The organism is Variovorax endophyticus (assembly GCF_025376855.1).
GTDB lineage: Bacteria > Pseudomonadota > Gammaproteobacteria > Burkholderiales > Burkholderiaceae_C > Variovorax.
In genome coordinates this window covers 54,347-109,422 of record NZ_JAHUTH010000010.1, presented here as the reverse complement: position 1 = coordinate 109,422, position 55,076 = coordinate 54,347, and the positions used below count along the sequence as shown (strand labels likewise).

At 69.5% G+C, this 55,076-nt stretch carries 55 protein-coding genes (2 of these 55 running past the window's edge); 39 read left to right on the top strand and 16 right to left on the bottom strand.

The window, feature by feature from the left end; genetic code table 11:
* Positions 1 to 1,221: the 5' portion of a 4-hydroxyphenylacetate 3-hydroxylase family protein gene (locus tag KV106_RS15265; protein WP_261210928.1), read on the bottom strand. It extends 417 nt beyond the left edge of the window; 1,221 of the gene's 1,638 nt are visible here — the first part of the coding sequence; the start codon lies at positions 1,219 to 1,221; its stop codon lies beyond the left edge, outside the window.
* Positions 1,222 to 1,352: 131 nt separating this feature from the next.
* Here KV106_RS15265 and KV106_RS15260 point away from each other — a divergent pair, with 131 nt between their 5' ends.
* On the top strand, positions 1,353 to 1,976 hold the full coding sequence (locus KV106_RS15260) for a TetR/AcrR family transcriptional regulator (RefSeq protein ID WP_261210927.1): 624 nt from the start codon (positions 1,353 to 1,355) through the stop codon (positions 1,974 to 1,976).
* A gap of 78 nt (positions 1,977 to 2,054) precedes the next feature.
* Complete coding sequence (locus KV106_RS15255; protein ID WP_057597277.1) at positions 2,055 to 2,657, top strand: isochorismatase family protein; 603 nt, start codon at positions 2,055 to 2,057, stop codon at positions 2,655 to 2,657.
* Between the two features lie 12 nt (positions 2,658 to 2,669).
* Here the strand turns inward: KV106_RS15255 and KV106_RS15250 are convergent, their stop codons facing one another.
* Together KV106_RS15250 and KV106_RS15245 are read right to left on the bottom strand one after the other, a co-directional pair.
* The gene (locus KV106_RS15250) at positions 2,670 to 4,055 is read right to left on the bottom strand and encodes an FAD-dependent oxidoreductase (RefSeq protein WP_216087358.1); all 1,386 of its coding nucleotides are present in this window, start codon (positions 4,053 to 4,055) and stop codon (positions 2,670 to 2,672) included.
* Between the two features lie 43 nt (positions 4,056 to 4,098).
* Positions 4,099 to 5,076, bottom strand: coding sequence for a Bug family tripartite tricarboxylate transporter substrate binding protein (locus KV106_RS15245; protein ID WP_261210926.1), 978 nt, complete (start codon positions 5,074 to 5,076; stop codon positions 4,099 to 4,101).
* 131 nt (positions 5,077 to 5,207) lie between these two features.
* Between KV106_RS15245 and KV106_RS15240 the strand changes: the two genes are divergently transcribed.
* The 7 genes from KV106_RS15240 (at position 5,208) to KV106_RS15210 (ending at position 15,755) form a co-directional block, all read left to right on the top strand.
* Positions 5,208 to 5,981, top strand: coding sequence for a GntR family transcriptional regulator (locus tag KV106_RS15240; protein WP_057597274.1), 774 nt, complete (start codon positions 5,208 to 5,210; stop codon positions 5,979 to 5,981).
* A 44-nt stretch (positions 5,982 to 6,025) separates the two neighbouring features.
* Positions 6,026 to 8,005 (top strand): propionate--CoA ligase, encoded by a 1,980-nt coding sequence (locus KV106_RS15235; RefSeq protein ID WP_261210925.1) that lies wholly within the window; start codon positions 6,026 to 6,028, stop codon positions 8,003 to 8,005.
* Positions 8,006 to 8,185: 180 nt separating this feature from the next.
* Positions 8,186 to 11,062: a 2-oxoglutarate dehydrogenase E1 component gene (locus KV106_RS15230; RefSeq protein WP_261210924.1), complete on the top strand. Its 2,877-nt coding sequence runs from the start codon at positions 8,186 to 8,188 to the stop codon at positions 11,060 to 11,062.
* A 138-nt stretch (positions 11,063 to 11,200) separates the two neighbouring features.
* Positions 11,201 to 12,475 carry a 2-oxoglutarate dehydrogenase complex dihydrolipoyllysine-residue succinyltransferase gene (gene odhB / locus KV106_RS15225; RefSeq protein ID WP_261210923.1) on the top strand — a complete coding sequence of 425 codons (1,275 nt, stop codon included), beginning with the start codon at positions 11,201 to 11,203 and terminating at the stop codon, positions 12,473 to 12,475.
* Between the two features lie 16 nt (positions 12,476 to 12,491).
* Positions 12,492 to 13,922, top strand: coding sequence for a dihydrolipoyl dehydrogenase (gene lpdA, locus KV106_RS15220; RefSeq protein ID WP_261210922.1), 1,431 nt, complete (start codon positions 12,492 to 12,494; stop codon positions 13,920 to 13,922).
* Between the two features lie 73 nt (positions 13,923 to 13,995).
* Positions 13,996 to 15,093 (top strand): cell division protein ZapE, encoded by a 1,098-nt coding sequence (gene zapE, locus KV106_RS15215; protein ID WP_057597455.1) that lies wholly within the window; start codon positions 13,996 to 13,998, stop codon positions 15,091 to 15,093.
* Positions 15,090 to 15,755, top strand: a complete 666-nt coding sequence (locus KV106_RS15210) for a hypothetical protein (RefSeq protein WP_261210921.1) — start codon at positions 15,090 to 15,092, stop codon at positions 15,753 to 15,755. The genes zapE and KV106_RS15210 overlap by 4 nt, the downstream gene beginning before the upstream one ends.
* A gap of 31 nt (positions 15,756 to 15,786) precedes the next feature.
* Here KV106_RS15210 and KV106_RS15205 read toward each other — a convergent pair whose 3' ends face one another.
* Positions 15,787 to 16,554, bottom strand: a complete 768-nt coding sequence (locus KV106_RS15205) for a PP2C family protein-serine/threonine phosphatase (RefSeq protein ID WP_261210920.1) — start codon at positions 16,552 to 16,554, stop codon at positions 15,787 to 15,789.
* Between the two features lie 114 nt (positions 16,555 to 16,668).
* On the opposite strand from KV106_RS15205, the gene KV106_RS15200 reads away from it, so the two are divergent.
* Positions 16,669 to 16,872, top strand: a complete 204-nt coding sequence (locus KV106_RS15200; RefSeq protein ID WP_057597458.1) for a YdcH family protein — start codon at positions 16,669 to 16,671, stop codon at positions 16,870 to 16,872.
* Complete coding sequence (locus KV106_RS15195) at positions 16,869 to 19,031, top strand: ATP-dependent DNA helicase (RefSeq protein WP_261210919.1); 2,163 nt, start codon at positions 16,869 to 16,871, stop codon at positions 19,029 to 19,031. Before KV106_RS15200 ends, KV106_RS15195 begins: the two co-directional genes overlap by 4 nt.
* Positions 19,032 to 19,111: 80 nt before the next feature.
* Here KV106_RS15195 and KV106_RS15190 read toward each other — a convergent pair whose 3' ends face one another.
* A complete protein-coding gene (locus KV106_RS15190) occupies positions 19,112 to 19,915 on the bottom strand; it encodes an outer membrane protein assembly factor BamD (protein ID WP_057597452.1) in 804 nt (267 codons plus the stop codon).
* Between the two features lie 14 nt (positions 19,916 to 19,929).
* Between KV106_RS15190 and KV106_RS15185 the strand changes: the two genes are divergently transcribed.
* The 20 genes from KV106_RS15185 to KV106_RS15090 all read left to right on the top strand — a co-directional run bounded on the left by KV106_RS15185 (position 19,930) and on the right by KV106_RS15090 (position 40,820).
* Positions 19,930 to 20,955 carry an RluA family pseudouridine synthase gene (locus KV106_RS15185; RefSeq protein WP_057597451.1) on the top strand — a complete coding sequence of 342 codons (1,026 nt, stop codon included), beginning with the start codon at positions 19,930 to 19,932 and terminating at the stop codon, positions 20,953 to 20,955.
* A 136-nt stretch (positions 20,956 to 21,091) separates the two neighbouring features.
* Positions 21,092 to 21,985, top strand: a complete 894-nt coding sequence (gene scpB / locus KV106_RS15180; protein WP_261210918.1) for an SMC-Scp complex subunit ScpB — start codon at positions 21,092 to 21,094, stop codon at positions 21,983 to 21,985.
* On the top strand, positions 21,982 to 23,832 hold the full coding sequence (locus KV106_RS15175; protein WP_261210917.1) for a pseudouridine synthase: 1,851 nt from the start codon (positions 21,982 to 21,984) through the stop codon (positions 23,830 to 23,832). The genes scpB and KV106_RS15175 overlap by 4 nt, the downstream gene beginning before the upstream one ends.
* Before the next feature lie 158 nt (positions 23,833 to 23,990).
* Positions 23,991 to 24,416 carry a nucleoside-diphosphate kinase gene (ndk, locus tag KV106_RS15170; RefSeq protein ID WP_019653122.1) on the top strand — a complete coding sequence of 142 codons (426 nt, stop codon included), beginning with the start codon at positions 23,991 to 23,993 and terminating at the stop codon, positions 24,414 to 24,416.
* Positions 24,417 to 24,437: 21 nt separating this feature from the next.
* The gene (gene rlmN, locus KV106_RS15165; protein ID WP_057594713.1) at positions 24,438 to 25,613 is read left to right on the top strand and encodes a dual-specificity RNA methyltransferase RlmN; all 1,176 of its coding nucleotides are present in this window, start codon (positions 24,438 to 24,440) and stop codon (positions 25,611 to 25,613) included.
* A gap of 4 nt (positions 25,614 to 25,617) precedes the next feature.
* Positions 25,618 to 26,469, top strand: coding sequence for a type IV pilus biogenesis/stability protein PilW (pilW, locus tag KV106_RS15160; protein ID WP_261210916.1), 852 nt, complete (start codon positions 25,618 to 25,620; stop codon positions 26,467 to 26,469).
* Positions 26,462 to 27,412, top strand: a complete 951-nt coding sequence (locus KV106_RS15155; protein WP_261210915.1) for a helix-turn-helix domain-containing protein — start codon at positions 26,462 to 26,464, stop codon at positions 27,410 to 27,412. The genes pilW and KV106_RS15155 overlap by 8 nt, the downstream gene beginning before the upstream one ends.
* Positions 27,413 to 27,426: 14 nt before the next feature.
* Complete coding sequence (ispG, locus tag KV106_RS15150; protein WP_409976528.1) at positions 27,427 to 28,683, top strand: flavodoxin-dependent (E)-4-hydroxy-3-methylbut-2-enyl-diphosphate synthase; 1,257 nt, start codon at positions 27,427 to 27,429, stop codon at positions 28,681 to 28,683.
* Between the two features lie 13 nt (positions 28,684 to 28,696).
* Positions 28,697 to 30,034 carry a histidine--tRNA ligase gene (gene hisS, locus KV106_RS15145; protein WP_261210913.1) on the top strand — a complete coding sequence of 446 codons (1,338 nt, stop codon included), beginning with the start codon at positions 28,697 to 28,699 and terminating at the stop codon, positions 30,032 to 30,034.
* Positions 30,035 to 30,123: 89 nt separating this feature from the next.
* Positions 30,124 to 30,816: a YfgM family protein gene (locus tag KV106_RS15140; RefSeq protein WP_057594717.1), complete on the top strand. Its 693-nt coding sequence runs from the start codon at positions 30,124 to 30,126 to the stop codon at positions 30,814 to 30,816.
* Between the two features lie 12 nt (positions 30,817 to 30,828).
* Positions 30,829 to 31,971 (top strand): outer membrane protein assembly factor BamB, encoded by a 1,143-nt coding sequence (gene bamB, locus KV106_RS15135; RefSeq protein WP_261210912.1) that lies wholly within the window; start codon positions 30,829 to 30,831, stop codon positions 31,969 to 31,971.
* Between the two features lie 50 nt (positions 31,972 to 32,021).
* A complete protein-coding gene (der, locus tag KV106_RS15130; RefSeq protein ID WP_057594719.1) occupies positions 32,022 to 33,368 on the top strand; it encodes a ribosome biogenesis GTPase Der in 1,347 nt (448 codons plus the stop codon).
* Between the two features lie 161 nt (positions 33,369 to 33,529).
* Positions 33,530 to 33,775, top strand: coding sequence for an RNA chaperone Hfq (gene hfq / locus KV106_RS15125; protein ID WP_056582504.1), 246 nt, complete (start codon positions 33,530 to 33,532; stop codon positions 33,773 to 33,775).
* A 58-nt stretch (positions 33,776 to 33,833) separates the two neighbouring features.
* On the top strand, positions 33,834 to 35,003 hold the full coding sequence (hflX, locus tag KV106_RS15120; RefSeq protein WP_057594720.1) for a GTPase HflX: 1,170 nt from the start codon (positions 33,834 to 33,836) through the stop codon (positions 35,001 to 35,003).
* A gap of 74 nt (positions 35,004 to 35,077) precedes the next feature.
* Positions 35,078 to 36,442 (top strand): FtsH protease activity modulator HflK, encoded by a 1,365-nt coding sequence (hflK, locus tag KV106_RS15115; RefSeq protein ID WP_057594721.1) that lies wholly within the window; start codon positions 35,078 to 35,080, stop codon positions 36,440 to 36,442.
* 20 nt (positions 36,443 to 36,462) lie between these two features.
* The gene (hflC, locus tag KV106_RS15110; RefSeq protein ID WP_057594754.1) at positions 36,463 to 37,356 is read left to right on the top strand and encodes a protease modulator HflC; all 894 of its coding nucleotides are present in this window, start codon (positions 36,463 to 36,465) and stop codon (positions 37,354 to 37,356) included.
* Positions 37,357 to 37,384: 28 nt separating this feature from the next.
* The gene (locus tag KV106_RS15105) at positions 37,385 to 37,573 is read left to right on the top strand and encodes a DUF2065 domain-containing protein (protein ID WP_057594722.1); all 189 of its coding nucleotides are present in this window, start codon (positions 37,385 to 37,387) and stop codon (positions 37,571 to 37,573) included.
* A 118-nt stretch (positions 37,574 to 37,691) separates the two neighbouring features.
* Positions 37,692 to 38,852, top strand: coding sequence for an ATP phosphoribosyltransferase regulatory subunit (locus KV106_RS15100; RefSeq protein WP_261210910.1), 1,161 nt, complete (start codon positions 37,692 to 37,694; stop codon positions 38,850 to 38,852).
* Positions 38,853 to 38,873: 21 nt separating this feature from the next.
* Positions 38,874 to 40,205 (top strand): adenylosuccinate synthase, encoded by a 1,332-nt coding sequence (locus KV106_RS15095; RefSeq protein WP_057594724.1) that lies wholly within the window; start codon positions 38,874 to 38,876, stop codon positions 40,203 to 40,205.
* Between the two features lie 90 nt (positions 40,206 to 40,295).
* Entirely contained in the window at positions 40,296 to 40,820 is a 525-nt protein-coding gene (locus KV106_RS15090; protein WP_057594725.1) for a phosphoribosyltransferase, read from the top strand.
* Between the two features lie 67 nt (positions 40,821 to 40,887).
* Here the strand turns inward: KV106_RS15090 and KV106_RS15085 are convergent, their stop codons facing one another.
* From KV106_RS15085 to KV106_RS15070, 4 genes are all read right to left on the bottom strand, one after another.
* On the bottom strand, positions 40,888 to 41,346 hold the full coding sequence (locus KV106_RS15085; RefSeq protein WP_261210909.1) for a VOC family protein: 459 nt from the start codon (positions 41,344 to 41,346) through the stop codon (positions 40,888 to 40,890).
* A 61-nt stretch (positions 41,347 to 41,407) separates the two neighbouring features.
* The gene (locus tag KV106_RS15080) at positions 41,408 to 42,292 is read right to left on the bottom strand and encodes a helix-turn-helix domain-containing protein (RefSeq protein ID WP_261210908.1); all 885 of its coding nucleotides are present in this window, start codon (positions 42,290 to 42,292) and stop codon (positions 41,408 to 41,410) included.
* A 1-nt stretch (position 42,293) separates the two neighbouring features.
* A complete protein-coding gene (locus KV106_RS15075) occupies positions 42,294 to 44,615 on the bottom strand; it encodes a VIT and VWA domain-containing protein (protein ID WP_261210907.1) in 2,322 nt (773 codons plus the stop codon).
* 22 nt (positions 44,616 to 44,637) lie between these two features.
* Positions 44,638 to 45,099, bottom strand: a complete 462-nt coding sequence (locus KV106_RS15070) for a MerR family transcriptional regulator (protein ID WP_261210906.1) — start codon at positions 45,097 to 45,099, stop codon at positions 44,638 to 44,640.
* Positions 45,100 to 45,179: 80 nt separating this feature from the next.
* Here KV106_RS15070 and KV106_RS15065 point away from each other — a divergent pair, with 80 nt between their 5' ends.
* A complete protein-coding gene (locus KV106_RS15065) occupies positions 45,180 to 46,376 on the top strand; it encodes a PLP-dependent transferase (protein WP_261210905.1) in 1,197 nt (398 codons plus the stop codon).
* Between the two features lie 85 nt (positions 46,377 to 46,461).
* Entirely contained in the window at positions 46,462 to 46,665 is a 204-nt protein-coding gene (locus tag KV106_RS15060) for a hypothetical protein (RefSeq protein ID WP_261210904.1), read from the top strand.
* A 106-nt stretch (positions 46,666 to 46,771) separates the two neighbouring features.
* Here KV106_RS15060 and KV106_RS15055 read toward each other — a convergent pair whose 3' ends face one another.
* On the bottom strand, positions 46,772 to 47,359 hold the full coding sequence (locus tag KV106_RS15055) for an arylesterase (protein ID WP_172705552.1): 588 nt from the start codon (positions 47,357 to 47,359) through the stop codon (positions 46,772 to 46,774).
* Positions 47,360 to 47,440: 81 nt separating this feature from the next.
* Here KV106_RS15055 and KV106_RS15050 point away from each other — a divergent pair, with 81 nt between their 5' ends.
* Genes KV106_RS15050 through rlmB form a run of 4 tightly spaced genes read left to right on the top strand, consistent with a single transcriptional unit; the run spans position 47,441 to position 50,447 of the window.
* A complete protein-coding gene (locus KV106_RS15050) occupies positions 47,441 to 48,151 on the top strand; it encodes an ABC transporter ATP-binding protein (RefSeq protein ID WP_057594733.1) in 711 nt (236 codons plus the stop codon).
* 40 nt (positions 48,152 to 48,191) lie between these two features.
* Positions 48,192 to 48,665: a ribosomal protein L7/L12 gene (locus KV106_RS15045; protein WP_261210903.1), complete on the top strand. Its 474-nt coding sequence runs from the start codon at positions 48,192 to 48,194 to the stop codon at positions 48,663 to 48,665.
* Positions 48,666 to 48,670: 5 nt separating this feature from the next.
* Positions 48,671 to 49,654, top strand: coding sequence for a hypothetical protein (locus KV106_RS15040; protein WP_057594735.1), 984 nt, complete (start codon positions 48,671 to 48,673; stop codon positions 49,652 to 49,654).
* A 46-nt stretch (positions 49,655 to 49,700) separates the two neighbouring features.
* A complete protein-coding gene (rlmB, locus tag KV106_RS15035) occupies positions 49,701 to 50,447 on the top strand; it encodes a 23S rRNA (guanosine(2251)-2'-O)-methyltransferase RlmB (protein WP_261210902.1) in 747 nt (248 codons plus the stop codon).
* A 16-nt stretch (positions 50,448 to 50,463) separates the two neighbouring features.
* Here rlmB and KV106_RS15030 read toward each other — a convergent pair whose 3' ends face one another.
* Both KV106_RS15030 and KV106_RS15025 read right to left on the bottom strand, forming a co-directional pair.
* Positions 50,464 to 50,637, bottom strand: coding sequence for a hypothetical protein (locus KV106_RS15030; protein WP_057594737.1), 174 nt, complete (start codon positions 50,635 to 50,637; stop codon positions 50,464 to 50,466).
* A 92-nt stretch (positions 50,638 to 50,729) separates the two neighbouring features.
* A complete protein-coding gene (locus tag KV106_RS15025; protein WP_261210901.1) occupies positions 50,730 to 51,338 on the bottom strand; it encodes a helix-turn-helix domain-containing protein in 609 nt (202 codons plus the stop codon).
* Between the two features lie 54 nt (positions 51,339 to 51,392).
* On the opposite strand from KV106_RS15025, the gene KV106_RS15020 reads away from it, so the two are divergent.
* On the top strand, positions 51,393 to 51,914 hold the full coding sequence (locus KV106_RS15020) for a GNAT family N-acetyltransferase (RefSeq protein ID WP_057594739.1): 522 nt from the start codon (positions 51,393 to 51,395) through the stop codon (positions 51,912 to 51,914).
* Between the two features lie 3 nt (positions 51,915 to 51,917).
* On the opposite strand, the gene KV106_RS15015 is transcribed toward KV106_RS15020, so the two are convergent.
* From KV106_RS15015 to KV106_RS15000, 4 genes are all read right to left on the bottom strand, one after another.
* Positions 51,918 to 52,394 (bottom strand): DUF3237 domain-containing protein, encoded by a 477-nt coding sequence (locus tag KV106_RS15015; RefSeq protein ID WP_057594740.1) that lies wholly within the window; start codon positions 52,392 to 52,394, stop codon positions 51,918 to 51,920.
* Between the two features lie 3 nt (positions 52,395 to 52,397).
* Positions 52,398 to 53,372 (bottom strand): aldo/keto reductase, encoded by a 975-nt coding sequence (locus KV106_RS15010; protein WP_057594741.1) that lies wholly within the window; start codon positions 53,370 to 53,372, stop codon positions 52,398 to 52,400.
* Between the two features lie 42 nt (positions 53,373 to 53,414).
* The gene (locus KV106_RS15005) at positions 53,415 to 54,014 is read right to left on the bottom strand and encodes a chromate transporter (protein ID WP_057594742.1); all 600 of its coding nucleotides are present in this window, start codon (positions 54,012 to 54,014) and stop codon (positions 53,415 to 53,417) included.
* Between the two features lie 61 nt (positions 54,015 to 54,075).
* Positions 54,076 to 54,642 (bottom strand): chromate transporter, encoded by a 567-nt coding sequence (locus KV106_RS15000; RefSeq protein WP_057594743.1) that lies wholly within the window; start codon positions 54,640 to 54,642, stop codon positions 54,076 to 54,078.
* Positions 54,643 to 54,729: 87 nt separating this feature from the next.
* On the opposite strand from KV106_RS15000, the gene KV106_RS14995 reads away from it, so the two are divergent.
* Positions 54,730 to 55,076 carry the 5' portion of a YihY/virulence factor BrkB family protein gene (locus tag KV106_RS14995; protein WP_057594744.1) on the top strand. 574 nt of this gene lie beyond the right edge of the window, so only the first 347 of its 921 coding nucleotides appear in the window; the start codon lies at positions 54,730 to 54,732; the stop codon falls past the right edge of the window.

Genomic DNA, 55,076 nt, shown 5'->3' with positions numbered 1-55,076 from the left:
CAGGGTGACGATCAGGCCGCCGCTCACGGTGTGGGCGATGCGGTGCATGTCGTAAATCCTGGTCGCGAGCAGCAGCTTGCCGATGTTGCTGAACACCGGGTCGGGCATGAAGACCGGGCAGTGCTCGTCGGCCTTGCCGTAGACGCTGGCCGCCACGCCGCAGGCGAAGAAGCCCTCGGTGATGCTGATGAGCTCGACCATCTGCTCGCGCAGGTGGCTCTCCTTGCCCGGGTCGAAGCCGTTGGCCTCGCACATCAGCGCGCCGGCGCCGATCAGCAGGTCGCCGAAGCCCGCGCGCGCGCCGATGCAGCTGTGGCGGTGGTGGGTGGCGTAGCTGTAGGTGAGGTGGCCCGAGTGTTCCCAGCTGCCGTCGGAGCCGTCGTAGAACACGCGCTCCCACGGCACCAGCACTCGGTCGAAGATGCACACGCCGGTGCTCTGGCCGTACTTGCGGCTGAACAGGGCGTCGCCGTGCTCGAGCTTCTCGCCGGGCCGGCCGGCCGGTCGTGCCACGATCGTCAGGCCCGGCGCGTCGAGCGGCACCGCGCAGCAGACGGCGAAGTCGGCGTCCTCGCGGCCCATGTTGCGGCAGGGCATTACAAGCAGCTCGTGCACGTAGGGCGCGCCGGTCACGATGGCCTTGGTGCCCGAGATCACGATGCCGCGCGCGTTGCGTTCCACCACGTGCACGTAGCTGTCGACGTTGGCCTGCTCGTGCGGCCGGCGGCTGCGGTCGCCCTTGGCGTCGGTCATGGCCACGCCCAGGGTCAGGTCCTGGTCCTGGACGCGGTGCAGGTACTCGAGGAAGCGTGCCGTGTGCTCGCCGCCGCCGCGCGCGTCGTCGATGCGCGCCGACACCTGGGCGATCGCGTTGAGCGCGTCGTGCGTGAGGTAGCGCTGCGCGCAGCCGGTTTCCTGACACACCAGCCGCACCGCCTCGAGCTTGTTGAGCAGGTCGCCGGCGCTGGTGTTGAGGTGCGAGAGCCGGTTCACGCGCTTGCCGCTGGTGTGCTGTACCGCGGTCATCAGCGGTTCGTACTGCGCCTTCAGCGCATGGTCGTAGGTCAGCGCGATGGCGTTGATGCCGGGGCGGAACGCGGGCTCGTCGGCCACGCTCTCGACGCGCCGGCCATCGACGTAGACGACGGGCTTGTAGCGGCGCAGCGATTCGCGGTAGTCGGCGCCGGACATCAGCGCGGCCGAGGGGAGCGGGGCGTTCATCGTGGGTGTCTCCGGTGGTTGTCGTGCGGGCCGGATCGGGCCGGCTCCGCTAAATTTAAACACTGTTCAAAAAATTGATCAACCGTTAAGAAAAATGAGCAACACTTAAAAGAAGGGCTACAGTCCAGCCCATGCAGGCCAAGCTCCAACGACGACAGACCCTGAGCGATGCGCGCCGCGCGCTGGTGCTCGACGCGGCGCGGGCCGTGTTCTCCGAGGCCGGCATCGAGGGCGCGAGCATTCGCGAGATCGCGCGTCGCGCCGGCTACACGCCCGGTGCCATCTATTCGTACTTCGAGAGCAAGGAGGCGATCTACGCCGCGCTGCTCGACGAATCGCTGCTGCGCCTGCGCACCGCGGTGGGGGAGGCCGAGGCCTTCGCGGAGCGGCCCGCGCTGACATTGGCGTCCAAGGCGCGGGCCTGGTTCGGCTTCTACGCGGCCCATCCGCGCGAGCTCGACCTCGGCTTCTACCTGGTGCACGGCATGCGGCCGCGCGGCCTGACCAGCGAGCTCGACCATGCGCTCAACGACCGGCTGAAGGAGGCGCTCGACCCCTGCGAGGAAGCGCTGCGCGCCATGGGCCTCGATGCCGCCGAGGCGCTGCGCGAGAACACCGCCCTGTTCGCGCACGGCGTGGGCCTGCTGCTGATGCGGCACACCGGGCGCATCCGCATGTTCGGGCAGTCGGCCGATGCGCTGTTCGAGGCCTACATCGGGCAGCTCGTGGCCCGCGTGCGGCCGGCGGTGGCCTGAGCCGGCGTTTTCGGTGTTAGTTTCCAGGGTCCAGGACGCACGGCGTCCCCGCAACCCTCAGAAGAAAGAACCTCGCCCATGCTGCTCGACGCATCCCAATCCCAACTCGTGCTGGTCGACTATCAGGCGCGACTGATGCCGGCGATCTTCGAGTCGGAGGCGGTCGCGCAGAACGCGGTCCGCCTCGGCAAGATGGCCCGGCTGTTCGATGTGCCCGTCTTCGGCACCGAGCACAACCCGTCCAAGCTCGGCGAGAACCTGCCCGATATCCGCGCGCTGTGCCGCCGCACGCTGCCGAAGATGCACTTCAGCGGCGTCGAGGAGGGGCTGGGCGAATGGCTGCGCGTGCCGGCGAAGGCGCCGCAGGGCAATGCGCGCAGCCTGCCCAAGCACCTGCAGAAGCCGGCCGCGCCCGCCGAGGAGCGCAACACCATCGTCATCGCCGGCTGCGAAGCCCATGTCTGCCTGCTGCAGACCGCGCTCGACCTGCTGGAGGACGAGTTCGAGGTCTGGGTCGTCACCGATGCTTGCGGTTCGCGCACCGAGCGCAACCGCGACGCCGCCTTCGACCGCCTGGCCGGCGCGGGCGCCGAACTGGTGACGACGGAGATGGTCGGCTTCGAATGGCTGCGCACGGCCGAGCACCCGGCCTTTCCGGAGCTGCTCGCGCTGGTGCGCTGAGCGCGCCGGGCGTCAGTCCTGCCGCACCTCGCTCGCGAGCAGCGGCATGCCGAGTTCGCGCAGGGCCTGCTGGATCTGCGCCACTGGTGCCTGGCGCACCGTCATTCCTGTCTCCACCGCGATCGCGGCGGCCACGCCCGCGGCCTGGCCGGTCGCCATGCAGGCCGGCATGTTGCGCGACCGCGCATGGGCCTCGTGGTTGGCCGAGATGCAGCGGCCCGCGACCAGCAGCTGCTCGATCCGCTTCGGCAGCAGGCAGCGGTAGGGGATCTCGTAGGGCGGCATGCTCTGGAAATCGACGTCGCCGCCCTTGGGGTCGTGGATGTCGAGCGCCGAAGTGTCGGCGGCGATGCTGTCCTCGAAACGGGTCTCGCCGCGCGAGTCGGGGCCGGTCAGCGTGTATTCGCCCTCGATGTGGCGCGTTTCGCGCACGCCCAGGATCGGCGAGACCTGCCCGAGCCGCGCCTGCTCGAAGCCCGGCACGCGCTCGCGCAGGAAACGGCACACGCCCTCGATCTGGCGATAGCACTCGAGGATCGCGCCCGTGAACTGCGCCGGCGAGAACACGTCGACGCCGAGCACGCGCGTGGCATTCACGTACATCTGGCCGTCGGCCGTCTTCAGCGTGATGTTGTCGCGCTGCAGCTTCACGCCGGTTTCGTCCTGGAAGCGCCGCAGCATGCCGTTGAAGCCGGTCAGCCACAGGCCGTAGGCCAGCCCTTCACGGTCGCGCGGGATGGCGCGCGCGGGCACGTCCTCGCAGTCGCGGGCCCAGTCGGCCAGGCGCTCGAGGTCGACGTTCTTCATGATGAAGTACATCGACACCGGCTGCATGCGGGCCTCGGCTTCGCCCGAACCCATCACGAACGGGGCGCCGGCCTTGGCCGCCATGTCGGCATCGGCCGAGCAATCGATCAGCACCTGGGCCGCGATGAACTGGCGCCCGGCCTTGCTCTCGATGAACACGCCCTTGACCGTGCCGTCCTCCACCCGCGGCGCGGAGACGAAGGTCTCGAACAGGATCTGCACGCCGGCCTCCACGCACAGGCGCGTGAGCAGCATCTTCATGACCTCGGGATCGGTCGGCGAGGCGATGCGCACGCCGCCGGTCTTGGTGGTGGCCATGTAGTCCTCGCCGGCGCCGCCGGCCGAGCGCGCGAGGTTCCAGATCTCGAGCGGGATGCCGCCGATCAGCGAGCCCGAGGGCTTGGTGTTCAGGCCCAGCGTGAGGATGCCGCCGAGCGAGCCGAAACGCTCGATCAGCACGACCTTGCGGCCGCGCCGCGCGGCGGCGATGGCCGCGACCGGGCCCGTGGTGCCGCCGCCGACGATGACGATGTCGGCCTCCATCAGCACGGGAGTCTGGCGGGCGGGTTCTTGGATGGTGCTCTGTGTCACTGCGTTGCTTTCCTGGGGTGGGTGGGAATGGAGGGGAGGGCGGTCAATCGAGCTTGGCGCCCGATTCCTTGATGGCCTTGGACCACTTCGCGATCTCGCTGCGGTTCCAGGCCGCGAACTGCTCGGGCGTGTTGCCGACCACGATCGCGCCGGTGGCCGCCAGCTGCTTCTGCAGCTCGGGCAGGCGCAGCACCGCGACCATGTCGTTGTAGATCTTGTCGGCCACCGGCTTGGGCGTGCCCGCCGGCACCAGGGCGCCGATCCAGGACACGGCCTCGAAGCCCGGCAGGCCGGATTCGGCGGCGGTCGGCACCTCGGGCAGTGCGTCGACCCGCTTCAGGCTGGTCACCGCCAGCGGCTTGAGCCGGTTCGACTTCACATGCGGCATGACGGCGACGATGTTGTCGAACATCAGCCCGATCTGCCCGCTGAACATGTCGTTGTAGGCCGCGGGCGTGCCCTTGTAGGCCACGTGCAGCAGGTCGGTGCGGGTCTCCGCCTTGAACATCTCGCCGGCCAGGTGGTTCGAGGTGCCCACGCCGCCCGAGCCGAAGTTGAGCTTGCCGGGATTGGCGCGCGCGTACTCGACCAGTTCCTTGACGTTGTTGGCCGGCACCGAGGGGTTGGCCACCAGCACCAGCGGCGTGATGGTGACCAGCGTCAGTGGCTGGAAGTCCTTGAGGTAGTCGTAGTTGAGCTTGGTGTAGAGGGTGGTGCTGATCGCGTTGGCGACGGTACCGAAGAAGATCGTGTAGCCGTCGGCCGGCGCGCGCGCGGCGAGTTCGCTGCCGAGGTTGCCGCCCGCGCCGGGCTTGTTGTCGATGACCACCGGCTGGCCCCATTTCTCCGACAGCTTCTGTCCCACGGCGCGCGCCACCACGTCGGTGGCGCTGGCGGCCGGGAAGCCGAACAGGATGCGGACCGGCTTGGTCGGCCACGGGGTGTCGGCGAAGGCCGGGCTGCCGGCCAGGCCGGCGAGGGCGGCGGCCACGGTGGCCGCGAGCAGGCTTCTCTTGCGCATGGTTTGTCTCCTGGGCTTTGGATCCATGGGGCGGTCTTGCTTGCGCCCCTGTTCATTCAGAGCTTCAATGCTATGGTGCTATATAGCACTTGTCAACTTCGGAGGCGGGTAGCATCGCGTCCCATCACCTCATGAACGAACTCGACAGCCCAGCTTCCGACGATCCCCTGGGTGCCTACACGCACCCGGGCGCCTCGGGCCTGGCCAAGTACGCGCAGTTGCGCGAAACCCTGGTGACCGCCATCCGCAGCGGCTACTGGCGTCCTGGCAGCCAGCTGCCGGCCGAACGCGAACTGGCGCGGCGCACCCGCTACAGCCTCGGCACGGTGCAGCGCGCGCTGCGCGAGCTGGCCGACGACGGCATCGTGGTGCGTACCCATGGCAGCGGCACCTATGTGGCCGAGGGGCGCGGTGCCATCGATGCGCCGCTGCACCTGCGCTTCCTCGGCGACGAGGGCGGCGCGGCCAGCTTCCTGCCGCTCTACCCCAAGGTGCTGTCCCGCGCACGGGTGCCCGAGCGCGGTCCCTGGTCCGACTGGCTGCGGCTCGGCGGCGAGGACGTGGTGCGCATCTCGCGGCGCATCAGCGTCAACCACGAGTTCAACGTGTTCAATCGGCTCTACTTCAGCGCGGCGGCGTTTCCCGGCATCGCCTCGGCGCCGCTGCCCAGCCTCGACGGCGCCAACCTCAAGCAGTTGCTCGGCACCGAGGGCCACATGCCGGTGACGGAAATGCGCCAGCGCGTGTCGTTCGTGGTCTTCGGCGACGAGGCGAGCGGCGTGCTCGAGGTGCCGCCCGGCACGCGCGGCATGCTGCTCGAGAGCGCGGCCATGGCGGGGCGCCAGCCGCTGTACTTCTTCGAGTCGTTCATTCCGCCGAACGAGCGCCGGCTCGACGTTTCCTGAGCGCGCGGCAGGCCTGCGTCAGTTCCGCGCAAGCGCGCCTGCCGATGATCTTCGAGGACGGGCCGAGGCGCGCGTCCGCAGAAATACAAGCACGAGAGACAGGAGACAGCATGCCGAACTACGAAGAATTCCACCGCCGGTCGATCGACGCGCCCGAGGCTTTCTGGGCCGAGCAGGCCCGGCTCATCGACTGGCAGAGCCCGCCGCAACGGATCCTCGACGCGAGCCAGCCGCCGTTCGCGCGCTGGTTCGTCGGCGGCAGCACCAACCTGTGCCACAACGCCGTCGACCGCCACCTGGCCGAGCGCGGCGACCAGCCGGCGCTGATCTTCGTCTCGACCGAGACCGGCACCGAGAAGAGCTACAGCTTCCGCGAGCTGCATGCCGAGGTGCAGCGCACCGCCGCCAGCCTGATCGACCTGGGCGTGGGCCGCGGCGACCGCGTGCTGATCTACATGCCGATGATTCCCGAGGCCGCGTTCGCGATGCTGGCCTGCGCGCGCATCGGCGCCATCCACTGCGTGGTGTTCGGCGGTTTCGCGAGCGGCTCGCTGGCCACGCGCATCGAGGACGCCGAACCCAAGGTGGTGGTGAGCGCCGACGCCGGTTCGCGCGGCGGCAAGGTGATCGCGTACAAGCCGCTGCTCGACGAGGCGATCCGCCTGTCGAGCCACAAGCCCGGCGCGGTGCTGCTGACCGACCGCGGCCTGGCCCCCATGGCGCTGGTCGCGGGGCGCGACCACCTGGCGAGCGAGCTGCGGCAAAAGCACCTCGACGCGCAAGTGCCCTGCGCCTGGCTCGAGTCGACCGAGATCAGCTACACCATCTACACCAGCGGCACCACCGGCAAGCCCAAGGGCGTGCAGCGCGACGTGGGCGGCTACGCGGTGGCGCTGGCCGCGAGCATGAAGCACATCTTCGACGGCCGGCCCGGCGAGACCTACTTCTCCACCAGCGACATCGGCTGGGTCGTAGGCCACAGCTACATCGTCTACGGCCCGCTGATCGCCGGCATGGCGACGGTGATGTACGAGGGCCTGCCCACGCAGGGTCTCGACGGCCAGCCCGACGGCGGCATCTGGTGGCGTCTCGTCGAGAAGTACAAGGTGACGGTGATGTTCAGTGCGCCGACCGCGGTGCGCGTGCTCAAGAAACAGGATCCCGCACTGCTCAAGAAGTACGACCTCTCGACCTTGCGCGCGCTGTTCCTGGCCGGCGAGCCGCTCGACGAGCCCACCGGCCGCTGGATCGCCGAGGGCCTGGGCGTGCCGATCATCGACAACTACTGGCAGACCGAATCGGGCTGGCCGATCATCACCATCGCCAACGGCGTGGAGAAGAAACCCAGCAAGTTCGGCAGCCCGGGCGTGCCGATGTACGGCTACAAGGTGAAGATCCTGCACGAGTCGACCGGCGAGGAACTGACCGCGCCGAACGAGAAGGGCGTGGTCGTGGTCGAGGGGCCGACGCCGCCGGGCTTCATGCAGACCGTGTGGAGGGACGACGCGCGCTTCGTCAACACCTACTGGAAGAGCGTGCCCGGCAAGATGGTCTATTCGACCTTCGACTGGGGCATCCGCGACGAGGACGGCTATTTCTACATCCTCGGGCGCACCGACGACGTGATCAACGTGGCCGGCCACCGGCTCGGCACGCGCGAGATCGAGGAAAGCATCTCGGGCCACGCGGGCGTGGCCGAGGTCGCGGTGGTGGGCGTGGCCGACGCGCTCAAGGGCCAGGTCGCGATGGCCTTCGTGGTGCCCAAGGACGGGCGGGCCGCGAGCGACGAGGCGCTGGCGCTGAAGCTCGAGGGCGAGATCATGAAGACCGTGGCCGACCAGCTCGGCGCGCTGGCCCGGCCGGCGCGGGTGCGTTTCGTGGGCGGGCTGCCCAAGACCCGCAGCGGCAAATTGCTGCGCCGCGCCATCCAGGCGGTCTGCGAGGGCCGCGATCCGGGCGACCTGACGACCATCGACGACCCCGCCACGCTGCAGCAGATCAAACTGTTACTTAAGCCAGCCTGAGTTCCCCGCCTGGGGGGTTGTGCATCCGCTTTCAACCGTCATATGGTTGGCGTGGCACAATCGCCCTGTACTCAGGCCCTTCCCCAGCCACAGTCGCATCCGCCAATCGGTTCAGCCGTGTCGCGGAAGGTTTCTTAAACCAGCTCGTGCTTCCCACAGGGAAGCGAAGGTCAGCGCAATATGAGCGATTCATCGACTCCATCGGTGTATGCCGCCTACCAAGGCAACACCTATCTCTTCGGCGGCAACGCGCCCTATGTCGAGGAGATGTACGAAAACTACCTCGCCAACCCCGGCAGCGTGCCCGACAACTGGCGCACCTACTTCGACGCGCTGCAGCACGTCCCCGCCGCCGACGGCACCAACACCCGCGACGTTCCGCACCAGCCGGTCATCAATGCCTTCGCCGAACTGGCGAAGCAGGGCACGACCAAGGTCGTGCAGGCCAGCGGCGCCGACTCCGAACTCGGCCGCAAGCGCACCGCCGTCCAGCAACTGATCGCCGCCTACCGCAACGTCGGCGCCCGCTGGGCCGACCTCGATCCGCTCAAGCGCGCCGAGCGTCCCGCCATTCCCGAACTCGAGCCCTCGTTCTACGGCTTCACCGACGCCGACCTCGAGACGGTGTTCAACACCAGCAACACCTTCTTCGGCAAGGACACCATGTCCTTGCGCGACCTGCTCAACGCACTGCGCGAAACGTACTGCGGCACCATGGGTGCCGAGTACATGTACACCACCGACCAGAACCACAAGCGCTGGTGGCAGCAGCGGCTCGAGAGCGCCCGCACCAATCCCCAGCTCAGCGCCGAGCAGAAGAAGCACGTGCTCAACCGCCTGACCGCGGCCGAGGGCCTCGAGCGCTTCCTGCACACCAAGTACGTCGGCCAGAAGCGCTTCTCGCTCGAAGGCGGCGAAAGCTTCATCGTCTCGATGGACGAGCTGATCAACCAGGCCGGCGCCAAGGGCGTGCAGGAAATCGTGATCGGCATGGCCCACCGCGGCCGCCTCAACGTGCTGGTCAACTCGCTCGGCAAGATGCCGGCCGACCTGTTCGCCGAGTTCGACCACACCGCGCCCGAAGACCTGCCCAGCGGCGACGTCAAGTACCACCAGGGCTTCAGCTCGGACGTGACCACCCCCGGCGGCCCGGTCCACCTGAGCCTCGCGTTCAACCCCTCGCACCTCGAGATCGTGAATCCCGTGGTCGAAGGCTCGGTGCGCGCGCGCATGGACCGCCGCGCCGATCCGCAGGGCAAGCAGGTGCTGCCCGTGCTGGTGCACGGCGACGCGGCCTTCGCGGGCCAGGGCGTCGTGATGGAAACGCTGGCGCTGGCCGAGACCCGTGGCTACTTCACGGGCGGCACGGTGCACATCGTCATCAACAACCAGATCGGCTTCACCACCAGCGACCCGCGCGACAGCCGCTCGACGCTGTACTGCTCGGACATCGTCAAGATGATCGAGGCGCCGGTGCTGCACGTGAACGGCGACGATCCCGAAGCCGTGGTGCTCGCCACCCAGATCGCGCTGGACTTCCGCATGGAATTCCAGAAGGACGTGGTCGTGGACATCATCTGCTTCCGCAAGCTGGGCCACAACGAGCAGGACACCCCCTCGCTGACCCAGCCGCTGATGTACAAGAAGATCGCCCAGCATCCCGGCACGCGCAAGCTGTACGCCGACAAGCTGGCCGCGCAGGGCCTGGGCGACACGCTCGGCGACGACATGGTCAAGGCGCAGCGCGCCGCCTTCGACGAAGGCAAGAACACGGTCGACCCGGTGCTGACCAACTTCAAGAGCAAGTACGCCGTCGACTGGAGCCCGTACCTCAACAAGAAGTGGACCGACGCCGGCGACACCGCGATCCCCACCTCCGAGTGGAAGCGCCTGGCCGAGAAGATCACCACCGTGCCGCAAGGCTTCACGGTGCATCCGCTGGTCAAGAAGGTGCTCGACGACCGCGCCGCCATGGGCCGCGGCGACGTCAACGTCGACTGGGGCATGGGCGAGCACATGGCCTTCGCCTCGCTGGTGGCCAGCGGCTACCCGGTGCGCCTGTCGGGCGAGGACTCGGGCCGCGGCACGTTCACGCACCGCCACGCCGTCCTGCACGACCAGAACCGCGAGAAGTTCGACGAAGGCACCTACACGCCGCTGTCGAACGTGGCCGACAACCAGGCCCCGTTCGTCGTGATCGACTCGATCCTGTCGGAAGAGGCGGTGCTCGCGTTCGAATACGGCTACGCCTCGAACGACCCGAACACGCTGGTGATCTGGGAAGCCCAGTTCGGCGACTTCGTGAACGGCGCGCAGGTCGTGATCGACCAGTTCATCGCCTCGGGCGAAGTCAAGTGGGGCCGCGTCAACGGCCTCACGATGATGCTGCCGCACGGCTACGAAGGCCAGGGCCCCGAGCACAGCTCGGCGCGCCTCGAGCGCTTCATGCAGCTGAGCGCCGACACCAACATGCAGGTGGTGCAGCCGACCACGGCCAGCCAGATCTTCCACGTGCTGCGCCGCCAGATGGTGCGCAACCTGCGCAAGCCGCTGATCATCCTCACGCCCAAGTCGCTGCTGCGCAACAAGGACGCGACCTCGCCGCTGGCCGAGTTCACCAAGGGCAGCTTCCAGACCATCATTCCGGAAAGCAAGCCACTCAAGGCCGAGAAGGTCAAGCGCCTGATCGCCTGCTCGGGCAAGGTCTACTACGACCTGGCCAAGAAGCGCGAGGAGAAGGGCGACGAGGACGTGGCGATCATCCGCGTCGAGCAGCTCTATCCGTTCCCGCACAAGGCCTTCGCGGCCGAGATCAAGAAGTACCCGAACCTCGTCGACGTGGTGTGGTGCCAGGACGAACCGCAGAACCAGGGCGCCTGGTTCTTCGTGCAGCACTACATCCACGAGAACATGCAGGAAGGCCAGAAGCTCGGCTACGCCGGCCGCGCGGCCTCGGCCTCGCCGGCCGTCGGCTACTCGCACCTGCACCAGGAACAGCAGAAGGCACTGGTCGATGCCGCCTTCGCCAAGCTCAAGGGCTTCGTGCTGACCAAGTAATAGAACGATCTTTTTTCAACACGAACGACCCGCTCGGGCGCACGCGGCTTGGCCGCGGCGCCCGATCCCCCACGAGGGGCAGGCCGGGCGAAACCCGGCCCCAGGGGCACACACAAATCAAAGCGGAGCAAACTCCAAATGTCTATCGTCGAAGTCAAAGTCCCTCAGCTGTCCGAATCGGTGGCCGAAGCCACCATGCTCACCTGGAAGAAGAAGGCCGGCGAAGCCGTCGCCGTCGATGAAATCCTGATCGAGATCGAAACCGACAAGGTCGTGCTCGAAGTGCCGGCGCCCGCCGCCGGCGTGCTGGCCGAGATCGTGCAAGGCGACGGCGCCACTGTCGTGGCCGACCAGCTGATCGCGAAGATCGACACCGAAGGCAAGGCCAGCGCCGCGGCCCCGGCCGCCGCGCCCGCCGCCGCCGCCCCGGCACCCGCCGCCGCGCCCGCGGCCGCTGCCGCCGCCGCCGCCGCCGGCGGTGCCAAGTCCGACGTCGCCATGCCCGCGGCCGCCAAGCTGCTGGCCGACAACAACCTCAAGACCAGCGACGTCGCCGGCACCGGCAAGGACGGCCGCGTGACCAAGGGCGACGTGCTCGGCGCCGTGGCCTCGGGTGCCACCGCCAAGGCCGCGCCCGCCGCGATCCCCGCGCCGGCCGCCAAGCCCGCGCTGCCGCAGGTCGCCGCGCCCACCAGCGCGCCGGACCTGGGCGAGCGCCCCGAGCAGCGCGTGCCGATGAGCCGCCTGCGCGCGCGCATCGCCGAGCGCCTGTTGCAGTCGCAGTCGACCAACGCCATCCTCACGACCTTCAACGAGGTCAACATGGCGCCCGTCATGGACCTGCGCAAGCGCTTCCAGGACACCTTCACCAAGGAACACGGCGTCAAGCTCGGCTTCATGAGCTTCTTCGTCAAGGCCGCGGTGCATGCACTCAAGAAGTACCCGGTGCTCAACGCCTCGGTCGACGGCAACGACATCCTGTACCACGGCTACTTCGACATCGGCATCGCCGTCGGTTCGCCGCGCGGCCTGGTGGTGCCGATCCTGCGCAATGCCGACCAGATGAGCTTCGCCGACATCGAGAAGAAGATCGCCGAGTACGGCAAGAAGGCCCAGGAAGGCAAGCTCGGCATCGAGGAGATGACCGGCGGCACCTTCTCGATCTCGAACGGCGGCACCTTCGGCTCGATGCTCTCGACCCCGATCATCAACCCGCCCCAGTCCGCGATCCTCGGCGTGCACGCCACCAAGGACCGCGCCGTGGTCGAGAACGGCCAGATCGTCATCCGCCCGATGAACTACCTGGCGATGAGCTACGACCACCGCATCATCGACGGCCGCGAAGCCGTGCTGGGCCTGGTCGCCATGAAGGAAGCGCTGGAAGACCCGTCGCGCCTCCTGTTCGACATCTGATCGGAGGCACGAACAGATGGCCAACAAACAATTCGACGTCATCGTCATCGGCGGCGGCCCCGGCGGCTACATCGCCGCCATCCGCGCGGCGCAGCTCGGCTTCAACGTCGCCTGCATCGACGAGTGGAAGAACGGCAAGGGCGGCCCGGCACCGGGCGGCACCTGCACCAACGTCGGCTGCATTCCCTCGAAGGCACTGCTGCAGTCGTCGGAGCACTATGAGCAGGCGAACCACCACTTCGCCGACCACGGCATCAAGGTCGAGGGCCTGGGCATCGACCTCGCCAAGATGCTGGCCCGCAAGGACCAGGTCGTGAAGCAGAACAACGACGGCATCCTGTACCTGTTCAAGAAGAACAAGATCAGCTTCTTCCACGGCCGTGGTTCGTTCGAGAAGTCCGGCGACGCCGGCTACGACATCAAGGTGGCCGGCGCCGCCGAGGAAACCATCACCGGCAAGCACATCATCGTCGCCACCGGCTCCAACGCCCGTGCGCTGCCGGGCGCGGCCTTCGACGAGGAGAACATCCTCTCGAACGACGGCGCCCTGCGCATCGGCGCGGTGCCGAAGAAGCTGGGCCTGATCGGCTCGGGCGTCATCGGCCTCGAGATGGGCTCGGTGTGGCGCCGCCTCGGCGCGGAAGTCACGGTGCTCGAGGCGCTGCCGACCTTCCTCGGCACGGTCGACGAGCAGATCGCCAAGGAAGCCAAGAAGGCCTTCGACAAGCAGGGCCTGAAGATCGAGCTCGGCGTGAAGGTCGGCGAGATCAAGTCGGGCAAGAACGGCGTGAGCGTGGCCTGGACCAACGCCAAGGGCGAGGCCCAGACGCTCGAGGTCGACAAGCTGATCGTCTCGATCGGCCGCGTGCCCAACACCATCGGCCTGAACGCCGAGGCGGTGGGCCTGAAGCTCGACGAGCGCGGCGCCATCGCCGTGGACGACGACTGCAAGACCAGCCTGCCGAACGTGTGGGCGATCGGCGACGTGGTGCGCGGCCCGATGCTCGCGCACAAGGCGGAAGAAGAGGGCGTCGCCGTGGCCGAGCGCATTGCCGGCCAGCACGGACACGTCAACTTCAACACCGTGCCGTGGGTGATCTACACCAGCCCCGAGATCGCGTGGGTCGGCCAGACCGAGCAGCAGCTCAAGGCCTCGGGCCGCGCCTACAAGGCCGGCACCTTCCCGTTCCTGGCCAACGGCCGCGCGCGCGCGCTCGGCGACACGACCGGCATGGTCAAGTTCCTGGCCGACGCGGCCACGGATGAGATCCTGGGCGTGCACATCGTCGGCCCGCAGGCCAGCGAATTGATCTCCGAAGCCGTGGTGGCGATGGAGTTCAAGGCCAGCGCCGAGGACATCGCGCGCATCTGCCACGCGCACCCCTCGCTGTCGGAAGCCACCAAGGAAGCCGCGCTCGCGGTCGACAAGCGCACGCTGAACTTCTGATCCAGCGGCGAGCACGCCGCGGGCGGCCCTTCGCGGGCCGCCCGCGGCCATTCAACCCTTGAGCACCCCTCCCTTGAGCGTCAAACAGGCTTACGAAGCGGAACTCGCGGCGCGCGGGTTCAAGAGCGATCCCGCGCAGATGCGGGCCGTCGAGGCGCTCGACCGCTGCGCCACGGAATGGGCGGCCTACAAGTCGCAGCGTTCCAACGCGCTGAAGAAGCTCATCAACCGGCCCGAACTGCCGCGCGGCGTCTACATGTACGGTGGGGTGGGGCGCGGGAAGAGCTTCCTGATGGACCTCTTCTTCAATGCCGTGCCGCTGCGGCGCAAGACGCGCCTGCACTTCCACGAATTCATGCGCGAGGTGCACCGCGAGCTGCGCGAGCTGCAGGGCACCGTCAACCCGCTCGACGAGCTGGGCCTGCGCATCTCGAAGCGCTACAAGCTGATCTGCTTCGACGAGTTCCACGTCGCCGACATCACCGACGCGATGATCCTGCATCGCCTGCTGGTGGCGCTGTTCGAGAACGGCGTGGGCTTCGTCACCACTTCCAATTTCAAGCCCGACGACCTCTATCCCGGCGGGCTGCACCGCGACCGCATCCTGCCCGCCATCGAGCTGCTGAACCAGAAGCTCGAGGTGCTCAGCGTGGACAACGGCACCGACTACCGGCGCCGCACCATGGAGCAGCTGCGCATGTATCTCACGCCGAACGACGGCGAGACCGAGAAGGAGATGCGCAAGGCCTTCGAGAAGCTGGCCGAGACCGCCGACGAGAACCCCGTGCTGCACATCGAGTCGCGCGAGATCCGCGCGCGGCGCAAGGCCGGCGGCGTCGTCTGGTTCGACTTCAAGACGCTGTGCGGCGGGCCACGCTCGCAGAACGACTATCTCGAGATCGCGAGCCAGTTCCACACCGTGCTGCTGTCCGACGTGCCGCACATGCCGGTGCGCATGGCCTCGGAGGCGCGCCGCTTCACCTGGCTGGTCGACGTGCTGTACGACCGCCGCGTCAAGCTCATCATGTCGGCCGAGGTGCCAGCCGAGGCGTTGTACACCGAGGGGCCGCTGGCGCACGAGTTTCCGCGCACGGTCTCGCGGCTCAACGAGATGCAGTCGGCCGAATTCCTCGCGCTGGAACGCCGCATCGTCGACACTCGCCTCACATGAAGAAAACCCTCGTCCTTGCCCTGTGGATGCTGCTGGCCGGCCTGCCCGCCTGGGCCCAGTCCAACGCCGCCGCCGGCGCCGCCGACCTCGAGGCCGAGCGCAGCCGCCTGGCCTCCGAGCGCGCCGCCATCGAGGCGCGCTACCAGGGCGAACGCAAGGCCTGCTACGCCAAGTTCGCGGTCGAGGACTGCCTGCGCGACAGCCGCGCGCGCCGTCGTACCGAGACCGACCACATCAAGCGCCAGGAATCCTCGATCAACGACATCGAGCGCCAGCGCCGCGGCGCCGCCGAGCTGCGCAAGCTCGACGAGAAGAAGGCCACCGAGCGCCCGCAGGACTCCGCGCAGCAGCGCGAGCAGTCGATGCAGAACCAGCGCGAGCGCGAACAGCGTGCGGCCGACCATGCGCAGGGCCGTGCCGCGACGGCCGCCGAGGCGCCCGAGCGCCAGCGCCAGTTCGACCAGAAGCAGAGCAACCAGGCAGCCGAGCAGGCCAAGGCCGCGCAGCGCCGGGCCGAGGCGCCCGAACAGGTCCAGCGCTACGAGGAAAAGCAGCGCAAGGCCGAGGAGCACCGCGCCAGCCGCGAGCGGCAGAACGCCAGCCGAACCAAGCCGCGTGGCGCGCCGCTGTCGCCGGCCGAACCGGCCGCGCCGAAGCCCTGAGCGCCGCACGGCGGCCCGCGGGCCGCGGATCTCAGGCCGCCGGCAACGGCTCGAGCTTGAGCACCGCGATCGAGATGTTGTCGCCGGTGCCATGCGCGCGACGACGCGCCTCGCCCACCAGGATCTCTACCGCATCGCGCGGCGGCTGCGCATGCAGCACGCTCGCGAGCTCCTCGGGGGTGAAGTAGTGCCACAGGCCGTCGCTGCAGGCCATCAGCAGGTCGCCGGGCTGCATCCTCGGCACCTGGTCGGGCGCGATCGGCGGTGGTGTCGAGCGCATGCCCAGGCAGCCGAGCAGGATGTTGCCCTGCGGATGCACGTTGGCCTCGGCCTCGGTGATCTCGCCGCGGTCGATCAGCGTCTGCACGTACGAATGATCGCGCGTGCGCTTGATCAGCCGGCCGTCGTGGAAATGGTAGATGCGCGAATCGCCCGCATGGATCCAGGCGCAATCGCCGTTCGGGTTCATGAGAAAGGCCGCCAGCGTGCTGTGCGGTTCCTGCTCGCTCGACACGGCCGTGAGCTTGATCACCGTGTGCGCGTCCTCGAGCAGCTGGCGCAGCAGCGCCTCGGCCTGGTCGCGCGCGGGGTTGTAGCGCGCGAACAGCTGGCGCGCCGTCATCAGCACCTGGTCGGAGGCCTTGCGCCCGCCGCTGCGTCCGCCCATGCCGTCGGCCACCACGGCGAGCACGCAGCCCGGCGTGCGCGGATGCGCGATCAGCAGCACCTGGTCCTGCTGGTAGGGGCGGTCGCCCTTGTGCAGGCCGGTGGCGGCAACGAGTCGAAAGCCTTGGGTCATGAGCGCGAATGCGCCGATGCAGCGCCGCCTGTCTTCTCTGGAGTTCGTGTCACGACGTATTATCGAATGAACACGAGCCCGGGCCGCGCAGAAGATGCGCTCGCTCCTCCCACGTTGGATTCCAATCTCCACTCCCTTTCCCGCCAGCTGATCGAGCTGCGCATCGAGCATGCGGATCTCGATGCGTCCATCGACGGCCTGAGCGAGGTCGTGCCGCAGGACGAGCTGCTGCTGCGCCGCCTCAAGAAGCGCCGCCTCGCGCTGCGCGACCAGATCGTGCGGCTCGAGAACGCGATCGATCCGAAGGAGCCGGCATGAGTGCTGTGGGCCTGGAAGACACGCTCGCATCGAAGGTGCTCGAAGCCTTCTCCGAGGGCGGCGTGCTGTCGCGCGCGGCCGAGCAGTTCCGCGAACGCTCGGGCCAGACCGAGATGGCGATGGCCGTGGCACGCACCATCGAGCAGGGCGGCATGCTGGTGGTCGAGGCCGGCACCGGCGTCGGCAAGACCTTCTCGTACCTGGTGCCCGCGCTGCTGAGCGGCGAGCGCGTGCTGCTCTCGACCGCCACCAAGGCGCTGCAGGACCAGCTGTTCGGCCGCGATCTGCCGCGGCTGGTGGAGGCGCTGGGCCTGCCGGTGCGCACCGCGCTGCTCAAGGGCCGCGGCAGCTACCTCTGCCTGCACCGCCTCGACATGGCGCGCCACGATGCCTCGCTGCCCGAGCGCGGCAGCCTGCGCACGCTGGCGAAGATCGAGCAATGGTCCAAGGCCACGCGCACCGGCGACCTGGCCGAACTGCCGGGGCTCGACGAGCGCTCGCCGCTGATCCCGCTGGTGAGTTCCACGCGCGAGAACTGCCTGGGCGCGCAGTGCCCGCAGTTCAAGCCCTGCCACGTCAACCTCGCGCGGCGCGAGGCGCTGGCGGCCGACGTGGTGGTCATCAACCATCACCTGTTCTTCGCCGATCTCGCGGTGCGCGAGACCGGCATGGCCGAGCTGCTGCCGAGCGTCAGCGTGGTGGTTTTCGACGAGGCGCACCAGCTCAACGAGACCGGCGTGCAGTTCCTCGGCACCAACCTCGGCACCGGGCAGGCACTCGACTTCGCGCGCGACGTGCTCGCGGCCGGCCTCACGCATGCGCGCGGCCTGGTCGACTGGCAAGGCATCGTGGCCGGGCTCGAGCGCGCGGCGCGCGAGCTGCGGCTGGCGGTGGGCAAGCAGTGGCCGGGCGCGAAGCTGCGCTGGGCCGGGCCTTCGCCCGAGGGCATCGGCGAGCACGAATGGCAGGGCGCGCTCGACACGCTGCAGATCGCCTTCGAGGAAGCGGCCGAAGGGCTCGACACCGTGAGCGAGCTGTCGCCCGATTTCGTGCGGCTGCTCGAGCGCGCGCGCGAGCTCGCGAAGCGCGCCGCCAAGTTCGCGCGCGCCTGCGCGCCGGAGTCGGTGCGCTGGGTCGACGTGGGCACGCAGCTGCGGCTGGTGGAGTCGCCGCTCGACATCGCGGAGGCCATGCGCACGCGCGTGCTCAAGATCGCCAAGCCGCGCGACGACGAGGCGCCGGCGCCCGGCGCTCGCGAGGCCGTCGACGACTACGAGGCCTGGCTCGATGCGCAGGGCGGCGGCGATGACGACGACGAGGAGCCGTCGCGCGCGCACGAGCCCGAGCCAGCGGCCGCCGAGCGCCGCCGCCGCGCCTGGGTCTTCACCTCCGCCACGCTGGGCGACGATCCCACGCTGCGCTGGTTCACCGAACCTTGCGGCCTCGAGGACGCGGAGGTGCTGCGCGTGCGCAGTCCCTTCGACTACGCCGCGCAGGCCGCGCTCTACGTGCCGCGCGCCTTCCCCAAGCCCAACGAGCCCTCGCACAGCCTGCGCGTGGCGCAACTGGCCGCGCGCGGCGCCGGCGCGCTCGGCGGCCGCACGCTGGTGCTGACCACCACGCTGCGCGCGCTGCGCACCGTGGGCGACGAGATCCGCCAGCAGATCGAGCGCCTGGGCATCGAGCGGCGGCCCGAGGTGCTGGTGCAGGGCGAACTGCCCAAGCGGGTGCTGATGGACCGCTTCCGCGAGGGCGACACGATGGGCCGCCCCGGCTGCGTGCTGGTGGCCTCGGCCTCGTTCTGGGAGGGTTTCGACGCCCCCGGCGATGCCTTGCAGCTGGTGGTGATCGACAAGCTGCCGTTCCCGCCGCCCAACGATCCGCTGGTCGAGGCGCGCTCGCAGCGGCTCGAGGCGCAGGGCCGCAGCTCGTTCGGCGACTACTCGCTGCCCGAGGCCGCGGTGGCGCTCAAGCAGGGGGCGGGGCGGTTGATCCGGCGCGAGACCGACAGCGGCGTGCTGGTGATCTGCGACACGCGCCTGGTCGCGATGGGCTATGGCCGGCGCCTGCTCGGTGCGCTGCCGCCGATGCGGCGGCTCGAGACCGAGGCCGATCTCGACGCGGCGATCGCGGACCTGAGCGTGCCGGTGCAGGACTGACGCGCGCGCAATGAAAAAGCCCGAGGGCTCGCGCCATCGGGCTTGGGTGCGGGGTCAGCCGAGATGGCTGGCCGTTGCGATCACCACATCTTCCACCAGGGATCGTCCTTGGTCTTGAAGCCCTGGGTCAGGTAGGTGCTCTGCGGGTAGTTGGAGGTCAGCACGCGCTGCGCGTCGTCGCGCAGGTCGTTCATGCCGAGCGCGTCGTACGAGCGCACGATGATGTAGAGCGCTTCCTCGACGGCGGGCACTTCGCGGTAGTCGGCGATCGCGCTCTGGGCGCGGTTGATGGCCGCCAGGTAGGCGCCGCGCGAGTAGTAGTAGCGCGCCACGTGAACCTCGTACTGGGCGAGCGAGTTCACGATGTAGTTCATGCGCTGGCGCGCATCGGGCGTGTAGCGCGACTCGGGGAAGCGGGTGACCAGCTCCTTGAACGATTCGAACGACTCCTTGGCCGCCTTCTGGTCGCGCTCCGACAGGTCCTGGCGCGTGAGGAACGCGAACATGCCGAGGTCGTCGTTGAAGTTGATCACGCCCTTGAGGTACAGCGCGTAGTCGAGCGCGGGGCTGGCGGGGTGCAGTTTCAGGAAGCGGTCGATGGTGGAGACCGCGGCGGCCTTGTCGCCGCCCTTGTACTGGGCGTAGGCCTTCTCGAGCTGGGCCTGCTGCGCCAGCGGCGTGCCGGCGGCGCGGCCCTCGAGCTTCTCGTACAGCGGCACGGCCTTGTCGTAGGCGCCGGAACCGGCTTCGTCCTTGGCTTCCGCGTAGATCCGGTTGGGGCTCCAGGTCGCGGTCTTGTCGTCCTTGGTGCTCGAACAGCCGGCGAGCAGCGCGAGGGCGCTGAGCGCCATCCAGGCTGGGACCGATAATTTGGCGCGAATCATCACATGCGGCTTTCGTGAAACAGTTGCCCTCAATTATATCGACCGACCCCCGCGACAACTCCCCGGAGGCGGCCGAGCTCGACGAGGGCGCCGATCCGTCCGAAGCCAGCGAGTGGCGGGATTTCGTCGTCGACCCCGCGCAGCACGGACTGCGGCTGGATCGCGCGCTGGCCGCGTTGGTTCCCGAGTTCTCGCGCAGCTACCTGCAGCAGCTCATCGAGGCCGGCGCCGTCGAGCTGCAGGGCCGCGCCGCCACCAAGGCCTCGGCGGCCGTGCGGGCCGGGCAGGCGGGGCGCATCGAACTGCGCCCCACGCCGCAGAGCCAGGCCTTCCGGCCCGAGCCGATGGAGATCGTCACCGTCTACGAGGACGAGCACCTGCGCGTGATCGACAAGCCGGCCGGCCTGGTCGTGCATCCCGCCCCGGGCCACTGGAGCGGCACGCTGCTCAACGGCCTGCTCGCGCTCGATCCCAAGGCGCTGCTGCTGCCGCGCGCGGGCATCGTGCACCGCCTCGACCGCGACACCAGCGGGCTGATGATGGTCGCGCGCACCCGCGCCGCCATGGACGCGCTGGTGGCGCTGATCGCCGCGCGCGAGGTCAAGCGCCAGTACCTGGCGCTGGGCCACAAGCCCTGGACCGGCCCGGCCGCGCGCCAGGTCGACGCGGCCATCGGCCGCGACCCGCGCAACCGGCTGCGCATGGCGGTGGTCGACCTGCAGCAGCACGCCGGCAAGACCGCCCGCACCCTGATCGAGCGCCTGGACAGCGAGGAGCGCGGCTGCGTGGTGCGCTGCACCCTCGAGACCGGCCGCACGCACCAGATCCGCGTGCACATGGCGTCGATCGGCCATCCGCTGGTGGGCGACACGCTCTATGGCGGCACGCCCGCCGCGGGCCTCGCGCGGCAGGCGCTGCACGCGTTCCGGCTGGCCTTCGTCCATCCGGTCACGCAGGCCCCGATCGCGCTGCATTCGCCCGTGCCGGCCGATCTCGCCGAGGCCTTGCGGGCCTGGGGGCTGGACTACAATCGCGCCTGACGGCCTCCAGGGCCGCCGCGCCGGCCGCTTGGTGCCGGCCCCGCGTTGCACTCGCCGCGTGCCGGCAACGCCTCCTTCCATCCTTCTGAACAAAAAAAGCGTCCCCCAAGACGCCTTTTCCCGGACAACGCGAACCATGAATACGGCGGATGCCAAGCGCATTCTCGAAACCGCCTTGATCTGTTCGAGCCAGCCGCTGCCGGTGCGCGAATTGCGCGTGCTGTTCGACGACGAACTGGGCGTGGACACGATCAAGTCGCTGCTCCTCGAGCTGCAGGAAGACTGGACGCAACGCGGCCTCGAGCTGGTCAGCGTGGGTAGTGGCTGGCGCTTCCAGAGCCGGCCCGAGATGCGCGACCACCTCGACCGCCTGCACCCCGAGAAACCGCCGCGCTACACCCGCGCGGCGCTCGAGACCCTGGCCATCATTGCCTACCGCCAGCCGGTCACGCGCGGCGACATGGAAGACATCCGCGGCGTCACCATCAACTCGCTGATCCTCAAGCAGCTCGAGGACCGCAACTGGGTCGAGGTGATCGGCCACCGCGAGACGGTGGGCCGCCCGGCGCTGTACGCGACCACGCGCCAGTTCCTCGACGACCTCGGCCTGGCCTCGCTGGACCAGCTCCCGGTGATCGAGACGCCGGCGCAGCAGGCGGCGCTGGTCGACTCGCTCGAGCGCGCGGGCGGCGGCGACCAGCCGGCGCTGCCGATCGACGAGCCGGCCGCCGAGGACGCCGCGGTTGCCGTGGCGGTGGAAGAGGCGCAGACTGTGCCCACCACCCCGGCAGAAGAACAACAGCCCGAAGTCCGGCAGGCGGTCGCGGACGAAGCGTCGCCCGGCATGGCTCCCGAGCCGGGCGATGCCGTCCCCCTCGACGAACGAGGCGAGGACGCCGAACCGCCAGCCCCCACGGAAGCCCAGGCTCCCGCCGATACCGAACCCACCGAAGAACCCCGCATCGATCCCGACGCTCCGTCGCCGGACGCGACCGATCCTGACGCAGTCCTCCCCGGAAAGACCTCATGAGCTCATCCGATCCCGACGAAGCGGCGATCCTGCCGATCGACCCCTTGTCCAATGAAAACACGCCGGAAACGACCGGCCAGTCCGCGGGTGATGCTGCGAAAACCGTAGCGACGGCGGAGGAGGGCGCGGCACCGAAGCGGCGTCCGCGGCGCAAGAAGGAGGCCGTGGAGGCCACCGAGGCGCCGGCCGTGGCCGAGCCTGAAGCGCCCGTGGCGGCCGCCGAGAGCGCCGAGGAGCCGCCCAAGCCCGCCAAGCCGAAGCGTCCGCGCAAGCCGAAGGCCGTGGCCGAGGCGCCCGCGGCCGAATCCGAGCCGCCCGCGCTCGAAGCGGCACCCGAGCCCGTCGTGGCGCCGGCGCCCGAGCCGGAACCCGAGCCCGCGCCCGCTCGTGCCGAGCCGGTGCGTGCCCAGTCGCGCGACGAGGAAGACTCGGACGACCGCTCCGACGACGACGAAGACGAGGAAGACCCCGACGACGAGGAGGACGACCTCGATCGCGCCCGCCGCGCTGCCGAGCGCGAGCAGCGCAACGCGCCGCCGCCCGAGCCGATCCGCTTCGCCGACGTGATCTCGGGCCAGTTCGACGCCGACGAGGACAGCCCCGAGGTGCCGCCGCTCAAGCGCGTGCTGCTGCCCGAGGCCGATTCGCCCAAGCTGCACAAGGTGCTCGCGCAGGCCGGGCTCGGCTCGCGCCTGGAGATGGAGCAACTGATCCTGCAGGGCCGCATCTCGGTCAACAACGAACCGGCCCACATCGGCCAGCGCATCCAGTACGGCGACCAGGTCAAGATCAACGGCAAGCCGATCCGCTACCGGATCGCGCCGCCGCCGCCGCGCGTGATCGCCTATCACAAGCCCGTGGGCGAGGTCGTCACGCACGACGACCCGCAGAACCGCCCGACCGTGTTCCGCAAGCTGCCGCGCCTGCACCAGGGCAAGTGGCAGTCGGTCGGCCGGCTCGACCTGAACACCGAAGGCCTGCTGCTGTTCAGCAGCTCGGGCGACCTGGCCAATCAGCTGATGCATCCGCGTTTCGGCCTGGAGCGCGAGTACGCGGTGCGCGTGCTCGGCGCGCTCAGCGCCGAGGAACGCCAGAAGCTGCTCGACGGCGTGCGCCTCGACGATGGCATGGCGCAGTTCGGCACCATCGAGGACGGCGGCGGCGAAGGCTCCAACTGCTGGTACCGCGTCACCATCTCCGAAGGCCGCAACCGCGAGGTGCGCCGGCTGTTCGAGTCGGTGGGCCATGCGGTCAGCCGGCTGATCCGCATCCGCTACGGCGCGATGGTGCTGCCGCGCGGCCTCAAGCGCGGCGCCTGGATGGAGCTCGACGAGCGCGACATCCGCGCGCTGTTCCAGGCCTCGGGCGGCGCGCCCGCGCGGCCGGGCCCGCAGCAGCAACGCGGCCAGGGCCAGGACGGCGGCGGTGGTCGCAACGGGCGCAACAAGAAGCGCCGCGGCGGCCGCAACGGTGGCGGTGCCCAGGCGCGCGACGACGGTCCGATCCCGAGCCCGATGGGCGAGGCGCGAGCGCCGCGCGGCCCGCGCAACAACCGCGGCCCGGGCGGCGGCAACGGCGGTCCGCCGCAGCAACAGCAGGGCCGGCGCAACAACAACGGCGGCAATCGCAACCGGCAGGGCGGCGACGACCGTCCGCCGAGCGGCGCCAACCAGCCCGATCCGATGAAGACCTCGCTCGGCTACATCGGCGCCGACAGCTTCACGCGGCAGCGCAAGGAACAACGCCAGGGCGGTTCCGGCCGCCGCGGCGGCGGGGGCGGCGGGGGCGGCGGCGGCGGTGGTTTCGGCGGGCAGGGCGGCGGCGGTGGCCGGCGCCGCGGACGCTGAACAAAAACAGCCGCGCCCGCGCGGCCTTTCGCGGGGTTTTCACCAAGGTGGTGAATCCCGCCGGTTAAAATCGCGGGCTTTGTCGGGATACGGCGCAACAATATCGTTGCAGTTGTGACAAAAAACTTCAGAATCAAGCAAGCTCAGAAAGCACTTCCATGGCTATCGAACGTACCCTCTCCATCATCAAGCCCGACGCCGTCGCCAAGAACGTCATCGGCAAGATCGTTTCCCGCTTCGAGGCCGCCGGCCTGAAGATCGTGGCCGCCAAGCTGGTCCACCTCTCGCGCAACGAAGCCGAGCAGTTCTACGCCGTGCACAAGGAGCGTCCCTTCTTCAAGGACCTGGTCGAGTTCATGATCTCGGGCCCGGTGTTCGTGCAAGTGCTCGAAGGCGAGAACGCGATCGCCAAGAACCGTGACCTCATGGGCGCCACCGACCCGAAGAAGGCCGCCGCCGGCACCATCCGCGCCGACTTCGCCGACAGCATCGACGCCAACGCCGTGCACGGTTCGGACGCTCCCGAAACCGCCGCCAACGAAGTGGCGTTCTTCTTCGCCGGCCTCAACGTCTACGCACGCTGAAGCCGTATCTCGACCGAATCCATGACCACGGCCAACCTGCTCGATTTCGATCTCGAGGGGTTGGCTGCGTTCTGCGAAAAACTCGGCGAGAAGAAATTCCGCGCCACGCAGCTGTTCCGCTGGATCCACCAGCGTGGCGCCAGCGACTTCTCCCAGATGACCGATCTGGCCAAGTCGCTGCGCGAGAAGCTCGCGACGACCGCGCGCGTCGAGGCGCTGCCGGTCATCACCCAGCACGAATCCAAGGACGGCACGATCAAGTGGCTGTTCGACGTCGGTGACGGCAATGCCGTCGAAGCCGTCTTCATTCCCGAGGACGACCGCGGCACGCTGTGCGTGTCGTCCCAGGCCGGCTGCGCGGTCGGCTGCCGCTTCTGCTCGACCGGCCACCAGGGCTTCAGCCGCAACCTGAGCACGGGCGAGATCGTCGCCCAGCTGTGGTTCGCCGAGCACTTCCTGCGCAAGCACCTGAAGCGCGACGAGCGCGTCATCTCCAACGTGGTGATGATGGGCATGGGCGAGCCGCTGCAGAACTATTCGGCGCTGGTGCCCGCGCTGCGCACCATGCTCGACGACAACGGCTACGGCCTCTCGCGCCGCCGCGTCACGGTCTCGACCTCGGGCGTGGTGCCGATGATCGACCGCCTGGGCGCCGACTGCCCGGTGGCGCTCGCCGTCTCGCTGCACGCTCCCAACGATCCGCTGCGCGACGACCTGGTGCCGCTGAACCGCAAGTACCCGATCGCCGAGCTGCTCGAGGCCTGCAAGCGCTACCTCGCGCACGCGCCGCGCGACTTCATCACCTTCGAGTACTGCATGCTCGACGGCGTCAACGACCAGCCCGAACATGCGCGCCAGCTCATCGAGCTGGTGCGCACGCACGGCGTGTCGTGCAAGTTCAACCTGATCCCGTTCAACCCGTTCCCAGCCTCGGGCCTGCTGCGCTCGCCGCAGCCGCGCGTGCTGGCCTTCGCGAAGATGCTGAGCGAAGCCGGCCTGGTGACCACGGTGCGCAAGACGCGCGGCGACGACATCGACGCCGCCTGCGGCCAACTGGCCGGCGACGTCAAGGACCGCACCCGCGCGGCCGAGCGCATGGCGCAGCGCCGCCTGGCGTCGTCCGCCTCGGGAACGGAGCGAACGGTCGTGTTGCATCCGGTCCGCAAGACCGCCTCCACCGCCTCCCAGGAGCATTGAACCGATGAGCATGGCTTTTCCGACGGCGAGCGCCGGGCTGCAACGCGTGCTGGCCGCCAGTGTCGCGGGCATCGCGGCGCTGCTGCTCTCGGGGTGCGTGAACACCCGCACCACGACCACCAGCCTCGATTCGGCCAGTTCGCCCTCGGGCGCCCAGCTCGTCACCGAGTCGGACGAGTCGAATGCGCGCCGTCGCGCCCGCCTGCGCATGGAGCTCGCGGCCGGCTATTTCGAGCATGGCCAGAACACCGTGGCGCTCGACGAGATCAAGCAGGCGCTCAACGCCGATCCCAACTACGCCGATGCCTTCGCGCTGCGCGGGCTGGTCTACATGCGCATGGAAGACGCCGGCCTGGCCGAGGACAGCTTCCGCCGCGCGCTGGCGCTCAATCCACGCGACGGCAACACGCGCCACAACTACGGCTGGCTGCTGTGCCAGCAGAACCGCTACCGCGACGCGGCCCAGCAATTCACCGAGGCGCTGGCCACGCCGGCCTATGCCGAACGCGCCAAGACGCTGATGACGCAGGGCCTGTGCGAGATGCGCGCGGGCCAGCCCGTCGAGGCCGAGCGCTCGCTGCAGGCGGCCTACGAGATCGATGCCGGCAATCCGGTGGTCGGCTTCAACCTCGCCTCGCTGCTCGCGAAGCGCGGGGAATGGTCGCGCGCGCAGTTCTACGTGCGCCGCGTCAACAACGGTCCCTCGGCCAACGCCGAAACCCTGTGGCTGGGGATCAAGATCGAGCGCAGTCTCAACAACCGCGAGGCGGTCGCGCAGCTGGGCGGGCAGCTGCAGCGCCGCTTCCCGCAGTCGCGCGAAGCTTCGGCGTTCGAGCGCGGGAATTTCAATGACTGAACGGGTTTCCGAATTCGGCACTTCCGCGGTGGTCCCGCTCGAGGAAGCCGACAACAGCGACAAGTCCGCCGGCACCATGCTGCGCGAGGCACGCGAGGCGCACGGCCTGCACATCGAGATGGTCGCGGCCGCGCTCAAGGTGTCGGCGCAGAAGCTGCTGGCGCTCGAGGCCGACGACATCGCCGCCTTGCCCGATCCGGTGTTCGCGCGCGCGCTGGCCAGCAGCGTCTGCCGCGCGCTGCGCGTCGATCCGGCGCCGGTGCTCGCCAAGCTGCCGGGTGCGCCCAAGGCCGCGGTGGCGATGGCCGACCGCAATTTGAAGACCCACATCGTCTCGGGCACCTCGCGCTGGGGCAGCGGCCGTTCGGCCGGGCTGCCGTCGCGCGCGCTGCTGACCGTGGTCGCGTTGCTGCTGGTCGGCGCGGCCGCGATCTTCTGGCTGCCGCAGTCGGTGTTCGACCGCATCGGTGCCACGGTGTCGCGCATCACGGCGCGCGGCGCGGCCGAAATCGGCCCCAACGCCGGAGAGCCTCCCGCGGCCAGCGGCGGCACGCCGGGCGTCGCGACCGAGAACGTGCCGGTTCCGGCCGCGGCGGTCGGCGCCGTCCCGCCCGCGGTCGTGCCGGCTCCCGCGGCGCCGGTCGCGGCAGCGCCCGCGGCCACGCCGCCGGCGGCGGCCGCATCCGCCGCCGCGGCGAGCGGCCAGGCGCTGGTCTTCGTGGCACGCGAGGAATGCTGGATCACCGTGACCGACGCGGCGGGCAAGCAGTTGCTGCGGCGCAGCCTGCTGGCCGGCGAGACGGTCGGGCTGTCGGGGGCGCTGCCGCTCTCGGTGGTGGTCGGGCGCGCGTCGAGCGTCGACGTGCAGGTGCTCGGCAAGCCCTTCGATCTCAAACCCTTCACGCGCAACGGCGGCGTTGCGCGCTTCGAGGTGAAATCGTGAGCGAACCCCAGCCGATCGAATCCGCGGCGCCCAAGGCGCGCCGCTCGCGCCAGGCCCGCGTGGTCTGGGGGCCGCGCGTGGTCACGATCGGCGGCGATGCGCCGGTGCGCGTGCAGTCGATGACCAACACCGACACCGTCGACGCGATCGGCACCGCGATCCAGGTCAAGGAGCTGGCCCAGGCCGGCTCCGAAATGGTCCGCATCACGGTCAACACGCCCGAGGCGGCGGCGCAGGTGCCCTACATCCGCGAGCAGCTCGACCGCATGGGCATCGACGTGCCGCTGGTCGGCGACTTCCACTACAACGGCCACCGGCTGCTGACCGAGTACCCGGCCTGCGCCGAGGCGCTGAGCAAGTACCGCATCAACCCCGGCAACGTGGGCAAGGGCGACAAGAAGGACCGGCAGTTCGGCCAGATGATCGACGCGGCCATGCGCTGGAACAAGCCGGTGCGCATCGGCGTGAACTGGGGCAGCCTCGACCAGGAGCTGCTGGCCAGCCTGATGGACGCCAACAGCCAGCGCGCGCAGCCCTGGGACGCCAGGCAGGTCATGTACGAGGCGCTGATCACCTCGGCCATCGAATCCGCCAGGCTGGCCGAATCCATGGGCATGGCCGGCGAGCAGATCATCCTGTCGTGCAAGGTCAGCGGCGTGCAGGACCTGATCTCGGTCTACCGCGAGCTCGCGCGGCGCTGCGACTATCCGCTGCACCTGGGCCTGACCGAGGCCGGCATGGGCACCAAGGGCACGGTGGCCTCGGCCACCGCGCTGTCGATCCTGCTGCAGGAAGGCATCGGCGACACCATCCGCGTGTCGCTCACGCCGCAGCCCGGAGAGTCGCGCACGCAGGAGGTGGTGATCGCCTCCGAGATCCTGCAGTCGCTGGGCCTGCGCATCTTCGTGCCGAGCGTCACCGCCTGCCCGGGATGCGGGCGCACCACCAGCACCACCTTCCAGGAACTGGCCAAGCAGATCGACGACTACCTGCGCCTGCAGATGCCGGTCTGGCGCAAGAAATACCCGGGCGTCGAGACGATGAAGGTGGCCGTGATGGGCTGCATCGTCAACGGCCCCGGCGAGAGCAAGCACGCGGACATCGGCATCAGCCTGCCCGGCACCGGCGAGGCGCCCGCCGCGCCGGTCTTCATCGACGGCGAAAAGGCCCTCACGCTGCGCGGCGACAATATCGCCAACGAGTTCCACCAGCTCGTCGAAACCTACATCGAAAAGCGCTTCGGCCAGCCCCAGGCTGCCGACGTCGCCTGACCACTCCTCTCCCATGGCTGACAAGATCAATGCCGTCAAAGGCATGAACGACATATTGCCGGCGAGCGTGCCGCGCACCGACCGCCTGCCCGACTCGGCCCTGTGGTCGTGGTTCGAGCAGACGGTGCGCTCGCTGCTCGCGCGCTACGGCTACCAGTACATCGTCACGCCGGTGGTCGAGCCCACGGCGCTGTTCGTGCGCGGCCTCGGCGAGGTGACCGACATCGTCGAGAAGGAGATGTACTCCTTCACCGACTCGATGAACGGCGACAGGCTCACGCTGCGCCCCGAGGCCACGGCCGGCATCGTGCGCGCCATGGTCGAGCACAACGCGCTCTACAACGGCCCGTTGCGGCTGTGGACCCTGGGCCCGATGTTCCGCCACGAGCGGCCGCAGAAGGGCCGCTACCGCCAGTTCCATCAGCTCGACGTCGAGGCGCTGGGCTTCGCGGGGCCGGACGTGGATGCCGAGCTGATCCTCATGGTGCGCGCGCTGTGGCGCGAGCTCGGGCTGCTCGAGGGCCAGCACGTGCGGCTCGAGCTCAACAGCCTGGGCCAGCCGGCCGAGCGCCAGGCGCATCGCGAGGCGCTGATCCGCCACTTCGAGGCGCATGCCGAGCTGCTCGACGCCGACGCGCAGCGCCGCCTGCACAGCAATCCGCTGCGCATCCTCGACACCAAGAATCCCGCCATGCAGGCGATGGTCGAGGCGGCGCCGCAGCTGATGGACTTCCTCGGCGAGGAGTCGCGCGCGCACTTCGCCGCGGTGCGCGCGGTGCTCGATGCCGCGGGCCTGGCCTACCGCGTCAACCCGCGCCTGGTGCGCGGCATGGACTACTACAACCTGACCGTGTTCGAGTGGGTCACCGACCAGCTCGGCTCGCAGGGCACGGTGTGCGGCGGCGGCCGCTACGACGGCCTCATCGGCCAGATGGGCGGCAAGCCCGCGCCGGCCGTGGGTTTCGGCCTGGGCATCGAGCGGCTGCTGCTGCTGATCCAGGAACTCGGCCTGCCGGTGCCGGGCAGCGCGCCCGCGGCCTATGCCATCGTGCCCGCGGCCGCGGCACTGCCGCAGGCGATGGTGGTGCTCGAGCAGTTGCGCGCGGCCGGCGTGGCCGTGGTGCAGCACGCGGGCGGCGGCGGCATGAAGGCGCAGTTCAAGAAGGCCGATGCGAGCGGCGCGCGCTATGCGCTGATCTTCGGCGAGGACGAACTGGCGCGCGGCGAAGTCACCGTGAAATCCTTGCGCGACGGCAGCGGTTCGCAGGTGGCCCGCCCGCTCGCGGACGTGGCCGGCTGGGCCGCCACCCTACAATCGCCGGCTCCCGGGGAATCATCGGCCCGTACTTGAGTCTTTCAGCCTCACGGAGGCGGATCATGAAAACACACGGGCGCACCCGGCGCACCGCGGCCTCGAGTCCTTCCAACCACTGACAGCGCATGGCAACCCATCTCGATCTCGAAGAACAGGAACAGCTCGACCAGCTCAAGCATTTCTGGAACACCTACGGCACCCTGATCACCTGGGTCGTGCTGCTCGTCGCCGGTGCCTTCGTGGCCTGGAACGGCTGGCAGTACTTCCAGCGCAGCAAGGCGGCCCAGGCGGCGGCGCTGTACGACGAGGTCGAGCGCAGCGCCCAGTCGGGCGACGCCGCCCGCATCGAGCGCGTGTTCAACGACATGAAGGAACGCTTCGCTGGCACCGCCTATGCGCAGCAGGCCGGCCTGCTGGCTGCCAAGACGCTCTACGACAAGGGCAATGCCGAAGCTTCGCGCGCCGCGCTCGGCTGGGTGGCCGACAAGGCCACCGACCCCGGCTACCAGGCCATCGCCAAGCTGCGCCTCGCGGCCGAACTGCTCGACGCCAAGTCCTACGACGACGCGCTCAAGCAGCTCTCGGGCAACGTGCCGAAGGAATTCGAGCCGCTGGTGGCCGACCGCAAGGGCGACATCTACCTGGCCCAGGGCAAGCGCGACGAGGCGCAGGCCGAGTACCGCAAGGCCTGGACCGGCCTCGGCGCCGCCTCCGAATATCGCCGGCTGGTCGAATTCAAGCTCAATGCGGTCGGCGTCGACCCCAGGAGCCTGGCGCCCGCCATCACCGTCACTCCCGCAGTTCCTGCCAAATCCTGATCGCCCGCCATCATGAATTTCATGCGTTTCATGCCTGAATCGACCGCCGTGCGCGCGGGGTCCGCTCTTGTCCTGGTCGCGGTCCTGGCCGCCTGCTCGGGCACTTCCAAGCCGAAGCCGGCCGAACTGCCGACCAATGCCTCGCTGATCGGCGTGCGCCAGGCCTGGAGCGTGAAGATCCCGGCGGTCAAGTTCCCGCTCACCACCGACATCAGCGGCGACATCGTGACCGTGGCCGCGGCCGACGGCACCGTGGTCGGCATCGACGCCCGCGCGGGCCGCGAGACCTGGCGCGCCAGCGTCGGCGCGCCGCTGGCGGCGGGCGTGGGCAGCGACGGCTCGATCACCGCCGTGGTCACCACCGGCAACGAGCTGGTCGCGCTGCAGGGCGGCAAGGTGATCTGGAAGCAGCGCCTAACGGCCCAGGCCTTCACCGCGCCGCTGGTGGCCGGTCGCCGCGTCTTCGTGCAGACCGCCGACCGCAACCTCAGTGCCTGGGACGGCGAGAGCGGCCGTCGCCTCTGGTCGCAGCAGCGCACCGGCGAGAACCTCGTGCTCAAGAAGCCGGGCGTGCTGCTGGCCGTCGGCGACACCCTGGTGGCCGGCATCGGCGGCCGCCTGGCGGGCATCAACCCATCGAACGGCACCTCGCGCTGGGAATCGCCGATCGCGGCCCCGCGCGGCACCAACGACGTCGAGCGCCTGGTCGACCTGACCGGCAGCGTGAGCCGCGTGGGCGACACCGTCTGCGCGCGCGCCTACTACGCCAGCGTCGGCTGCGTCGACACGCTGCGCGGCGCGCTGGTCTGGAGCAAGCCGGCGTCGGGCGCCGAAGGCCTGGGCGGGGACGACGGTTTCGTCTACGGCACCGAGGCCGACGGCAGCGTCACCGCCTGGCGCCGTGCCGACGGCGAACGCGCCTGGCAGACCACCACCTTCAAGAACCGCACGCTGACCGCGCCGCTGGCCGTGGGCCGCTCGCTGGTCATCGGCGAGAGCACCGGCCTGCTGCTGTTCGTCTCGCGCGAGAACGGCGGCCTGCTGAACCGTACCACGCCCGATGGCTCGGCCATCGCGGCCGCGCCCGTGGTCGTGGGCAACACGGTGGTCGTCGTCACGGCCAACGGCGGTGTCTTCGGCTACCGTCCCGACTGATCTTTGCTGCAGGGCATGGCCATGAATTGCGAATCCGCGAAGGAGCGGCCATGAAACCCGTCATGGCCCTGGTGGGCCGTCCCAACGTCGGCAAGTCCACGCTGTTCAACCGGCTGACCCAGTCGCGCGACGCCATCGTGGCGGACTTCGCCGGGCTGACGCGCGACCGCCACTACGGCAACGGCCGGCTGGGCAAGCACGAATTCATCGTCATCGACACCGGCGGCTTCGAACCCGACGCGGGCAGCGGCATCTTCAAGGAGATGGCCAAGCAGACGCGCCAGGCCGTGGCCGAGGCCGACGTCGTGGTGTTCGTGGTCGATGCCCGCGAGGGGCTGTCGGCGCAGGACCACGACATCGCCAACGAGCTGCGCCGGCTGGGCAAGCCCTGCATCCTGGTGGCCAACAAGTCCGAGGGCATGCGCGACGGCGCCAAGCTGGTCGACTTCTACGAGTTGGGTCTGGGCGAGGTGCACGGCGTTTCGGCCGCGCACGGGCAGGGCATCCGCAGCCTGGTCGAGCTGGCGCTCGAATCGCTGAACCTGCCCGAACCCGAGGACGACGAGGATGGCGAGGACGACGTCAACAAGCCGATCAAGCTCGCGGTGGCGGGGCGGCCGAACGTCGGCAAGTCCACGCTGATCAACACCTGGCTCGGCGAGGAGCGGCTGGTCGCCTTCGACATGCCCGGCACCACGCGCGACGCGATCTCGGTGCCCTTCGAGCGCAACGGCCAGCGCTTCGAGCTGATCGACACCGCCGGCTTGCGCCGCAAGGGCAGGGTGTTCGAGGCGATCGAGAAGTTCTCGGTGGTCAAGACGCTGCAGGCCATCGAGTCGGCCAATGTCGTGCTGCTGCTGCTCGACGCCACCCAGGGCGTGACCGACCAGGACGCCCACATCGCGGGCTACATCCTCGAGAGCGGCCGCGCGGTGGTGATCGCCATCAACAAGTGGGACGCGGTTGACAGCTACCAGCGCGAGCAGATCCAGCGCCAGATCGAGACCCGGCTGGTGTTCCTCAAGTTCGCCGCGCTGCATTTCATCTCGGCCATCAAGCGCCAGGGCCTGGGACCGCTGTGGCAGGCCATTGCGCAGGCCCACAAGTCGGCCACGCGCAAGATGTCGACGCCGGTGCTGACCCGGCTCTTGCTCGAGGCGGTGCAATTCCAGACGCCCAAGCGCACCGGCATGTTCCGGCCCAAGCTGCGCTATGCGCACCAGGGCGGCATGAATCCGCCGCTGATCGTGATCCACGGCAATTCGCTCGAGCACGTGACCGATGCCTACAAGCGCTTTCTAGAAGGGCGCTTCCGCAAGGAATTCGACCTGGTGGGAACGCCATTGCGGATCGAATTCAAGAGCTCCCACAATCCTTACGCCGACAAGGACGAGTGAGCCTTGGGCGCCGTTGGCGGCCGTTGAGCGGGCGTCGCGGCGGAAGTTCCGTCTTTTGAGAACCGTTATTTTTCAAAGGCTTTTGGCGCGGAATGCTGCAGCGCGGGAGGCCTGTGTTAAGGTCCCTTTTCCAACAACTACTCTTGAACACGGAGAATATCGTGAGCAATAAAGGGCAACTTCTACAAGACCCGTTTCTGAACACACTGCGTCGCGAGCATGTGCCGGTTTCCATTTATTTGGTGAACGGTATCAAGCTGCAGGGTCAGATCGAGTCTTTCGACCAGTACGTCGTGCTGCTTCGCAACACGGTGACACAGATGGTCTACAAGCACGCCATTTCCACCATCGTGCCGGGTCGTGCCGTCAACTTCTCGGCCAACGAGAACGACGACGCCGCAGCCTGATCGGCGCGGAGCGCGGCGGTGTCAAACCCGCCGCGCTTTTCCCCTTTTCTGATACCGCTTGTCTGAACTGAATTCCCGCCAGGAAGGCGCCGTCGTTCTCGTCGGCGTCGACTTCGGGCTGCCCCATTTCGACAGCGAACTCGAAGAACTCGGCCTGCTCGCGCAAACCGCGGGCCTCTCGCCCGTGGCGCGCCTCGTGTGCAAGCGCAAGGTGCCCGACGCGGCGCTTTTCGTGGGCAGCGGCAAGGCCGACGAGATCAAGGAGCTCGCCGCGATGCATCGCGCGAGCGAGGTCATCTTCGACCAGTCGCTGAGCCCGGCCCAGCAGCGCAACCTCGAGCGCCAGCTCGACGTCGCGGTGTACGACCGGACCTTCCTCATCCTCGAGATCTTCGCGCAGCGCGCGCGCTCGCACGAAGGCAAGCTGCAGGTCGAGCTCGCCCGCCTGCAGTACCTGAGCACGCGCCTCGTGCGCCGCTGGTCCCACCTGGAGCGCCAGACCGGCGGTGCCGGCGTGCGCGGCGGCCCGGGCGAGAAGCAGATCGAGCTCGACCGCCGGATGATCGCCGAGTCGATCAAGCGCACGCGCGAGCGCCTGGCCAAGGTGCAGAAGCAGCGCGGCACGCAACGCCGCCAGCGCGAGCGCCGCGAGACCTTCAACATCTCGCTGGTGGGCTACACCAACGCGGGCAAGTCCTCGCTGTTCAATGCGCTCGTGAAGGCCCGCGCCTACGCGGCCGACCAGCTGTTCGCCACGCTCGACACCACCACGCGCAACCTCTACCTGGGCGATGCGCGCCGGCAGGTGTCGATCTCCGACACCGTGGGCTTCATCCGCGACCTGCCGCACGGCCTGGTCGACGCCTTCAAGGCGACCTTGCAGGAGGCGGTCGATGCCGACCTGCTGCTGCACGTGGTCGATGCCTCCAACCCGCACCATCCTGAGCAGATGGCCGAGGTGCAGACGGTGCTGCGCGAGATCGGCGCCGATGCCGTGCCGCAATTGCTGGTCTTCAACAAGCTCGATGCCCTTGAAAGCACGCAACGTCCGCTGCATCTGCAGGACGACATGGACATCGACGGCGTGCAGGTTCCGCGCATCTTCCTGAGTGCCCGCAGCGGCGAGGGCCTGCCCCTGCTGCGCGCGGAGCTGGCCCGCCTCTCGGGCTCGATCGCCGATACCATGACCCCTGAGGGTGACGCTGAATTGCACGGTGCCACCCATTGATTGGGCACAATCCCGCCACTGACAAGAGAACGACGCGAATGAATGCAAAGCCAGTGTGGAAAGGGTTCTTGGGCATGTTCAACCTGAACGATGGCCGATGGGGGCGGGGCGACGATTCGTCCTCCTCGAACGGCGATCGCCCTTCGGGCAACAGGCCGCCCGACGCCGATCCCCCGGGTGCCCCGACGCCCCCGCCTTCGGGCAACAACGGCAACAACAACCGCCCGCGCGGCCAAGGCCCCAACCAGGGACCGCCCGACCTCGACGAACTCTGGCGCGATCTCAACCGCAAGCTCGGCGGCTTCTTCGGCGGTGGCCGAGGCAACAACAACCGTCCCAGCGGCGGCAACGGTGGCGGCAATGGCTACAAACCCGACATGAAGAACGCCGGCTTCGGCATCGGCCTGGTGGCCATCGTCGCCGTGCTGATCTGGCTCGGCACCGGCTTCTTCATCGTGAACGAAGGCCAGCAGGCCGTCATCACCCAGTTCGGCCGCTACAAGACCACCGTGGGCGCGGGCTTCAACTGGCGCCTGCCGTACCCGATCCAGCGCCACGAGACCGTGGTCGTCACGCAGATCCGCTCGACCGACGTGGGCCGCGACGCCATCGTGCGCTCCACCGGCCTGCGCGAGTCGGCGATGCTGACCGAGGACGAGAACATCGTCGAGATCAAGTTCGCCGTGCAGTACCGCCTGAGCGATGCGCGCGCCTGGCTCTACGAGAGCAAGACGCCCGCCGACACGGTGGTGCAGGTGGCCGAGACCGCCGTGCGCGAAGTCGTCGGCAAGATGAAGATGGACGCGGCCCTCGCCGAGGAACGCGACCAGATCGCGCCGCGCGTGCGCCAGCTGATGCAGAACATCCTCGACCGCTACCAGGTGGGCGTGGAAGTGGTCGGCATCAACCTGCAGCAGGGCGGCGTGCGTCCGCCCGAGCAGGTGCAGGCCGCCTTCGACGACGTGCTCAAGGCCGGGCAGGAACGCGAGCGCGCCAAGAACGAGGCGCAGGCCTATGCCAACAACGTGGTGCCGCTGGCCACCGGTACCGCTTCGCGTCTCAAGGAAGAGTCCGAAGCCTACAAGGCACGCATCGTGGCGCAGGCCCAGGGTGATGCCGGCCGCTTCGCCTCGGTGCTGACCGAGTACCAGAAGGCGCCGCAGGTCACGCGCGACCGCATGTACACCGACGCCATGCAGCAGATCTACGCCAGCACGACCAAGGTGCTGGTCGACAGCAAGCAGGGCTCCAACCTGCTGTACCTGCCGCTCGACAAGCTGATCCAGCAGACCGGCAACGGCAACCAGGCCACGCCGGTCGATGCCGCCAGCCCGAGCGTCGCCGGCACCGCGCCGGTGCAGTCCTCGGTGATCCCGGTCGCGCCGACCAACGACATGCGTGCCCGCGACGGCCGCTCGCGTGACCGCGACGTGCGTTGAACCAGGAAGGCAACAAGAACATGAACAGAATCGGATTCATCGCCTCGTCGATCCTCGTGCTGCTGGTGCTGCTGAGCTCGACCCTCTTCGTGGTCGACCAGCGCCAGTTCGGCGTGGTCTACGCCCTGGGCCAGATCAAGCAGGTCATCACCGAGCCCGGCCTCAACTTCAAGCTGCCGCCGCCGTTCCAGAACGTGTCGTACATCGACAAGCGGCTGCTCACGCTGTCGAGCCTCGACACCGAGCCCATGCTCACGGCCGAGAAGCAGCGCGTGGTGATCGACTGGTACGTGCGCTGGCGCATCACCGACCCGCAGGCCTACATCCGCAACGTCGGCCTCGACGAGAACGCCGGCGCCATGCAGCTCAACCGCGTGGTGCGCAACGCGTTCCAGGAAAACATCAACAAGCGCACCGTGCGCGACCTGATCTCGGTGCGCCGCGAGGCCCTGATGGCCGACGTGCAGCGCGAGGTGCTGGCCGTCGTGAAGGGCGCCAAGCCCTGGGGCGTGGACGTGGTGGACGTGCGCATCACGCGCGTCGACTACGTGGAAGCGATCACCGAATCGGTCTACCGCCGCATGGAAGCCGAGCGCAAGCGCGTGGCCAACGAACTGCGTTCCACCGGCACGGCCGAAGGCGAGAAGATCCGCGCCGACGCCGACCGCCAGCGCGAGGTGATCGTCGCCAATGCCTACCGCGACGCGCAGAAGATCAAGGGCGAGGGCGATGCCCAGGCCGCCTCGGTCTACAGCGAGTCCTTCGGCCGCGATCCGCAGTTCGCGCAGTTCTACCGCAGCCTCGAGGCCTACAAGCAGAGCTTCAACAAGAAGAGCGACGTGATGGTGGTCGACCCCTCGTCGGACTTCTTCCGCGCGATGCAGGGTTCGGGCGCCGGCGCGCCGCGCCGTTGACGTCTCCGTTCGCAGCGGCTTCGGGGACGTGAGTTCCGACACCTTCTGGAGCGCGCTGGCGCTGGTGCTGGTGATCGAGGGCATCCTGCCCTTCGTGTCGCCCGGCGGCTGGCGTCGCGGCTTCGGCCAGTTGATGCAGTTGCGCGACGGGCAACTGCGCTTCTTCGGCCTGTGCAGCATCGTGCTCGGGCTGTGCCTGCTCTGGCTGCTGGCCTGAGGCCGGCAGCGCTTCTTTCCGACCCTTTCGCCCGCTTCGTCGACGGCCCCGAGCGGGCGCCGCCGGGGCGCTTTTCGGCTGCCGGTAGAATTCCGGTTTAACCACGCCCCCGATCCCCATGTCCGCCTGGGTCCTCCCGGATCACATTGCCGATGTGCTGCCCTCCGAGGCGCGCCACATCGAAGAACTTCGCCGCCAGTTGCTCGACACCGCCCGCAGCTACGGCTACGAGCTGGTGATGCCGCCGCTGCTCGAGCACCTGGAATCGCTGCTGTCGGGTACCGGCGAGGCGCTCGACCTGCAGACCTTCAAGCTGGTCGACCAGCTCTCGGGCCGCTCGATGGGCCTGCGGGCCGACACCACGCCCCAGGTCGCGCGCATCGATGCCCACCTGCTCAACCGCGACGGCGTGGCACGGCTGTGCTACTGCGGACCGGTGCTCCACACCCGTCCCGACCGCCCGCACGCCACGCGCGAGCCGTTGCAGTTCGGCGCCGAGATCTATGGCCATGCCGGCCTCGAGGCCGACACCGAAATCCTGCTGCTCGCGCTCGACTGCCTCGACGCGGCCGGCCTGCGCGAGGGCGTGATCGTCGACCTCGCCGATGCCCGCATCGTGCGCGCGCTGTTCGCCGGCGTGCCGGTCGACGCGGCCGTGCTGGCGCGCGTGCATGCGGCGCTGGCCGCCAAGGATGCGAGCGAGCTGCGCGCGCTGACGCGCGATTTCCCCGCGGCCGCGCGCGAAGGCCTGCTGGCGCTGATCCAGCTCTATGGCGACGCCGCCGTGCTCGACGAGGCCGCCCGGGCGCTGCAGGGCACGCCCGCGGTGCACGCGGCGCTGTCCGACCTCAAGCTGCTGGCCGCCGGCCTCGACGGCGTGGCGGGCCGCAAGATCAGCTTCGACCTGGCCGACCTGCGCGGCTATGCCTACTACAGCGGCATGCGCTTCGGCATCTACGTGCCGGGCGCGGCCGATTCGCTGGTGCGCGGCGGCCGCTACGACGAGGTGGGGGCCGTGTTCGGCCGCAACCGTCCGGCGGTCGGCTTCAGCCTCGACGTGCGCGAGCTGGTCGGCGTGCTGCCGAAGCGTCCGTTGCGCGCGGCGATCCGCGCGCCCTGGAGCGACGAAACCGGCCTGCGCCAGGCCATCGCCGGGCTGCGCAAGGCCGGCGAAACCGTGGTGTGCGTGCTGCCGGGCCATGGCAGCGAAATCGATGAGTTCCACTGCGACCGCGAGCTCGTCGAGCAGTCCGGCCAGTGGCAAGTCCGAACGATCTGAATTTTTAGCAATGGAACGAGCATGAGCGTAACCACCGGAAGAAACGTGGTCGTCGTCGGCACCCAGTGGGGCGACGAGGGCAAAGGCAAGCTGGTCGACTGGCTGACCGAGAGCGCCCAGGGCGTGGTCCGCTTCCAGGGCGGCCACAACGCGGGCCACACGCTCGTGATCAACGGCGTGAAGACCGCGCTGCACCTGATCCCCAGCGGCATCATGCGTCCCGGCGTGAAGTGCTACATCGGCAACGGCGTGGTGCTGTCGGCGGCCAAGCTGTTCGAGGAGATCGAAGGGCTCGAGAAGGCCGGCGTGGAAGTGCGTTCGCGCCTGCGCATCAGCGAGGCCTGCCCGCTGATCCTGCCGTTCCACTCCGCGCTGGACATCGCGCGCGAGGCCTACCGCGAAAAGGGCGGCGTCGAGAAGATCGGCACCACCGGCCGCGGCATCGGCCCGGCCTACGAGGACAAGATCGCGCGCCGCGCGCTGCGCGTGCAGGACCTCAAGCACCCCGAGCGCTTCGCGGCCAAGCTGCGCGTGCTGCTCGACCTGCACAACCACGTGCTGGTCGAGGTGCTGGGCGCCACCGCGATCGACTTCGACACTGTGTTCGACGAGGCCATGCGGCATGCCGCGCTGCTGAAACCGATGATGGCCGACGTCTCGCGCGAACTGAACGACGCCCACCGCGACGGCGCCAACCTGCTGTTCGAAGGCGCGCAGGGCACGCTGCTCGACGTCGACCACGGCACCTACCCCTACGTCACCTCGAGCAACTGCGTGGCCGGCAACGCCGCCGCCGGCTCGGGCGTGGGCCCGGGCATGCTGCACTACATCCTTGGCATCACCAAGGCCTACTGCACGCGCGTGGGCGGCGGTCCGTTCCCGACCGAACTCGACTGGGCCACGCCCGGCACCCCCGGCTATCACATGAGCACCGTGGGCGCCGAGAAGGGCGTGACCACGGGCCGCAGCCGCCGCTGCGGCTGGTTCGATGCCGCGCTGCTCAAGCGCTCGGCGCAGGTCAACGGCCTGTCGGGCCTGTGCATCACCAAGCTCGACGTGCTCGATGGCCTCGAGAAGCTCGAGCTGTGCACCGGCTACGAGCTCGATGGCGAGACCACCGACATCCTGCCGATGGGCGCCGACGAGATCGAGCGCTGCACCCCGATCTACGAAACCCTCGAAGGCTGGAGCGAAAGCACGGTCGGCGTGACGCAGTACGACAAGCTGCCGGTCAATGCGCGCCTCTACCTGCAGCGCATCGAGCAGGTCACCGGCGTGCCGATCCACATGGTGTCGACCAGCCCCGACCGCGATCACACGATCATGATGCGCCACCCCTATCTGGCCGACTGATCCCCCGGTTCGACAACAACCCCAAAAAAGAAGCCCCCTGCGCCCGCTGACCCGGGCGACATCCGCTATTCATCCAGGAGCCCATCCCCCATGTTGACCGAAGACGGCAAGCACCTCTACGTGAGCTACGACGAGTACCACAACCTGATCGAGAAGCTCGCGATCAAGGTGCACCAGTCGGGTTGGGAGTTCGACACCATCCTGTGCCTCGCCCGTGGCGGCATGCGCCCGGGCGACGTGCTGTCGCGCATCTTCGACAAGCCGCTGGCGATCATGTCGACCAGCTCCTACCGGGCCGATGCCGGCACCATCCAGGGCCACCTCGACATCGCGCGCTACATCACCACGCCCAAGGGCGAGATCGCCGGCAAGGTGCTGCTGGTCGACGACCTGGCCGACTCGGGCCACACGCTGCATGCGGTGATCAACATGCTGCGCAACAACTACGCGCCCATCACCGAGCTGCGCAGCGCGGTGCTGTGGACCAAGGCGCTCTCGACCTTCACGCCCGACTACTCGGTGGAGTTCCTGCAGACCAATCCGTGGATCCACCAGCCCTTCGAAGGCTACGACTCGCTGCGGCCCGAGAAGCTGATCGAGAAGTGGTCGGTCTGAGGCCCGTCTCCAGACGCGTCCGCCAGACCTCGACGCCCCGGCTTGCCGGGGCGTTTTTCATGGTGCCTCAGCAGGCGCCGCTGCCGTTCTCGAACATCGCCGTGTAGCGCCGCTGCATCTCCTCGGGCGACAGCTTCTCGATGCTGTGGCCCACGTTCCAGCGGTGGCCGAAGGGATCGCGGAACACGCCCGAGCGCTCGCCGTAGAAGCGGTCCTCGGTCGGCATCTCGAGCGTGGCGCCGGCCGCCACCGCGCGCGCGACCACCGCGTCGGCATCGTCCACGTGCAGGTGCAGGGTGACCGCGCTGCCGCCCAGCGTCTTCGCGCTCGGGATGCCGTACTCGGGGTATTCGTCCGAGATCATCAGGATCGCGCCGTTGTGGAAGTCGAGCTCGACGTGGCCGACACGGCCGCTGGGCTCGACCAGCCGGAAGATCTCCTTGACCTGGAAGACCTCGCAGTAGAAGGCCACCGCGGCCTTGGCATCGTGGACGCAGATGTAGGGGAAGAGCTCGTGGATCGCCATGGGGTGCCTCTCGTCGTGGTTCGTGGAAGAAATCGCGTGTCGGCGCCGATTCTGGAAGGCTTCAGCGCGGCCGTCTTGAACGAATTTGACCGGGGGCGTTCGCGGGCGCCGCCACATGGCGCGGCGACGTGGCGCCCGTGCGCCGCCAAGCCTGCGGCGCCATGCCCGCGAGCGCCGAGAACTCGCGGCTCAGGTGCGCCTGGTCGGCATAGCCGGCCTCGACCGCGATCTCGGCCCAGGGCCGCGCCGGATCGGCCGCCAGCGCCAGCGCGCGGTCGAAGCGCATCACGCGCGCGTACTCCTTGGGCGTGAGCCCGATGGCGCCGCGGAACAGCGCGATGAAGCGCCGGTGGCTGTAGCCGCTGTCGGCCACCAGCGCACCGATGGCCGGGTTCTCGCCCGCGAGCGGCCCGAGCGCCGCCGCGATCGCCGGATGCAGCCCGCGCAGGCCGGCGCGCAGCGCGAGCGCCAGCCGCGCCGACAGCATCGCTTCGAACAACGCGAGCTGGCGCGCCAGGTCGGCCTCGGCATGCAGCCGCTCGAGCGCATCCGCCACTTCGGGCGCGCCCCAGAGCGCGTCGAGCGGCGTGTGCTGGCCCGACAACGCGTCCTCGGGCGCGCCCAGCAGCGCGCGCGCCGCGCCGGGCTGCAGCTGGGCGCCGACCGAGCGCGTGGCCACCGAGACGTCGCGCAGGTAGAAGCTGCTGCGCGCGCCGCCGACGATGGCATTGCCGCAGGTGTGGCCCTCGGTGTCGGCCGCGTGCCCGAACAGCTTGAGCGGCGGCCCCGAGAGCCGGAACACCAGGTGCATGCCGCCCGTGGGCAGCACATGCTCGCGCGCGCCGGGGCGTTCGACTCCAGTGCCCTCGGCGCCGGGCGCCCAGGCCCAGACCTGCCGCACGAAGGGCCGCAGCTGCGGCACGGGCGCGCGCGTCAGCTGCCGCATCTCAGGCCTGGGCTTCCACGTGCAGCGCGTAGACCGGGTCGGGCCAACGCTGGGGCGTCATGCCGGCGAGTTGCGCCGCCAACTGTTCGACGAAGCGCATGTCGACGTCGGGCGCCATGCTGGCCGGCCCGCGGCCGAAGGCCTCGCGCAGCCGGCGCACGGCATTGGCGGTGCCACGCAGAACGCCCTCGGGTTGGCCGGACTGCTCGAAGACCAGCACGTTGGCCAGCAGGTGGAGGAACGAGGCCACCACGGTCGCCTCCGTGCGCTGCCTGCCGTCCAGGGCCGCCATCACCAGTTCGAGCCAGTCGACCACCTCCTGCGGAATGCCTTGGGCCGCCAGCGCGGCATAGCTGGTCGGCCAGGCGCTGGCCGGTGTCTTGCGCAGCCAGGCGCCGAGCGCGCGCGGCGTGCCCGCCGGGGCCATCGCCGCAGCCTCGGCCGCGGAGTTCGCCTGCATCTTCATCAGGCGCCCGGGCGCGCCGCCGGCGGCCGCCGCTACCGGCAGGCCGCGCGTGCGCATCAGCATCGGCGCCGACGCCGGTGCGGCGAGCATGGCGTCGAACTGCACGGAGCCGGTGCCGCCCCAGCCGGCCGGCACCATCTGCGCCACCTTGCGCAGCTCGGGCATGTCGGCCGCGCGCTCGCCCTCGGCGCGTTCGACCACGAGCAGGTAGTTGGTGAGGTCTGTCACGAGCTGGTAGGCCACGGCGAGGCGGCGGGCTTGCGCCACGTCCTCCGTGCCGAGTTCGGCCACGCGTGCGTGCGCGGCGATCCGGCCGAGCGCGTCGATCGGTTCGGCCACGGCATTCACGCGCGCGCTGCCGATCGCTTCCTCGGCCGCGTCGCCCTGCGCGCGCACGCCGAGCAGCCGCACCTCGCCCTCGGGCGGCGCGTCGAACAGCGCGAACACGTTCACCGTGTCGGCGCCGAAGGCCGAGCGCGGCAGGGCGGAGGTCCACCGTGGTTGCGCGCCGCCCGGCCATTCGACGCGCAGCGCGTCGAGCCGCGGCGAGCGCAGCCGCGCGAACATGCGCAACACGGCCGGCTCGACCGCCTCGCCGGGCGCGACGAAATCGCAGGCCCCGCCCGTGGCCTCGGCCAGGCGCCGCAGGTGGCTCTCGGCCGGGCTGCTGCCGATGCCGACCACGAACACGCGGTGCCCCGAGGCACGGGCCGATTCGACCGTCGCGTCGATGGCGCTGATCTCGCCGTCGGTGACCACCAGCACGTCGCTCGACGCGCCGGCGCCCAGCGCGAAGGTGGAGGCCAGCGCGCTTTCCATCTCGGTGCCGCCCAGGTCGGCCCGCAGTGCGCCGATCCAGCGCTGCGCGGCCAGGCGCGTGACCTCGGTGAGCTGCCACAGGCCGCGCGAACGGTGCTCGACCGTGGTGCCGAAGCGCGAGAGCGAGAAGCGGTCGCCCGCGCCCATCCGCGAGACGATCGATTGCAGCGCGCGCCGCGCGGCATCGATGCTGTCGCCGGCCATCGAGCCCGAGCAGTCGACGAGCAACTGCACGTCGGTGGTGGCCGGGCCGCGCGCCGGCACCCGCGGGCAGAAGCTCGCGAGCGCGACGATGCCGCCGGGCGCGACATCGTCGGGCGCCGCCACGGCCACCGAGGCGTGCGCGAGCTGGTCGACCACCAGCACGAAGTCGCGGTCGAGCGCGCCGCGGCGCGCCAGCGACACCTGCAGCAGGCCGCTCTCCGGCCGCATCGCCACGCCCACCGGATGGCTGGGCGAGGCCACGCGCGCTCGTGCCAGTTCGCCATGCAGGCGCAGCTCGATGTCGAAGGGGTAGGCCGCCACCGCGCTGTGCTCGGGCGCCTGGTGCGGCCGCAGCCCGCCGTCGGCGACCGGGTCGCCATAGCGCGGCGCGATCACCGTCGGGATCAGCAGGCGCAGGCCCTGCTGCTCGAAGGCCAGGGTCTGCGCATAGCGCAGGGTGACGATGCAGGCCTCGTTCGCCGCGAGGTTGCCGAGGTTCAGCGTGTAGCTGCGGTCGTGGTTCTTCTCCAGCATGATGGCCGCGTGGCCCTCGGCCAAAGCGCCTTCGTAGGCCGCCTCGGCCTCGGCCTTCTCGACCACCGTGCCGCACAGACGCCGCTCGCCGAGCTGGACGTCGACGCCCAGCAGCACCGCGCCCCACGGCAGCGGAAAGCCGTAGACCACCTCGACGTTCGAGGCGCCCGGATTGCGGAAGCGCTGCTCGACCGTCATCTCGAGCAGCACGCCGCGCAGGTCGCCGCTGGCCTTCATGCCTTCGAGCAGCATGCTGTCGCCGTTCGCGGTCGTCATGCGTGCATGTTCCTGATAGCTCATGGGATGTCCCTTTCCTGTGTCTTCAGTTCTTCTTCGGAACGCCGGCGGCGGGGCCGTCGACGGGGGAGGGGGCGCAAGCCGCGGCGAAGGCCGCCATCACGCCCTGGATGAAACCGCGCACCTGCTCCGGCGACAGCCCGGCCCGGCCGGGTTCGATCACCACCTCGACGCCGTCGGCCACCGTCAGGTGGCTGCGCACCTCCACCGAGCCGGCCACGCGCGGGCGCGCCGGCACCGGCGCCTCCCGGCCCTGCAGCAGCTCGCGGATGCGCTCGAGCGAGACGCCGGCCGCCGTCCACTTCTTGATGAGCAGCAACTGTTCGAGGTGCCGCGCGCCATAGCGCGCCGCCCGCGTCTCGCCCTCGGGCCGGTCGACGATGCCGATCTGCACGTAGTAGCGCACCGTGCGCGGCGGCAGGTCGGCCAGCACGCACAGGTCCGCGAGCGCATAGGAAGCCGCCGGGGAGGGTGGGTTCGATTTCATACACTTAATTTAAACACAAGAACTGTTTTTAAAAAAGCACACGAAAGCCCGGCCCATGGGGGCGCGCTAGCATCGACCGCATGAGCAAGCCTTCCACGACCCTGATCCACCACCCCTACGTGCCGCCCGCCACCTTCGACGCGCCCCAGCCCGGCGTCTACAAGGCCTCGACGGTGTTCTTCGCCGACGTGGCCGCGATGCGCGCGCGCGACTGGAAGACCAAGGCCGGCTACACCTACGGCCTGCACGGCACGCCCACCACCTTCACGCTCGAGGAGCGCCTGGCCACCCTCGAGGGCGGCACCGAATGCCTGCTGGTGCCCAGCGGCCTGGCGGCGATCTCGCTCGTCGCCTTCGCCTTCCTGAAGACCGGCGACGAGGTGCTGATCCCCGACAACGCCTACGGCCCCAACAAGGCGCTGGCCACCGGCGAGCTCGCGAACTTCGGCATCGGGTACCGCCTGTACGACGCGATGAACCCCGAGGACCTCGCGGCGAAGATCTCGCCGCGCACGAAGCTGGTGTGGCTCGAGGCCGCGGGCTCGGTGACGATGGAGTTCCCGGACCTGCCCGCGCTCGCGGCCGCCTGCCGCGCGCGCGGCGTGCTCAGCGCGCTCGACAACACCTGGGGCGCGGGCCTGGCCTTCGCGCCCTTCGACTTCAACGGCAGCGGGCAGGGCGTCGACATCTCGGTGCACGCGCTCACCAAGTACCCGAGCGGCGGCGGCGACGTGCTCATGGGCAGCGTGGTCACGCGCGACGAGCGGCTGCACCGCGCGCTCAAGCTCACCCACATGCGCATCGGCTTCGGGGTCGGTGTGGGCGATGTCGAGACGCTGCTGCGCTCGCTGCCGAGCATCGGGCTGCGCTATGCGGCGCACGACCGCGCGGCGCGCGAGCTCGCGCGCTGGCTCACCGACCGCGACGAGGTCGCGCAGGTGCTGCATCCGGCGATCGAGAGCTCGCCCGGCCACCGCCACTGGCGCGCGCTGTGCGGCGAGGCCGACCTCGCGGCGGGCCTGTTCTCGATCGTCTTCGACGAGCGCTACGGCACCGAGCAGGTCGACCGCTTCTGCGACAGCCTCGAACTGTTCCGCCTCGGCTATTCGTGGGGCGGCCCGATCAGCCTGGTGGTGCCCTACGACATCGGCCTGATGCGCGACCCGGACGTGGCGCCCTGGCCCTACAAGGGCACGCTGGTGCGCTTCTCGATCGGCCTGGAGGACGTGGACGACCTGCGCGCCGACCTGCAGCAGGCACTCGCGCGCATGGCCTGAGCGGGCCTTGCCGGAGGCGCGCCGGATATCGCTTACAGTACCCCGACGCGCAGTCGTCCGACTGCTTCGCCTGAAGGAGAGATCAGTGGCAACACCGAATTACGGTTACGAGAAGCGGCAGAAAGAGCTGGCTCGCAAGAAGAAGAAGGAAGACAAGCTCCGCGAAAAGGCGAACCGCAAGCTTTCCCCGAGCAGCGACGGCCTGGCACCGGGCGATCCGGAAGACGACGTGGCCTCGCTCGAACGCGATCCGCCGACCGTTCCCGAACTGCCGACCAAGAACGGTTGAACGCTGCACCGTCCGGATTCTTTCCGTTCTGAATGACGAAGCCGCTGGGGGCCTGTCGGTCCCGCAGCGGCTTTTTGTTGGCGCGCGATCGGTGAAGAGGGCGGCCCTACTTCGCGGCGAGCAGCTTGCGCAGTTCGGGCCAGACGTTGTCGAGCAGTTGCGGCTGCGCCGCCGCGGTCGGATGGATGCGGTCGGCCTGGAACAGCGACATCGCATTCGGCGCATCGGCCACGCCCTTGAGCAGGAAGGGCACCAGCGCCGACCTGGTGGTGGACGCCACCTTGGCGAACACCGCCTCGAAGCGCCGCGTGTAGTCGCCGCCGTAGTTGGGCGGCACCTGGATGCCCACGATCAGCACCTTGGCGCCCGCGGCCTGCGCGGACTGCGTGATCTGCAGCAGGTTGGCCTCGGTGTCCGTGAGCGGCAGGCCGCGCAGCGCGTCGTTGGCGCCGAGCTCGAGCACCACGTGGCTGGGCTTGTGCTGCGCCAGCAGCGCCGCGAAGCGCGCGCGTCCGCCCGAGCTGGTGTCGCCGCTGATGCTGGCGTTGACCACGGTGGCGTCGATCTTCTGCTGCGCGAGGCGCTTCTCGAGCAGCGGCACCCAGCCTTCGCCGCGCTTCAGGCCGTACTCGGCGCTCAGCGAATCGCCGAGCACCAGGATCACCGGCTTGCGCGCGGCGGCGCCCTGCGCCATCGCCCCACGCCATGGCCCGGAACTGCCGAGCGCGGCAGTGGTCAAGATAAAGTCACGTCGATTCAAAACCAAAGCCTTTCCATGTCCCAACCCCCGTCCAATGCGATTGTCGCCGTCGAGCATGTGTTCAAGTCCGTCACCGACTCGACCGGTACCCTGGACATTCTGCAGGACATCGATTTCACCCTCGGGGCACGGGAAACCGCGGCCATCGTGGGGGCCTCGGGGTCGGGCAAGAGCACCTTGCTGTCGATCGTCGCCGGGCTCGACACGCCCACGCGCGGCACGGTGAAGCTGGCCGGCGACGACATCTTCGCCATCGACGAGGACGAACGCGCCGCGCTGCGCGCGCAGCGCGTGGGCTTCGTGTTCCAGAGCTTCCAGCTGCTGGGCAACCTCAGTGCCCTCGAGAACGTGATGCTGCCGCTGGAGCTGGCCAACCGCAAGGATGCCCGCAAGGCCGCGACCGAGATGCTGGGCCGCGTCGGCCTGGGCCAGCGGCTCAACCACTATCCCAAGGTGCTGTCGGGCGGCGAGCAGCAGCGCGTGGCGCTGGCGCGGGCCTTCGTGGTGCAGCCGGCCTTGCTGCTGGCCGACGAGCCCACGGGCAGCCTCGACTTCGCCACCGGCGAGCAGGTGATGCGGCTGATGTTCGACCTCAACCGCGAGCTTGGCACCACCCTCGTGCTGGTGACGCACGACCGCGGCATCGCGGCGCAGTGCGAGCGCCGCATCATGATCGAGGCCGGGCGCGTGGTCCTCAACGAGAGGACGGCCGATACGACGGCCTGAGGGCTTCGGGTACAACCGGGCCTGCAGGAGGAGATTCCAGATGCAGGACGAGCTACCCCCCGATGCCCGACTCGCGCTGCAGCGCGGCAACCTGATCGAGGCCATCAAGATCGTGCGCGACCGCACCGGCCTCGGCCTCAAGGAGTCCAAGGAACTGGTCGAGCGGCATGCCAACGCGGTGGAGGACGAACCCGCGCCCGAGACCGACGAATGGAACCGGCTCTTGAGCGGCGGCGCGCAGGGCCTGCCGGCCGAAGCGGTCGCCGCGCTCGCGCGGGGCCGCAAGGTCGAGGCGGTGAAGATCGTGCGCGAGGCCACCGGCCTCGGCCTGGCCGAATCGCTGAAGCGGGTCGACGAGCACCTGCATGGCCAGCGCGGCCAGTCCGCGCCGCACGGTGCCTTCGACCCGATGGCCGAGCCCGGTCGCGTGCCTTCGGGCGGCGGCGTCAGGTTGCTGGCGATCGTGCTGATGATCGCCTTGGTGGCCACGGCATTCTTCTTCATGAGTGCCTGAGCCCGATGATCGTTCCACAGTTCTGGGCCGAAGGCCGCATCCAGCAACGCATCGACGGCCGCCAGCTCACGGTGCGCCGTTTCGGCTGGTCCGACGACAGCCCCGTGGCCGCGCAGGCCCATGCCGACCAGCGCACGCGCGAGGCCTTCGAGCGCATCGCCGCCGGCGAGACGCTCGTGCGCCGCGAGCGCAAGGTGGCCTACAACGGCGCCGACGGCATGCCGATCCGCGAGGAGATCGTCGAGCGCCACGGCGAGGACATCGTCACGCGCAACGGCTATGGCGCGCGCTGCCTCAATACGCCCGACGTGCTGTTCGTCGACGTGGACTTCGACGACCCGCGGCATGCCAGCGGCCGCGGGCTCACCGTCATCGGCGCGGCACTCATCGGCGCGGTGGTCGCGGGCTATGCCAGCAAGTCGTGGGTGCTGGCCGTGGTGGCGGCCGTCCTCGTGGCGGCCTTCGGCTTCTGGCGCGTGCGCCTCGAAGGGCTGCGGCTGAGCGAACCCGAGGCCGATCCGCTCGCGGCCGTGCGTGCGCGCATCGAGCGCTTCGTCCACCAGCATCCCGACTGGCACCTGCGCCTGTACCGCACCCCCGCGGGCCTGCGCGCGCTCGCCATGCACGACGTCTTCGCGCCGTCCGATGCCGCGGTCGCCGACGTGTTCCAGACCCTGGGCGCCGACAAGGTCTATGCGCGCATGTGCCGCAACCAGAACTGCTTTCGCGCGCGCGTGAGCGCCAAGCCCTGGCGCATCGGCATCGGCGATCCGATGCGGCCGCGCCCCGGTGTCTGGCCCGTGGCGCCCGAGCGGCTCGCGCAACGCGAGGCCTGGGTGGCGCGCTACGAGCAGATGGCCGACCGCTTCGCGGCCTGCGAGTACCTCGAGAGCGTGGGCGACGCGCAGCGCGTGCATCCGCGCGCGCTCGCGGTGCAGCAGTTGCACGACGGGCTGGCGCAGGCGCGCGCCGGCCTGCCGCTGGCCTGAAGCCGGGCTAAGGCGGGCGGGGGCGGCCTCCCTCGATAATCGCCGCATGTCTTCTCCCAAAGTGATCTTCGGCTTCCATGCCGTGGGCGTGCGCATCAAGACCGCCCCCAAGTCCGTGCTCGAGGTGCTGTTCGACGCCAGCCGGCGCGATGCGCGCATGAAACAGTTCATGGCGCGGGCCCAGGATGCCGGCGTGCGGCTGGTCGAGGCCGACGGCGCGCGGCTCGCCAGGCTCAGCGGCAGCCACGGCCACCAGGGCGTGGTGGCGCGCGTGGAGCCGGCGGCGCAGATCCATTCGCTCGACGAACTGCTCGAAGGCCTGGAGGAGGCCGGTACCGTGCCGCTCTTGCTGGTGCTCGACGGCGTGACCGATCCGCACAACCTCGGCGCCTGCCTGCGCGTGGCCGACGGCGCCGGCGCCCATGCGGTGATCGCGCCCAAGGACCATGCGGCCGGCATCAACGCCACCGTGGCCAAGGTGGCCAGCGGCGCGGCCGAGACGGTGCCCTATTTCATGGTGACCAACCTCGCGCGCACGCTCAACGAGCTCAAGGAGCGCAGCATCTGGTGCGTGGGCACCAGCGACGACGCGCCCGGCACCATCTACCAGAGCGACTTCAAGCGCCCGCTGGCGCTGGTGCTCGGCGCCGAGGGCGAGGGCATGCGCCAGCTCACGCGCAAGACCTGCGACGAGCTGGTCAGCATCCCGATGGCGGGCGCGGTCGAGAGCCTGAACGTCTCGGTCGCCAGCGGCGTGTGTCTCTACGAGGCGATGCGCCAGCGCGGCGCCTGAGCGCCGCGCCGCGGCCTCACTGCGACGGATCCTTGCCGCGGGTGCGGCCCACCGCGCTGAAGATGCCGATGCCCAGCAGGATCAGCGAACCGATGCCGATGTAGAGCGTCGGTACGCCGGCCACCGAGGCGCCCCAGATCAGGCCGGCCATGAAGATCAGAAAACCGATCATGTAGAGCGCGAACGACATGCGTGTTCCTCCGAAGCTGTGATGTCTCGCAGTATCTGGAGCGCGCTTGCCGCCCGCACCGGCCGGTGCCGCCAGCGGCTGTGGGAGCGGGCCTACTGGGGGCGCAGGTCCTGGTCGGCCGCCAGCAGGTAGCGGCAGCCGCCATCGCCGAGCGCCTGGAACACCAGCGCCCGGTCGACCCCGAAATCCAGGCAGTCGCCCGGTGCGAGCCGGAAGCGCTCCTCGCCGTAGTCGACCTGCAACTCGCCCTCGAGCAGCCACAGGCATTGCCGGTACGGCTTGCCGCTCCAGCGCGGATAGGCGACCTGCGCCGCGCGCGGCAGCTCGACCTCGACCAGCTCGATGCCGCCGGCCGCGCCGCGCTCGAGCACCTGCCGCCGCAGGTAGCCCGCGCCGGGGTCGCGCCACACCGCCTGCGCGGCGCGGGGGCGCAGCCGCTGCGTCTCGCGGCCCTCGTCCTGCGTCAGCAGCTGCGCCAGCGGCACGCCCAGCCCCGCCGCCAGCCGGCCCAGCAGCACGGCCGTGGGGCTGCTCTGCGCGCGCTCGACCTTGGAGATCATGGCCTTGCTCACGCCCGAGCGCTCGGCCAGTTCCGACAGGCTCAGGCCCTGGGTCTGACGCAGCGCCAGCAGCCGGTGGGCGATCAGCGCGTCGATGGGTTCGGCGGCTTCCGGAATCGGAGGGGATGCATCGTTTCTCATAAGAGACTATTATTCTCCTATAGTAAACAACCGCGCAATCTGCGAAGGACTCCCATGCGCCTGATCCCCTGCACCGAGGAAGCCCACGCCGGCACCATCCTCGCGATCCTCAACGACGCCATCGTCACCTCGACCGCGCTCTACGACTACAAACCGCGCACGCCCGAACAGATGGCCGGCTGGTTCGCCACCAAGCGCGCCAACGGCTTCCCGGTGATCGGCGCGGTGGACGACGACGGCCGGCTCATGGGTTTCGCGAGCTACGGCAGCTTCCGCGCCTTCCCCGCCTACAAGTACACGGTCGAGCACTCGGTGTACGTCGATGCCGCCGACCGCGGCAAGGGCCTGGGCCGCACCCTGCTCGAGGCGATCGTGGCCGAGGCGCAGGCGCGCGAGGTGCACGTGCTGGTCGGCGCGATCGATGCCCAGAACGCCGGCAGCATCGCGCTGCACGAGCGCCTGGGCTTCGAGCACGCGGGCACGGTGCGGCAGGCGGGCTTCAAGTTCGGCCGCTGGCTCGACGTGGCCTTCTACCAGCGCATCCTGGCCACGCCCGCCGAGCCGGTCGACGGCTGAGCGCTAGTTCACGGCCCAGAAGCGCATCACGACCTCGGCCGGCCGGCGCACGCCGGCGCCGAGGAACAGCCGCTCGGCGATCCAGGCCAGCGCGGGCGAGGCGGTCTCGAAATGCGGCGTGCAGCGGAAATACACCTGCGCCGGATCGACCGGCTCGCCGCGCAGCAGCCGCGCCATGGTCTCGCGCGAGGCGCTGCGGATCGCGTGGTTCTGCACGTAGACGAGGTCGCCCGCATCGGTCTCGAGGCCGTAGCGCGCATCGAGCACCGAGAGGGTCTCGCCCACGATCAGCTGGAAGTCGCTGCCGCCCGGCAGCACGCGCGCGGTCCAGCCATGGCCTTGCGCCTGGCCGCCGGTGATCGGCACCACGCGGCGCAGGCCGCCCGGCCCCTGGCCCAGCACCTGGGGTGCGCCGACCTCCACGCGCAGGTTGGCGAAGTGTTCGAGCGAAGGCGCCGCGATGGCGTCGAAGTCGCTCATGGCTCAGGCCGCCGCCTTGCCTTCTTCCTCGCTCGCGCGGTCGAGCATCGCGATCGTGCCCGCGTCGAGCTTGAGCTGGGTGGCGGTCACCAGTTCGTCGAGCTGGGCGATCGAGGTCGCGCTCGCGATCGGCGCCGTCACCGAGGGCCGCGCGATCTGCCAGGCGATCGCGACCTGGCCCGGCTTCGCGTTGTACTGCTGGGCCACCTTGTCGAGCGCCTCGAGGATGCGCAGCCCGCGCGGGTTGAGGTACTTCTTGGTGGTACTGGCGCCGCGCGCGCTCTTGGCCGCGTCGGCCTCGGTGCGGTACTTGCCGGTGAGGAAGCCGGCGGCCAGCGCATAGAAGTTGATCACGCCGACCTCGCGCTTCAGGCACAGCGGCTCGAGATCGTCCTCGAACACGGCGCGGTCGTAGAGGTTGTACAGCGGCTGCAGGCTCTCGTAGCGCGCGATGCCCAGGCGCTCGGAGACGTCGAGCGCCTCGGCCAGCCGCGGCGCGGTGAAGTTCGAGGCGCCGATGGCGCGCACCTTGCCGGCCTTCACGAGGTCGTCGAAGGCACCCAGCGTGTCCTCGAGCGGCGTGTTGGCGTCGTCGTCGTGCGACTGGTAGAGGTCGATGTAGTCGGTCTGCAGGCGCTTGAGCGAGGCCTCGACCGCCTCGCGGATGTAGGCCGGCGAGAGCCCGACCTTGCCTTCGCCCATCGACTTGCCGAGCTTGGTGGCCAGCACCACGCGGCTGCGCTTGCCGCTCTGCTTGAGCCACTTGCCGATGATGGTCTCGGACTCGCCGCCGCTGTGGCCCGGCACCCAGTACGAGTAGACGTCGGCGGTGTCGACGAAGTTGAAGCCGGCATCGAGCCAGGCATCGAGCAGCTTGAACGAGGCGGCCTCGTCGACGGTCCAGCCGAACACGTTGCCGCCGAAGGCGAGCGGGGACACCTGGAGGCCGGAGCGGCCGAGGGGGCGAAGTTGCGACATGGGAAAGCTCCTGAGGAAAGAGGGAGGAGGAAGGGGCGAAGGTCAGACGAAACCGATGGCGCCGAGCACCGCGCCGGCGCCCAGCAGCCACAGCAGATGGATGCGCGTGCGCCAGACGACGAGCGCGGCCACGCCGGTCAGGAGCCACAGGTGCCAGGCCGGCGCATCGCCCACGTGGTTGCCGGCGGCCAGCACCCAGCCGGTGGCGATCAAGAGGCCCACCACCACGGGCGCCATGCCCTGCTTGAAGGCGCGCACGCCGCGCCGGGTGCGGTTGCGGTGGCCCCAGCGGGTGGCGAAGTAGGTGAGGGTGGTGCTCGGCAGCATGATGCCGACCATGGTCACGGCCAGCCCGAACAGGCCGAGCAGCCAGGCCGAGGGCCCGGCGCCGATGCCGCCGCCCGCGTTGAGGCCGACGTTCCAGCCCATGAGGCCGACGAACAGCACGTTGGGCCCGGGCGCGGCCTGCGCGATGGCGACCGAGGAGGTGAACTGCGCATCGGTGAGCCAGCCGTGCTGGGCCACCAGGTAGCGGTGCATGTCGGGCACGGTGGTGATGGCGCCGCTGATCGAGAGCATCGACAGCAGCATGTACTGGCCGAACAGCGCCAGCCAGTCGTGCCAGTGCATGACGATGTTCATTGAAGTACCTCCGTGCTTCGCACTGCGGTGCGAGCTTGCTTGGGGCGGCCCGGCGCGGCGCTCATGGCTCGATCCTCTTCCAGGTCCAGCCGCAGGCCACGCCGCCGAGCACCAGCAGCACCCAGCCCAGCGGGACGCGCGCCCAGGCGATGGCGCCGAACACCAGCGCCACGAACACCAGGCAGGTGGCGAAGCCCAGCGGGTGCTTGCGCAACTGCGGGATCAGCTTGATGCCGGTGGCCGCGATCAGCCCGCCCGACACCGCGCCCATGCCGCGCAGCGCGCCCGCGACCTGCGGGTTGCCCGCGTAGTGCGCGTAGAGCACCGCGAGCGCGAGGATCACGAACAGCGGCACCGTGAGCATGCCGGCCACCGCGGCCACGGCGCCGCGCAGCCCGAAGTAGCGGTCGCCGATCATCAGCGCGAGGTTGATCACGTTGGGCCCCGGCATCACCTGGGCCACGGCCCAGTCCTCGAGGAACTGCTCGGGCGTGAGCCACTTCTTCTTCTCGACCATCTCGCGCTGCACGATCGCCAGCACGCCGCCGAAGCCCTGCAGCGCCAGCAGGGTGAAGGACACGAAGAGGTCGCGCGGCGACTGGGGATGCGCGGGGGGAGACGGTTGCATGGCGCAGCGATTATCGTAGGCGGACGGCAAGATGCCGGGCGTCGCACCGACAGGACGGCGCCACCACCGACAGGAGACTCCAACGCCATGCACCTTCGCGCCCTTTTCGATCTCTGCCGCCGCGCCGTCGCTTCCTGGTCCAACGACTACGCCCCGAGCATGGGCGCCGCGCTCGCCTACTACACCGTGTTCTCGATCGCGCCGCTGCTTCTGATCGTGATCGCCGTCGCCGGGCTGGTGTTCGGGCAGGAGGCCGCGCGCGGCGAGATCCTCGCGCAGCTCTCGGGGCTGATGGGCGAGCAGGGCGCGGCCGCGGTGCAGAGCATGCTGCAGGCGGTCAACAAGCCGCGCGAGGGCATCGTCGCCACCCTGATCGGCATCGCGCTGCTGGTGGTCGGCGCCACCACCGTGTTCGGCGAGCTGCAGGACGCGCT

Excerpts from the sequence above, each read along its gene's own strand:
- pilW (WP_261210916.1), top strand. The coding sequence starts at position 25,618 with ATGAGCATGGCTTTTCCGACGGCGAGCGCCGGGCTGCAACGCGTGCTG.
- KV106_RS15210 (WP_261210921.1), top strand. The coding sequence starts at position 15,090 with ATGAAGAAAACCCTCGTCCTTGCCCTGTGGATGCTGCTGGCCGGCCTG.
- KV106_RS15095 (WP_057594724.1), top strand. The coding sequence starts at position 38,874 with ATGAGCGTAACCACCGGAAGAAACGTGGTCGTCGTCGGCACCCAGTGG.
- hisS (WP_261210913.1), top strand. The coding sequence starts at position 28,697 with ATGGCTGACAAGATCAATGCCGTCAAAGGCATGAACGACATATTGCCG.
- KV106_RS15015 (WP_057594740.1), bottom strand. The coding sequence starts at position 52,394 with ATGAGCGACTTCGACGCCATCGCGGCGCCTTCGCTCGAACACTTCGCC.
- KV106_RS15255 (WP_057597277.1), top strand. The coding sequence starts at position 2,055 with ATGCTGCTCGACGCATCCCAATCCCAACTCGTGCTGGTCGACTATCAG.
- KV106_RS15025 (WP_261210901.1), bottom strand. The coding sequence starts at position 51,338 with ATGAGAAACGATGCATCCCCTCCGATTCCGGAAGCCGCCGAACCCATC.
- KV106_RS15235 (WP_261210925.1), top strand. The coding sequence starts at position 6,026 with ATGATCTTCGAGGACGGGCCGAGGCGCGCGTCCGCAGAAATACAAGCA.
- KV106_RS15245 (WP_261210926.1), bottom strand. The coding sequence starts at position 5,076 with ATGCGCAAGAGAAGCCTGCTCGCGGCCACCGTGGCCGCCGCCCTCGCC.
- KV106_RS15205 (WP_261210920.1), bottom strand. The coding sequence starts at position 16,554 with ATGACCCAAGGCTTTCGACTCGTTGCCGCCACCGGCCTGCACAAGGGC.
- KV106_RS15070 (WP_261210906.1), bottom strand. The coding sequence starts at position 45,099 with ATGAAATCGAACCCACCCTCCCCGGCGGCTTCCTATGCGCTCGCGGAC.
- KV106_RS15000 (WP_057594743.1), bottom strand. The coding sequence starts at position 54,642 with ATGCAACCGTCTCCCCCCGCGCATCCCCAGTCGCCGCGCGACCTCTTC.
- KV106_RS15190 (WP_057597452.1), bottom strand. The coding sequence starts at position 19,915 with ATGATTCGCGCCAAATTATCGGTCCCAGCCTGGATGGCGCTCAGCGCC.
- odhB (WP_261210923.1), top strand. The coding sequence starts at position 11,201 with ATGTCTATCGTCGAAGTCAAAGTCCCTCAGCTGTCCGAATCGGTGGCC.
- KV106_RS15065 (WP_261210905.1), top strand. The coding sequence starts at position 45,180 with ATGAGCAAGCCTTCCACGACCCTGATCCACCACCCCTACGTGCCGCCC.
- scpB (WP_261210918.1), top strand. The coding sequence starts at position 21,092 with ATGAATACGGCGGATGCCAAGCGCATTCTCGAAACCGCCTTGATCTGT.
- KV106_RS15005 (WP_057594742.1), bottom strand. The coding sequence starts at position 54,014 with ATGAACATCGTCATGCACTGGCACGACTGGCTGGCGCTGTTCGGCCAG.
- KV106_RS15045 (WP_261210903.1), top strand. The coding sequence starts at position 48,192 with ATGCAGGACGAGCTACCCCCCGATGCCCGACTCGCGCTGCAGCGCGGC.
- hflC (WP_057594754.1), top strand. The coding sequence starts at position 36,463 with ATGAACAGAATCGGATTCATCGCCTCGTCGATCCTCGTGCTGCTGGTG.
- KV106_RS15175 (WP_261210917.1), top strand. The coding sequence starts at position 21,982 with ATGAGCTCATCCGATCCCGACGAAGCGGCGATCCTGCCGATCGACCCC.
- KV106_RS15140 (WP_057594717.1), top strand. The coding sequence starts at position 30,124 with ATGGCAACCCATCTCGATCTCGAAGAACAGGAACAGCTCGACCAGCTC.
- KV106_RS15090 (WP_057594725.1), top strand. The coding sequence starts at position 40,296 with ATGTTGACCGAAGACGGCAAGCACCTCTACGTGAGCTACGACGAGTAC.
- KV106_RS15100 (WP_261210910.1), top strand. The coding sequence starts at position 37,692 with ATGTCCGCCTGGGTCCTCCCGGATCACATTGCCGATGTGCTGCCCTCC.
- KV106_RS15020 (WP_057594739.1), top strand. The coding sequence starts at position 51,393 with ATGCGCCTGATCCCCTGCACCGAGGAAGCCCACGCCGGCACCATCCTC.
- KV106_RS15260 (WP_261210927.1), top strand. The coding sequence starts at position 1,353 with ATGCAGGCCAAGCTCCAACGACGACAGACCCTGAGCGATGCGCGCCGC.
- KV106_RS15230 (WP_261210924.1), top strand. The coding sequence starts at position 8,186 with ATGAGCGATTCATCGACTCCATCGGTGTATGCCGCCTACCAAGGCAAC.
- KV106_RS15030 (WP_057594737.1), bottom strand. The coding sequence starts at position 50,637 with ATGTCGTTCGCGCTCTACATGATCGGTTTTCTGATCTTCATGGCCGGC.
- ndk (WP_019653122.1), top strand. The coding sequence starts at position 23,991 with ATGGCTATCGAACGTACCCTCTCCATCATCAAGCCCGACGCCGTCGCC.
- hflK (WP_057594721.1), top strand. The coding sequence starts at position 35,078 with ATGTTCAACCTGAACGATGGCCGATGGGGGCGGGGCGACGATTCGTCC.
- lpdA (WP_261210922.1), top strand. The coding sequence starts at position 12,492 with ATGGCCAACAAACAATTCGACGTCATCGTCATCGGCGGCGGCCCCGGC.
- KV106_RS15195 (WP_261210919.1), top strand. The coding sequence starts at position 16,869 with ATGAGTGCTGTGGGCCTGGAAGACACGCTCGCATCGAAGGTGCTCGAA.
- KV106_RS15085 (WP_261210909.1), bottom strand. The coding sequence starts at position 41,346 with ATGGCGATCCACGAGCTCTTCCCCTACATCTGCGTCCACGATGCCAAG.
- rlmN (WP_057594713.1), top strand. The coding sequence starts at position 24,438 with ATGACCACGGCCAACCTGCTCGATTTCGATCTCGAGGGGTTGGCTGCG.
- KV106_RS15050 (WP_057594733.1), top strand. The coding sequence starts at position 47,441 with ATGTCCCAACCCCCGTCCAATGCGATTGTCGCCGTCGAGCATGTGTTC.
- KV106_RS15240 (WP_057597274.1), top strand. The coding sequence starts at position 5,208 with ATGAACGAACTCGACAGCCCAGCTTCCGACGATCCCCTGGGTGCCTAC.
- der (WP_057594719.1), top strand. The coding sequence starts at position 32,022 with ATGAAACCCGTCATGGCCCTGGTGGGCCGTCCCAACGTCGGCAAGTCC.
- KV106_RS15155 (WP_261210915.1), top strand. The coding sequence starts at position 26,462 with ATGACTGAACGGGTTTCCGAATTCGGCACTTCCGCGGTGGTCCCGCTC.
- KV106_RS15010 (WP_057594741.1), bottom strand. The coding sequence starts at position 53,372 with ATGTCGCAACTTCGCCCCCTCGGCCGCTCCGGCCTCCAGGTGTCCCCG.
- KV106_RS15075 (WP_261210907.1), bottom strand. The coding sequence starts at position 44,615 with ATGAGCTATCAGGAACATGCACGCATGACGACCGCGAACGGCGACAGC.
- KV106_RS15055 (WP_172705552.1), bottom strand. The coding sequence starts at position 47,359 with ATGGCGCAGGGCGCCGCCGCGCGCAAGCCGGTGATCCTGGTGCTCGGC.
- KV106_RS15080 (WP_261210908.1), bottom strand. The coding sequence starts at position 42,292 with ATGCGGCAGCTGACGCGCGCGCCCGTGCCGCAGCTGCGGCCCTTCGTG.
- rlmB (WP_261210902.1), top strand. The coding sequence starts at position 49,701 with ATGTCTTCTCCCAAAGTGATCTTCGGCTTCCATGCCGTGGGCGTGCGC.
- bamB (WP_261210912.1), top strand. The coding sequence starts at position 30,829 with ATGAATTTCATGCGTTTCATGCCTGAATCGACCGCCGTGCGCGCGGGG.
- KV106_RS15040 (WP_057594735.1), top strand. The coding sequence starts at position 48,671 with ATGATCGTTCCACAGTTCTGGGCCGAAGGCCGCATCCAGCAACGCATC.